At 71.5% G+C, this 43477-nt stretch carries 40 protein-coding genes and 1 pseudogene; 16 read left to right on the top strand and 25 right to left on the bottom strand.

Going from position 1 to position 43477, the window contains the following annotated elements:
* From HII36_RS55855 to HII36_RS24150, 10 genes and pseudogenes are all read right to left on the bottom strand, one after another.
* Positions 1 to 1393 (bottom strand): annotated as a pseudogene (locus tag HII36_RS55855) (hypothetical protein); the annotation flags it as partial.
* 61 nt (positions 1394 to 1454) lie between these two features.
* Positions 1455 to 1847, bottom strand: a complete 393-nt coding sequence (locus HII36_RS24190; RefSeq protein WP_173525522.1) for a (deoxy)nucleoside triphosphate pyrophosphohydrolase — start codon at positions 1845 to 1847, stop codon at positions 1455 to 1457.
* Positions 1848 to 1923: 76 nt separating this feature from the next.
* Entirely contained in the window at positions 1924 to 3018 is a 1095-nt protein-coding gene (locus HII36_RS24185) for a C40 family peptidase (protein ID WP_173525521.1), read from the bottom strand.
* The gene (locus tag HII36_RS24180) at positions 3015 to 3647 is read right to left on the bottom strand and encodes a hypothetical protein (protein WP_236003814.1); all 633 of its coding nucleotides are present in this window, start codon (positions 3645 to 3647) and stop codon (positions 3015 to 3017) included. The genes HII36_RS24185 and HII36_RS24180 overlap by 4 nt, the downstream gene beginning before the upstream one ends.
* A complete protein-coding gene (locus HII36_RS58010; RefSeq protein ID WP_173525520.1) occupies positions 3647 to 5929 on the bottom strand; it encodes a type IV secretion system protein in 2283 nt (760 codons plus the stop codon). The genes HII36_RS24180 and HII36_RS58010 overlap by 1 nt, the downstream gene beginning before the upstream one ends.
* Positions 5926 to 8403, bottom strand: coding sequence for an ATP-binding protein (locus tag HII36_RS24170; protein ID WP_173525519.1), 2478 nt, complete (start codon positions 8401 to 8403; stop codon positions 5926 to 5928). The genes HII36_RS58010 and HII36_RS24170 overlap by 4 nt, the downstream gene beginning before the upstream one ends.
* 47 nt (positions 8404 to 8450) lie before the next feature.
* Positions 8451 to 10952, bottom strand: a complete 2502-nt coding sequence (locus HII36_RS24165; protein ID WP_173525518.1) for a conjugal transfer protein — start codon at positions 10950 to 10952, stop codon at positions 8451 to 8453.
* Positions 10953 to 11006: 54 nt separating this feature from the next.
* Positions 11007 to 11270: a hypothetical protein gene (locus tag HII36_RS24160; RefSeq protein ID WP_173525525.1), complete on the bottom strand. Its 264-nt coding sequence runs from the start codon at positions 11268 to 11270 to the stop codon at positions 11007 to 11009.
* Between the two features lie 63 nt (positions 11271 to 11333).
* Positions 11334 to 12053, bottom strand: coding sequence for a conjugal transfer protein (locus tag HII36_RS24155; RefSeq protein ID WP_236003813.1), 720 nt, complete (start codon positions 12051 to 12053; stop codon positions 11334 to 11336).
* A 630-nt stretch (positions 12054 to 12683) separates the two neighbouring features.
* Positions 12684 to 13001: a hypothetical protein gene (locus HII36_RS24150; protein WP_173525516.1), complete on the bottom strand. Its 318-nt coding sequence runs from the start codon at positions 12999 to 13001 to the stop codon at positions 12684 to 12686.
* A 139-nt stretch (positions 13002 to 13140) separates the two neighbouring features.
* Here HII36_RS24150 and HII36_RS24145 point away from each other — a divergent pair, with 139 nt between their 5' ends.
* Entirely contained in the window at positions 13141 to 13392 is a 252-nt protein-coding gene (locus HII36_RS24145; protein WP_173525515.1) for a hypothetical protein, read from the top strand.
* 36 nt (positions 13393 to 13428) lie between these two features.
* Here HII36_RS24145 and ychF read toward each other — a convergent pair whose 3' ends face one another.
* Both ychF and HII36_RS24135 read right to left on the bottom strand, forming a co-directional pair.
* Positions 13429 to 14505 (bottom strand): redox-regulated ATPase YchF, encoded by a 1077-nt coding sequence (gene ychF, locus HII36_RS24140; RefSeq protein WP_173525514.1) that lies wholly within the window; start codon positions 14503 to 14505, stop codon positions 13429 to 13431.
* A gap of 11 nt (positions 14506 to 14516) precedes the next feature.
* Complete coding sequence (locus tag HII36_RS24135) at positions 14517 to 15251, bottom strand: hypothetical protein (protein ID WP_173525513.1); 735 nt, start codon at positions 15249 to 15251, stop codon at positions 14517 to 14519.
* A gap of 86 nt (positions 15252 to 15337) precedes the next feature.
* Here HII36_RS24135 and rmuC point away from each other — a divergent pair, with 86 nt between their 5' ends.
* A complete protein-coding gene (gene rmuC / locus HII36_RS24130; RefSeq protein WP_328807855.1) occupies positions 15338 to 16603 on the top strand; it encodes a DNA recombination protein RmuC in 1266 nt (421 codons plus the stop codon).
* Between the two features lie 19 nt (positions 16604 to 16622).
* Positions 16623 to 17159, top strand: a complete 537-nt coding sequence (locus HII36_RS24125; protein ID WP_328807854.1) for a DUF6542 domain-containing protein — start codon at positions 16623 to 16625, stop codon at positions 17157 to 17159.
* Between the two features lie 18 nt (positions 17160 to 17177).
* Here HII36_RS24125 and HII36_RS24120 read toward each other — a convergent pair whose 3' ends face one another.
* Entirely contained in the window at positions 17178 to 18143 is a 966-nt protein-coding gene (locus tag HII36_RS24120; protein ID WP_173525511.1) for a 4-hydroxy-3-methylbut-2-enyl diphosphate reductase, read from the bottom strand.
* A 100-nt stretch (positions 18144 to 18243) separates the two neighbouring features.
* Between HII36_RS24120 and HII36_RS24115 the strand changes: the two genes are divergently transcribed.
* Entirely contained in the window at positions 18244 to 19008 is a 765-nt protein-coding gene (locus HII36_RS24115; protein WP_173525510.1) for a hypothetical protein, read from the top strand.
* Between the two features lie 39 nt (positions 19009 to 19047).
* The gene (gene xseA / locus HII36_RS24110) at positions 19048 to 20253 is read left to right on the top strand and encodes an exodeoxyribonuclease VII large subunit (RefSeq protein WP_173525509.1); all 1206 of its coding nucleotides are present in this window, start codon (positions 19048 to 19050) and stop codon (positions 20251 to 20253) included.
* Here xseA and HII36_RS56870 read toward each other — a convergent pair.
* Positions 20250 to 21017, bottom strand: coding sequence for a helix-turn-helix domain-containing protein (locus HII36_RS56870; protein WP_328807853.1), 768 nt, complete (start codon positions 21015 to 21017; stop codon positions 20250 to 20252). The two genes, xseA and HII36_RS56870, sit on opposite strands and share 4 nt — an antisense overlap.
* 88 nt (positions 21018 to 21105) lie before the next feature.
* Here HII36_RS56870 and HII36_RS24100 point away from each other — a divergent pair, with 88 nt between their 5' ends.
* On the top strand, positions 21106 to 21519 hold the full coding sequence (locus HII36_RS24100; RefSeq protein ID WP_173525508.1) for a nitroreductase family deazaflavin-dependent oxidoreductase: 414 nt from the start codon (positions 21106 to 21108) through the stop codon (positions 21517 to 21519).
* Between the two features lie 61 nt (positions 21520 to 21580).
* On the opposite strand, the gene HII36_RS24095 is transcribed toward HII36_RS24100, so the two are convergent.
* From HII36_RS24095 to HII36_RS24085, 3 genes are read right to left on the bottom strand one after another with little or no spacing between them, the layout of a single operon-like run.
* On the bottom strand, positions 21581 to 21817 hold the full coding sequence (locus tag HII36_RS24095; protein ID WP_173525507.1) for an exodeoxyribonuclease VII small subunit: 237 nt from the start codon (positions 21815 to 21817) through the stop codon (positions 21581 to 21583).
* A gap of 54 nt (positions 21818 to 21871) precedes the next feature.
* Entirely contained in the window at positions 21872 to 22408 is a 537-nt protein-coding gene (locus HII36_RS24090) for a DUF4245 domain-containing protein (protein WP_173525506.1), read from the bottom strand.
* A gap of 11 nt (positions 22409 to 22419) precedes the next feature.
* Positions 22420 to 23028, bottom strand: coding sequence for a TetR/AcrR family transcriptional regulator (locus HII36_RS24085; RefSeq protein ID WP_173525505.1), 609 nt, complete (start codon positions 23026 to 23028; stop codon positions 22420 to 22422).
* Between the two features lie 171 nt (positions 23029 to 23199).
* Here HII36_RS24085 and glpX point away from each other — a divergent pair, with 171 nt between their 5' ends.
* The gene (gene glpX / locus HII36_RS24080) at positions 23200 to 24234 is read left to right on the top strand and encodes a class II fructose-bisphosphatase (protein WP_173525504.1); all 1035 of its coding nucleotides are present in this window, start codon (positions 23200 to 23202) and stop codon (positions 24232 to 24234) included.
* 36 nt (positions 24235 to 24270) lie between these two features.
* Here glpX and HII36_RS24075 read toward each other — a convergent pair whose 3' ends face one another.
* On the bottom strand, positions 24271 to 24924 hold the full coding sequence (locus tag HII36_RS24075) for a DUF1707 SHOCT-like domain-containing protein (RefSeq protein ID WP_173525503.1): 654 nt from the start codon (positions 24922 to 24924) through the stop codon (positions 24271 to 24273).
* A 225-nt stretch (positions 24925 to 25149) separates the two neighbouring features.
* Here HII36_RS24075 and HII36_RS24070 point away from each other — a divergent pair, with 225 nt between their 5' ends.
* Positions 25150 to 25851, top strand: a complete 702-nt coding sequence (locus HII36_RS24070) for a DUF998 domain-containing protein (RefSeq protein WP_173525502.1) — start codon at positions 25150 to 25152, stop codon at positions 25849 to 25851.
* Here HII36_RS24070 and HII36_RS24065 read toward each other — a convergent pair.
* A complete protein-coding gene (locus HII36_RS24065; protein ID WP_173525501.1) occupies positions 25762 to 26361 on the bottom strand; it encodes a TetR/AcrR family transcriptional regulator in 600 nt (199 codons plus the stop codon). The two genes, HII36_RS24070 and HII36_RS24065, sit on opposite strands and share 90 nt — an antisense overlap.
* 117 nt (positions 26362 to 26478) lie before the next feature.
* Between HII36_RS24065 and HII36_RS24060 the strand changes: the two genes are divergently transcribed.
* Positions 26479 to 27648: an MFS transporter gene (locus HII36_RS24060; RefSeq protein WP_173525500.1), complete on the top strand. Its 1170-nt coding sequence runs from the start codon at positions 26479 to 26481 to the stop codon at positions 27646 to 27648.
* Positions 27649 to 27696: 48 nt separating this feature from the next.
* Here the strand turns inward: HII36_RS24060 and HII36_RS24055 are convergent, their stop codons facing one another.
* The 4 genes from HII36_RS24055 to pdxR are packed head-to-tail and all read right to left on the bottom strand — an operon-like array spanning position 27697 to position 31732.
* Entirely contained in the window at positions 27697 to 28557 is an 861-nt protein-coding gene (locus tag HII36_RS24055; protein WP_173525499.1) for a Cgl0159 family (beta/alpha)8-fold protein, read from the bottom strand.
* Entirely contained in the window at positions 28550 to 29350 is an 801-nt protein-coding gene (locus HII36_RS24050) for a TIM barrel protein (RefSeq protein WP_173525498.1), read from the bottom strand. Before HII36_RS24050 ends, HII36_RS24055 begins: the two co-directional genes overlap by 8 nt.
* Entirely contained in the window at positions 29347 to 30285 is a 939-nt protein-coding gene (locus tag HII36_RS24045; protein ID WP_173525497.1) for a Gfo/Idh/MocA family protein, read from the bottom strand. The genes HII36_RS24050 and HII36_RS24045 overlap by 4 nt, the downstream gene beginning before the upstream one ends.
* A 49-nt stretch (positions 30286 to 30334) precedes the next feature.
* Positions 30335 to 31732, bottom strand: coding sequence for a MocR-like pyridoxine biosynthesis transcription factor PdxR (gene pdxR / locus HII36_RS24040; protein WP_173525496.1), 1398 nt, complete (start codon positions 31730 to 31732; stop codon positions 30335 to 30337).
* A gap of 68 nt (positions 31733 to 31800) precedes the next feature.
* Between pdxR and HII36_RS24035 the strand changes: the two genes are divergently transcribed.
* Entirely contained in the window at positions 31801 to 32700 is a 900-nt protein-coding gene (locus HII36_RS24035) for a DMT family transporter (RefSeq protein WP_173525495.1), read from the top strand.
* A 26-nt stretch (positions 32701 to 32726) separates the two neighbouring features.
* Entirely contained in the window at positions 32727 to 34379 is a 1653-nt protein-coding gene (locus HII36_RS24030; protein ID WP_173525494.1) for a fumarate hydratase, read from the top strand.
* A gap of 89 nt (positions 34380 to 34468) precedes the next feature.
* Here HII36_RS24030 and HII36_RS24025 read toward each other — a convergent pair whose 3' ends face one another.
* Complete coding sequence (locus HII36_RS24025) at positions 34469 to 34657, bottom strand: DUF5999 family protein (protein WP_173525493.1); 189 nt, start codon at positions 34655 to 34657, stop codon at positions 34469 to 34471.
* 751 nt (positions 34658 to 35408) lie between these two features.
* Here HII36_RS24025 and HII36_RS24020 point away from each other — a divergent pair.
* From HII36_RS24020 to HII36_RS24010, 3 genes are all read left to right on the top strand, one after another.
* A complete protein-coding gene (locus HII36_RS24020; protein WP_173525492.1) occupies positions 35409 to 36518 on the top strand; it encodes a serine/threonine-protein kinase in 1110 nt (369 codons plus the stop codon).
* 35 nt (positions 36519 to 36553) lie between these two features.
* Positions 36554 to 38386 (top strand): serine/threonine-protein kinase, encoded by a 1833-nt coding sequence (locus HII36_RS58005; protein ID WP_173525491.1) that lies wholly within the window; start codon positions 36554 to 36556, stop codon positions 38384 to 38386.
* A gap of 79 nt (positions 38387 to 38465) precedes the next feature.
* Entirely contained in the window at positions 38466 to 39854 is a 1389-nt protein-coding gene (locus tag HII36_RS24010) for a class II fumarate hydratase (protein ID WP_173525490.1), read from the top strand.
* 103 nt (positions 39855 to 39957) lie between these two features.
* Here HII36_RS24010 and trpD read toward each other — a convergent pair whose 3' ends face one another.
* A complete protein-coding gene (gene trpD, locus HII36_RS24005; RefSeq protein ID WP_173525489.1) occupies positions 39958 to 41001 on the bottom strand; it encodes an anthranilate phosphoribosyltransferase in 1044 nt (347 codons plus the stop codon).
* A 282-nt stretch (positions 41002 to 41283) separates the two neighbouring features.
* Here trpD and HII36_RS24000 point away from each other — a divergent pair, with 282 nt between their 5' ends.
* Positions 41284 to 42036 (top strand): 3-hydroxybutyrate dehydrogenase, encoded by a 753-nt coding sequence (locus HII36_RS24000; protein ID WP_173525488.1) that lies wholly within the window; start codon positions 41284 to 41286, stop codon positions 42034 to 42036.
* Positions 42036 to 43477 (top strand): GAF domain-containing protein (locus tag HII36_RS23995; RefSeq protein ID WP_328807852.1); only part of this gene is annotated, 1442 nt, incomplete at its 3' end. The genes HII36_RS24000 and HII36_RS23995, both read left to right, overlap by 1 nt.

Below are 43477 nucleotides of genomic sequence, written 5' to 3'. Positions count from 1 at the left end.
GCGCCTGCCCGCCAGCCCGCACCTGCCCGCTAACACCAGGCAGCGCCCCTCGACCACCCATCCCGGCCATTCCGCCTGTGCCCGCCGTTCCGCCAACGCCCGCCTGGGCGCTCCCGCCGGGTAGCACGCCGCGGCCGCCCATCCCCGCCGTTCCGCCAAGGCCCGCATGAGCGCTCACTCCGGGCAGCACGCCGTGGCTGCCGAGCCCCGCCCGACCTCCAGATGCGACGCCGGCATGCCCGCCAACGCCCGCATGCCCGCCAGCGCCAGCCTGCCCGACCACACCCGCCTGCGCCCCTCGCCCGCCCACGCCGGCCTGCCCGTTTGTCCCGGGCAGCGCCGCCCGACCGCCGGGCAGCGCGGCACCCGCGCGCCGTGCCTTGCCGCCCAACCGGCCCACCGCCCGACGCTCCTTGCCCGAGCGCACCCGCACCGCGTGCCCGCTGAACCCGGCGGTCCCGGCAGTGCCAGCAGTCCCGGCAGTGCCGGCGGTCCCGGCGGTACCGACGGTGCCGGCAGTACCGACGGTGCCCGTTGTGCCGGCTGCAGCATCGGTGGCGCTGCCGGGCCCGGTCGCCGGTGGCGTGCCGACACGTGTGCGGGTGGTCTTGCTGACGGTCGTCAACCCCTCACCGGAGCCCCCACGAACCCGGGCCGCCGCGGCCAGGACCACCTCGTCCACCCCTTCGGGCGCGGTGAGCAGCACGTCCACGGCCCGCCTGCCCGACACCTCCCCGAGCGCGCACACCCGCGCCCCGGGCAGCCGTTCCTCGGCGGTGACCGGCCCCACGGCCAGCGCCCGCGCCGCCAACGCCCGAGCAGCCGCATCCGGAGCCGCGGCATCCCGCAGAGAAGCGGCACCCCCCAGAGAAGCGGCACCCGCCTGAGACGCAGCACCCGCCGGAGAAGAGGCACCCGCCAAAGAAGCGGCACCCGCCGGAGAAGAGGCACCCGCCTGAGAAGAGGCACCCGCCAAAGAGGCAGCACCCGTCGAGGAGGCAGCACCTGCCAAAGGAGCGGCGTCCGGTGAAACCGCAGCGGGGGGCGAGGCCGGTTGCGTCGCCGTCCGGCCCGAGCGAGGGGCGCAACTGACCGAGGTGAGCGCCTGCACCGGGCTGGTGGCGACGGCCAGCTTCGCCGCCCGCCCCATCCCGTTCAGCTTCACCCGAAACCGCTGGACGTCCCCCGTCCGCACCCACTTCCCCATGTCACCGCCGGAACCGCCGGAACCGCCGGAACCGCCGGAACCGCCGGAACCGCCGGAGCCTTCGGAACCGCCGGCGCCGTTCCCCAGGCGGTCCAGCACCAGCGAGACCCCGCCCGCCGCCACCGGCACGGAAGGCACCGCCGCCAGGACCAGCGCCCCCGCCACGATCCAACCGCGTCGCTTCACGTCGACTCCCCCACTGCGACAAACTACCCGTAGTAATCGTTATGTCACAGAGAGGAACGAGCTAATCCTGTCGCAGCAGATTCTCCACGGCCTGCATGACCGGCAGGTCGGCCCCCAGCCACGCCACGTCGTAGTACTCCCCTGGCGCCAGCCAGCGCAGCGCCAGGTGCTCCTTGGCCTCCGGCACCCCGGCGCTCACCCGGGCCAGCCAGACGCGCAGCACGTACCCCTCGGACAGCGGCCAGTCGCCGCCGACCCGCGCGCCCACGACGATCTCCACCCCGAGTTCCTCGCGGCACTCGCGCACGAGCGCGTCGAGCTCGCTCTCCCCCGGATCGACCTTGCCGCCTGGAAACTCCCAGCCGCCGGCCAGCGCGGGAGGTTCGGCCCGCTGGGCGGCCAGCACCCGGCCGCCCGGGCCGACGATCACCGCGGCGACCACGACCGTGGTCATGGATGCACTCACCTCATCAGTCCCTCGCGATCACGCATCGTCCCCGCCAGGGCCGCGGCGAAACCCGCCGCGGCCGTCACAGGGCATTCTGCAGCTTCTTGAGCTGATCGAGCACGTCGGGGTGTTGCAGTGGACGCGTGAAGCCCACGATCTTGTCACGCGCCTGGTAGCTGGTGACCTTGATCGGGCCGCACAGCCGGCACCTGGCCTCCAGCATCTTGCCCTTTGACACGACCAGCCCGACATGCCCGGGGTTGTCGGCGCTCGTGCCCGGCCCCGCGTTGAAGAACACCAGGTCTCCCGGCTGTTCCTGGCCCGCTAACACCTTCACGCCGAACGGCCACTGCAGGAACGTGGTACGCGGGATCGACAGCCCCGCCGCCCGGTAGGCGGCGTAGATGACGCCCGAGCAGTCGTAGGCGTCGGGCCCGGTGCCGCCCCACAGGTACGGCTTGCCGCGCTGCGCCAGCGCGTACTCCAGGATCTTGGCCACCACTTCGCTGGGCGCGGCCTCGACCAGCGGCAGATCGCACTCCTCCTGGGCCTGCGGAGGCACCTCGACCGCGCCGGACTTGGCGTACTTCCTGGCGATCTCCTCGACCTGGTCGACGTACCACCAGGCCCGGTTGTAGACGAACAGCGCCTGGCGGACGTTCTCCGGCGCGCCGTTGCGCTTGAGCATCCTGGCCGCGCCGAGGATCGCGTCGGCCGGGTTGTACACGTCGCCGATGCCGTCGCCGTCGCCGTCGGAGGCGTAGCCGTTGAATCGCGAGTCGACGGGGATCTGCGCCTTGCCACCCCAGGTGGAGATCAGGAACTGCATGGGGCCGGCCGCGCCGGCGTAGTTGGTGCCGGTCTTGACGCCGGGCAGGTTCGAGCGTCCGTGGTCGGTCTCGCGCTTGCCGACCGCGGCCAGGATGGTCCACTGCACGCCGATCTTCTTGCCGTGCTTCTGGTAGAGCTCCAGGTAGTCGGCGGGGATGTCGGCGGCGCCCGAGTCGGAGACCTCCTCGGCGCGCGTGCCGGTCTGCGTGCACTCCTCAGGCACCCCGCCGTTGCTGAGGAACGACGGCATGGACGACAGCAGGATCGGCGACATGAGGATGGCCACCAGCAGCAGCACCCCGGTCAGTCCGATGATCAGGGCGAGTTTGGCACGGGAGATGTTCATTGCAGAACGTCTCCGTCCTGCCCCTCACCCGCGGGCTGGATGTCAAAGACCCGCCAGTCGGCGCCGAGCTGGGTGACCGTGACCGCGTACTCCTCGGCCGACTGCCGGTTCCCGCTCTTGGCGAGGATCTGCCGCGTGCCCGCGACCACGAAGACCACCGAGGTCTTGTCGACCTGCCTGATCTCCTTGAGCTTCGCCGCGCCCGTGGACACCAGCTGGTCGCTCTTGTTCTGCTCGACGGTGCCCGCCGAGGTGAGTGTCCTGGTCAGGACGGTGCCCAGCTCGGCCGTGGTGAACGCCTTGACCCGCTCGGCGTAGACGGCCGGGTCCTCGTCGAAGCGGAACGTGCCGTACGCGGCGGTGAACCGTTCGGCCAGGTCGGCCGCCGCGGCCAGCTGCTCCTTGGTCAGGGGCAGGTAGGAGTAGACGTCGAACGGCCCGCTGCTGGCGGTGGCCAGCGGCGTGCTGGACGCGGCGGCGGGGCTGCCGGTCGCGAGCCCCGCCTCCTGCGTGGTCGCCACCGGCTCGTCGGGCGCGCCCATCCAGGTCACGTAGATGCCGACGGCGGCGATGACCACCACGATGACGGCGAAGGCCAATCCGCGCTTGTCGCCCGGCTGCGCCATCATCAGTCCTTGTCAGGGTTGTTCGGTTTGAGCCAGAACGGCACCGACGGGTCGCCGCCGGAGCCGCCGCCGTTCCTGCTGCCGCGCAGCCACAGCGGCGGCGCCTCAGAGCGGCCGTGCTGCTCGTCGGAGCCGGAGGTGAAGATCCGCGGCGTGGAAGACCCGCCGAACAGCCCGCCGCCACCGGACGACGACCGCGCGGGCCCCGACGACCTGGACCCGCCACCGCCACCGCCGCCGAACAGCCCGCCGCCCGAGCCACCGGAGCCGCGCGAACGCGAACCGCCCGAGCGCGAAGCGGACCCGCCGCCGAACCGGGAACCGCGCGAGCCGCCCGACCCGCCGGAGCCCCCGGACGGGCCGCCGGAAGAACCGCCGCGCGAGGCCCAGCCGCCGCCGGAACGCCCGCTGAACCAGCCGCCACCGCCACCGCCGGAACCGCCGCCGGTGCCCCTCGGGGCGGATCCGCCGCCACCGGACATGCGTGCCCCGCCGGCCCCGGCCGTCCCGCGCGTGCGGGTGGGCGCGCCGCCCAGGTTGAGCGGCGGCGCGGTGCCGCGACGCGGTTCGAGCGGCGGCCGGCTCGCCGACCTGCCGCCCTGCTGGTCGGTGTCGAGCGGCGCGGCCGTGGCCGGGATGCGGGCGCCGGACGGCACCACGCCGCCCTCGCCCTCCTCGGCACGGGCCCTGACCTGGGCGACGCCCGCCGCGGTTGCGGCACCCGCCGGAGTGCCCATCTTGGCCGCCCGGAGCATCGGCTCGGCCTTGCGCAGCCCCCAACGGCTGATGCGGCCCTGCGAGACCGGCGGCAGCACGGCCGCGGCCCGTTCGAGCACCGGGGAACTGGCGGCCTCGCCGAGCATCCTGGTGGTCACCGTGTGCCCGCTCATCGAGGCGAACAGGTGCTGGAACGGCCGCCGGTAGAAGAACACCGCGATCGTCAGCAACGCCATGAACAGCACCTGCAGGCCCCATGGCATGGCGGTGGTGATGATCAGCGCGTAGCCGTACACGAGCACGCTCAGCACGAGCGTGAGCACGGCCTGCCTGAGCAGCGTGCCGATCAGCATCTCCACCCAGCGCATGGCGATGATCCGCCCGCTGCCCGGATGGACGCCGAGCAGCAGGAACACCGGCCCGAGTATCAGCAGCAGCAGGAAGCCCACCTTGAGCACCAGCAGCGACACCGCCACCAGGAAGATGAGCAGCCCGGCCACGATGGCCGCGATGAACGCGCCGATGGCCACGCCGAGCCGGTTCGACCAGTCGCGGCCGGAGAAGACCATGTAGCGCGGATCGTTCCTGAGCAGCGTGCCGATCTGGGCGTACTGCTGCTGCCTGGCCGCCACGTCCGGGGCCGGTTGGCCGGGCACGGCCGCGGGCACCGACTGGATCTCCAGCATCCTGCGCCCGAAGTCGCGCACGATGGGCTGCTGCGGGTCGGACGTGCCGAACATGCCGACCAGCCACGGCTTGCACACCAGCGTGGACCAGAGCGCGTCGGCGTTCTGGTCGACGCCCGGCGTGCCGGTCTGTCCGTAGCCGCCGGCCGCCGGTGTGGCGTTCTTGTCGGTGCCCGGCGGGGGCAGGCACGACGCGCCGCCGGCCCCGGGCAGGCCGGAGAAGGCGGAGTTGACCACCTCGGTGGTCTTGTCCGTGACGACCTTGCCCAGGCCGGTGAAGTCACCGGGACGGCTGAAGAACCACACGGCCACGGTGACCGCGAGCACCATCCAGATCACGCCTTCGGCGGTGGTGGTGGCCCGCTTGCGGATCAGGCCGTACCAGGCCAGCCAGATGGCGCCGAGGATCACGATCGGCCGCAGGAACGGCCAGTACATGGCCTCCGACAACCGCTGGACGATGTCGTCCACCACGTTCTTGATGGACTCGAGCGGCCCCTCGCTGGCGGCCGCCTGGTAGGTGGTGATGGTCAGCCTGTCGATGGCCTTGGCGGCGGTGAAGATGCCGTTGGCCCACATGTTGCCGAGCACCGCGACGTAGTCGGAGCAGCCCAGCTCGTGCGTGTGCCAGAACTGGCCGCTCATGCCGAACTGCCCGTAGTTGGTGGTCGGCGCAGGGGCCTGGCCCGCGTTGACCGGGGCCGGGGCCTGCATCATGCCGTCGGTGCCGCCGCCGATCACCTCGGGGGCCAGCGCGCCCGACAGGTCGCACGGGGCCGCCGCGGCGGGGGCCGACAGGCCGCCGATCGCGATGGGCACCACCAGCACGCCGACGACCAGCGCCAGGGCAAGTGCCAGTGATCTGGGTAGCCGGATCTTCATGACCGCACCTCCTGCGCCCTGCCCACGCCCCCCTGAAGATCATCATGCCCGCTGCCGTCGGGTTTGTCGTGTGTCGGATTCGTGTCGAGCCAGCGGAGCAGTTCCTCGGAGATCAGGTCTACTCCCATGCGGCCCGCCCTGCCATCCAGGTCACGGAATACGCATTCACCGTTTCCGAGCGAGCGCAGCACCGCCTTGTGCTCCTCGGACGGCTCCACCCCGAGCAGGGACATGACGTGATCGACTTCCACCCGTTCGGTGGACCTGAACGCGAAGACCGAGGACAGACAGTTGGTCACCTGCTCGTTGAGCAGGTCGCCGGCGTTCTGCGAGACCAGCACGAGCGCGGTGTTGCGCGAGCGGCCCATGCGGCTGACCTCGGGGACCAGCTTGGCGCCCTCGGGTGTGGAGGTGATCGCCCAGGCCTCGTCCAGGAAGATCGCCTTGGGCGCGCGCCGGTCGAGCCCGTTCATCAGCCGGCGCGCGAACTGCGAGACCAGGTAGAGCAGCGCCACCGACAGCCGCTGCTCGTAGGAGTAGTCGTCCCTGGCCGTGGCCACGTCGGGGAGGGTCAGCCCGCCCAGCGTGAACACGGTCGTCCAGCCCTCGCTGTCGATCTGGTCGCCGCCCGACGGGTCGAAGCACAGCCTGGCCAGGTGCATCTCGGACATCGACCGCAGCACCGCGCCCAGGTTCTTCGAGGCCGGGTCCTCCGCCTGCTCCAGGAAGTCGACGACCTTGCCGAGGGAGGGGTCGTCGCCATTCGACACCGCGGCGACGGCCTGGATCATCGCCGACTCGCGCTCCTCCGACATGCGCGGCAGCAGCAGCCGCAGCGTCTCGGTGGCCATGGTCTTCTTGGCCGCGATGTCGTCGCCGAACGAGAACGGGTCGAGCAGCCCGGGCGCGGCCGAGCCGAGCGGGATGATCCTGGCCTTGCGCCCGCGCTTTTCGAGCAGCCGCACCAGCGACTCCGCGTCGCCCTTCGGGTCGATCACCGCGACCGTCACGCCGCGCAGCGCCATCTGGTACATCATCAGCAGCGCCAGCGTGGTCTTGCCGCCGCCGGGCTCGCCGGTGATCGCGATGGCGGTCGGCCGGTTGCGGGTGGCCGCCACCAGCGGGTCGAAGTGCACGATGCTGCGCGCCCTGCCGACGGTCTCGCCGATGTACGGGCCCAGCCAGCCCTCGCTGCCCTCGCCCAGCCGGTCGCCGAGGTCGACCGTGGCCGTGGCCATGCCGCCGGCGATCGTACGCAGCGGCTGCCGCTGGGCGTAGGCGTTGACCCGGACCTTCTCCCCCGGCAGCGCCTCGCAGAACAGCGAGAACTGGTCGCCGGTGGAGTTCACCACGTCGATGCCCATGTCGCGGTAGTGCTCCAGCACCGCCTCGACCCGCTGCACGCAGATCTCCTCGGTCGGGGCCGACACGATCAGCCGGTGCCAGCCGTACACGAAGGGCAGTCGTTCCTTCGTGATGCCGTGTTCGAGCATGCGGGCCGCGTCGATCTGCTCGGCCAGCGCCAGCGGCGCCTCCGCGCCCGCCTCGCGGATGTGGATGTCCATGTCGCGGGCGTGCGCGAGCTTGCGCGCCACGTCCTTCGACGCCTTCACCGGCGGGATCAGCCGCATCCGCGAGGAGACCTCCACCGGGAACGGCAGCTGGTCGGCGAAGTGCAGCCACGGCTCGCCGTCGGGGAACGGCATGAGGTCGGGGAACCTGGCGAACGACAGGTAGGCCACGTAGGAGTCGCCCTGCGGCTGCACGATGCGCAGCAGCGACCTGCCGTTGTGGATCTCGCCCTCGACCAGCGACTCGATCTCGCCCCTGCCCCAGCGCCGCTTCGGGCTCGCCGACGGCGGCGGGTCGCCGAGCGCGCCCGCGGCCGCGTGCTGGAACAACCACGCCACCTCGACGGAGGTGGCGTGCCTGGCGTAGAGGGCGCTGGACGTCAGCGCCCGGCCCAGGCGTTCGGCCTGTTCGGTCCATCGGGTGATCTCGCCGTCGGGGACGTGGTCGTCCTCCATGCCCAGCGATCTCTCGGTCTTCTGGTAGAAGCCGAACAGCTGTGCCAGCACGCCGCTGCCGAGCTGTTTGCCCCTGGCCCCGAGCCGGACGCCGAGATAGACCTCCTTGGTCCAGAAGTCCTTCGCCCAGACGTGCCGGTACATCTCCTCCAGGTAGTCGCGCCAGCCCGGCCCCTCGTCGGAGGTGGCGTTGAGCGCCATCGCCCACTCGGCCGCCGGGTACGTGCGATGCGCCACCCGCAGGTGGACCTCGGCATCGGGCATCCTGATCGCGGCCAGCGCGATCGTGATGTTGGTGGCCAGCGCCTCACGCTCTTCCGGCGTGACGAACTCGTAGCTGACCGTCGGCAGACGGAAGTACGCCCATGCGCAGGTGTCGGTGAGCAGGATGCGGTCGTCGAAATAGCGGACCGCGAGACGCTGGTGCGCTCGGGACGCCCTGCTCATGCCGCCCCCTCGGCGCATGAACGGGCCAGACCTGCTCGCTTGTTCACTTATCGCTCACCGATTCTCGTGCCCGGGGGGTCACTTGCCAGCTCCTCCTCGCTCGGTCGGACCGTCTGTGCGGCGAAGCCCGCGACCACGACTCCCGCGAGGGCGAGGTAGGCCCGCCGCCCGGCCGCGCGCAACTGCCCGGGATCGACGACCTCCGCGCCGTCGGGCGCCAGGTCGTCCTCCCAGGGGACCCTGACGATGGCCCGGCACCTGCCGCTGGCCACCGACTCCGCCTGCTCGACGTCGGCCATCGAGCGCCTGCTCACGCCGTTGACCACCATGACCGCCCGCCTGCGCAGCTCCGCGCAGCCGTGCCCGTCGAGCCACTCGTACGTCATCTGCACCGCCTCCGGCGCCTCCTCGCTGGCCGGTACCACCAGCACGAGCTGGTCGGCGTACGGCAGCACCCGCGCGGCCAGCGCGGCGGCGGGATCGATGACGGCCAGCTTGTAGTGCCGGTCGAGGAGCCGCATGGACTCGCCCAGCCGGTGGTCGGAGAAGAACGAACGATCGGCCAGCCGCCGTTCGGCGTCGGCGTCGGTGTCGGCGCTGATCACTTCGAGACCCGAGGCGGTGCGGGTGGTGTAGCCCCGCATCGTGAGGTAGCCGCTGACCTGGTCGAGCCCGGCCAGCAGCGAGGTGAGCGTCTCAGGGGTCTCCGGCTGGATCTTGCTGGTCAGGGTGTCGCCGCCGGTGTTGGCGTCGACGGCGACGACCCGGTCGTCACGGTAGGTGGCGAAGGTGTGGCCGAGCATCAGCGCGGTCGTGCTCTGCCCGGCGCCGCCGGTGCAGCCGAGCACCACGATCCTGCGGCTGCCGCCGAACACGCCTCTGGCCCTGGCCTCGTCGATCTCGGAGCCGTCGCGCATCCCGCCGCCGCCGACGACCACCTGGGCGATGCGCCGCCAGCCGCCGCCGGGGTCGCGGCCGACGACCGACTCGACCCTGCGTACCCGGGGCTCGCCCGGTCTGGACGGCGGGTGCGTGCCCTGGCGGTCCTGCGCGGCCGGCGCGCCGCGGTCGCGGGCGGCGGGCTCCATCGGCCCCTGCGCGGCGGCCGGGGCCTGGAACTTCCTGGCCCGGCCCGCGTCGCCGGGGTCGGCCTGGCGCGGCTCCTGCCGCCTGGCGGCCGGCTTGGCGTCGGGGTTGAGCGGGGGCCACATGCGCTGGGTCTCCGACAGGACCAGCGCGGGGCCGAGCCGCGGCGGCTGGCCCTTCCGGTGCTGGTCTCTGGCGACCTCGTCGTCGGGGCGCTCGTCGTCGGGCTCCCCCGCGCTCTCCTCGGGTGCGTCGGCGCTGGCCGCGAGCCTGCGCAGGCGGCGCAGCGCCTCGGTGTCGATCGGCTTGCCCGCCGCCCGGTCGTGCCGCTCGCGCGCGGGCGCGCCCTCGTCACTGGGTACGGCACGCAGCCCACCCCGGCGCCGCCCACCGGCTCCCTCACCCTCGGACGCCCGCTCCCCGGCCTCGGCCCCGGACTCCTCGGCGGGCGTCCCAGAGGCGGCCTCGACTTCGGCATCGGCCTCGACATCGGCATCGTGCGCTTCGGCGGGCGTCGGCCCGGGCACCTCACCGGCTTCGAACCCTGCACCCGGTTCACCGGCGGGGGCGGCGACGTCGTCAGACACCTCCGAGAGGCGCTGAGGCAGCGCTGGGAGCGCCTCAGGGCGCGGTCCGGGCACGGAGTCCGGCCGCACCGGCGCCACCGGCTCAGACGGCACAGAAGGCGATGCGGAAGACGATCCGGAAGACGATGCGGGAAGCGGCGACGCGGGAGGCGGCACGGGCGGCGAGGCCGGGGCCCCCGGCAGTTGCTCAGCCGACCGCCGCGCCCTCGGCGGGATCACCGGCGTCCCGGCATCGCGCACCTGCGGATGGGCGGCGGCATCGCGCGCCTGCGGATGGGCGGTCTCGCGTACCTGGGGATTGGGGGTGAGCGCGGGTGCGGCGCCGCGCCTGGACTCCGCGCCCCACCTGGTCGGCGCGGGCTCGGCGACGGGCGCCTGCCTGGCCGCGGCAGCGGCGGCGGCCACGGCGGGACGCACCTGGCGCGGCCCGGCGGGACGCGCGCTCTCGCGCCGGCGCTGCGGCTGCTTGGCCTTGCGCGCCACCTTGGCCTTCGCCTTGACGCGCGGCGCCGAGGCACGCCAGACGCGGCCGGAGAACGTGATGGTCTCGGGCTCGGACATGGGCGCGAGCCGGTACCAGGCCCGCGGCTGCCCGAGATAGCGAAGCTGGGACTCCAGCAGCTCGGTGAGCCGCTTGCCCTCGATGACGGGCCGGGTGGACAACCAGGTCACGATGCCGGGCGGCACCAGGAACAGGACGTGCCACGGCATCGCCACCGGCACCCCGACCAGGATCAGCAGGAGCGACCACGGCACGAACACCCCGACGAACACCCCGATCCAGACGATCGGCAACGGCATCGGCAGGCGAAGGTCGTACAGCTTGTAGAGCCGCTTCTCGATGCGCCAGATGTTCGTGTACGTAGGCAGGTCCACGCGGTCCTCCTCTCCACCCGCTCGTTCATGACCGCCGCGGAGCGGTCTCAACCCTTACTTGATGCCCAGTGCGCCCGCGATCGCCTTCGCCGTCACCTCGATGATGTTGGGAACGTAGAAGATCACTCCGATGGCGACGGCCAGGATCAGGAATTGCACGAATCTCGTGATCTCACGGGTGAAGAGGAAGAACAACGCCACGACGGACACGACGACCAGGAACAACGGGGCGAAGAACGCGCGCAGGAAGTTGGCGAGCCCTCCGGTGTCGATGCCGGTCGGCGTGGGCGTCGGCGTCATCTCGATCAAGGTCAGCATTGCGGTCTTCAAGATCACTTCTTGTCCTTCCGGGGGGTACCGATCAGCAGCGCGGCCGTGCCTCTATCCAACGCGACCGGCGCCGCGGATATCGGCGACATACCACTTGTCGCCCTGCTTTTCGACGGTCAGGTGGTAGGCCTGCACGAGTGTCCCGGCCACCGCGCTGGGGTCGGTGGCGTTCGGGTCGGCAGGCGGTGCCGCACCTGTGGGCACCTCCCACACCACGACCGCCTGGATCTCTCTGGTGGCACCCCCCACAGGCACCACGACTTCCTTGAGCTCCTTGAAGACGAAGGCCCCGCCGAGGCTCTGCACGCTCTTGCCGGGTGCGACGTAGCGCTGCAGGCCCGAGGTCTCGCCCGAGGCGTAGTTCTTGAAGAAGTCGGACAACTGGGTCCTGAGCTCGCCCGCGGCCACGTCGTCCGTCTCGGGCTTGGCCAGGACGGGCAGATCGGCCGGAGCGGGCGCGGGCAGGATCGCCGGACGGCCGGACACCACGAACCGCCTGCCGCCCTCGTCGCCGGAGTAGTAGATCGGCACGGACAGCATGAGCCTGCGGGCGCCCGTCTGGAAGGCCACGCTGATCACGGCGTTCCTGGAGTCGCTCGCCTGAAGGTCGTACGGCTGGATGGCGACGGCCGCCATCTTGCCGAATCCGTCCCACCACATCTGCTGGTCCATGCCCTCGGCCAGGAACGCGGCGAGCTTGCCCGACCTGCTCTGGGCGTCGGTCGGGTTGAAATTCAGATAGACCCCCGCGAACTGGGCGGCGAATGCCATGCCGGGCTCGGCGGGGAATCCGTGATGCGCCTGGACGGCACCCCCATTGGGAGCTGCCGTGTTTTGCTGAGTAAACCTCTCAAATGGTGCACGAACCCCATTGACCACGATAACCAGAATAAGCGCCCAAAGAATGATTCGGCCCGCCCACACCAGCCACCGCCCGCCACCGCCCGCCCAGCCTCCGCGCCGCGGCCTGCGTGGCCGCGGCACGTCGAAGTCGGCCGTTTCAGGGCGTGCGGAAAGCTCGGGGTCGCCAGCGATCCGAGGACCGTGCTGGACGGTAGACCTACGAGCCATCACGCCTCCGCTCGCGCCGATCCCCCCGGCTGGCGCGGTGTCGTCCGTTGCCGATCCCCATCATCCGCGGTGAAGCAGTCACCCTATCCGGTCTCCGCCATTGTTCCAGGAAAGCCACGCCTATGCTGCAGGCATCGCCGCCCTGACGGCAAACCGGACGCGTTGGGCAGGCCGGTGTGCCGATTCCTGTCACTTCCCGGTTGAAACGGCTTTTGACCAGCGCGAACGCCTAAATTCGGGTAGCCCAGCGGCCACGGAATCCTGTCCAAATGAGGCATGGACTTGTCAACGACCTGCGCATTCGGCATGAGTCGTGAGCGGAGGCGCCACTCAGGCGGGTTCCGGTCCACCCTTCGCCCGGCGCCGGCTGCCCAGATCGATCACGCCGGACGACCGGCCGGCGGAGCCCGCCGGCGACACCGCGCGCTCCAGCGAACCCCTGAGGTTCGCGAGCATGGCCGCGGCGTCCTGGTCGCGCAGCCGGGTGCGCATCTCGTTCCGCTCGTCCACCTTCCTGCGCAGGTAGTCCTCGCGGTCGACGCGCAGACCGTACATGAGCTCCACTCTGAGCAGGGCGAGCTCCTCCTCCAAGCTGATGCCCGCGAGCGTCGGCACAGGACGTCGCTTCCGGATGATACGGCGGATCATGGGCCCTCCCGATTCAGCGTCGAACGCCGTGACGATTCGACGCGCGGTGGCCCAAAGTGGTTGACGCGTCAGTTGTCCCTCGATCAAACGTCAACCAAGGATGACGGACGATCGGAGCCCCCGGTGGAAGAATCGGGACATGCCTCACTTCCAACGGCTCACGATCGAGGAAGCGCGCAACCTGACCCGCGACGAGCTCCTGCCGCGCATCGAGGAGGAGCAGAAATACTGGTACAGCCGCATACACAACTGCGAGATGAAGGCCGGCGACGACGCCGCTTTCAGGACCTTCAACGAGATCATGCACACGGTGATCGACGCCGTGGCCGACGGCAGACCCACCGACCAGGGCTACTACACGCAGACGCTCGCCGAGCGCGGCGAGCTGTGACACCCGCCCCCCGGGCCGGACGCTGGATCACACAGATCAGACGTTGAAGCGGAACTCCACCACGTCGCCGTCGCGCATGACGTAGTCCTTGCCCTCGATGCGGGCCTTGCCCGCGGAACGCGCGCTGGCGATCGAGCCGGCCTCCGTCAGGTCGTCGAAGGAGACGACCTCGGCCTTGATGAAGCCGCGCTGGAAGTCGGTGTGGATCACGCCGGCCGCCTCGGGCGCGGTGGCGCCCTTGCGGATCGTCCAGGCCCTGGTCTCCTTCGGCCCCGCCGTCAGGTACGTCTGCAGGCCGAGCGTCTCGAAACCGACCCTGGCCAGCTGCGACAGGCCCGACTCCGCCTGGCCGACCGACTGCAGCAGCTCCAGCGCCTCCTCGTCGTCGAGCTCGACCAGCTCGGACTCGATCTTGGCGTCGAGGAAGACGGCCTCGGCCGGGGCCACCAGCGCGGAGAGCTGCTCCCTGAGCGCGGTGTCGACCAGCTCGTCGGCGTCGAGGTTGAAGACGTACAGGAACGGCTTGGCGGTCAGCAGGTGCAGGTCGCGCAGCTCTTCGCGGTCGAGACCGCTCTCGAAGATGGTCTTGCCCGTCTCCAGGACGGCCAGCGCGGCCTCGGCGGCCTCCAGCGCGGCCTTCTTGTCCTTGTTGTTGCGCGCCTCCTTCTGCAGGCGCGGCACGGCCTTCTCGACCGTCTGGAGGTCGGCCATGATCAGCTCGGTGTTGATCGTCTCGATGTCGCGCTTGGGAGAGATCTCACCGTCGACGTGCGTGACGTCGGGGTCGCCGAAGACGCGGATCACCTGGCAGATGGCGTCGGTGTCGCGGATGTTGGCGAGGAACTGGTTGCCCCTGCCCTGCCCTTCCGAGGCGCCCTTGACCAGGCCCGCGATGTCGACGAACTCGACCTTGGCGGGCAGGATGCGCGCCGAGCCGAAGATCTCGGCCAGCTTGGGCAGGCGGTCGTCGGGCACGCCCACGATGCCCACGTTGGGCTCGATGGTGGCGAACGGGTAGTTCGCCGCGAGGGCGTTGCCGGTCTTGGTCAGCGCGTTGAACAGCGTGGACTTGCCGACGTTGGGCAGACCGACGATGCCGATGGAAAGACTCACGGGCAGTGAGTTTACTTGCTCTCCAGGCGCAGGCAGGTCACCGGACGGCGGGCCGTCCTGGCCTCCAGGTAGCGGTCGGAGTCGCGGGGGCAGCCGGCCGGCCCGGCCTCGAACGACAGCACGCGCGCCCAGGCGCGGGGCGAGCCGCAGGCGACCCTGGCGACCTGGGATCTGGGGATCACGTCGCGGGCCGGCTCGGCGACGCAGTCGCCTTCCGCGAGCACCTGGCCGCCGGGGCCGAGGCAGATCGTGTCCCGGCCGGCGCCTGGCCGCCCGGAGAGTGTGTCGAGGGTGCTGGGCGGGCAGGCGGCCGGGTCGCCGGTGATCGCGATCGCGCGGCCGTACCAGCCGGGGCCGGAGCAGGGCCGCTCGCGGCCGTCGAGGGTGACGCAGTCGCCCGCCCTGAGCAGGCCGCCGCCGCCTCCCGGCGCGCCGGGGTGCGGGTCGATGAAGTTGCGCACGCACGCCGTTCGGCCGCGGCCGACGCGCAGCACGTCGTCGGTGTCGTCCGGGCAGTCGCCGCGACCCGGCGGGTCGGGCGCGATGGCGACCACCTCCGACCGGCCGCCGTTGCACGGGGTCAGCGCGTAGTCGCCGGTCACGCAGGCGCCGGGCGACCAGAGCAGGGTCGGCGCCGGCAGCCGGCCCGCCGGCTGGTTCGAGCCCGCGATGACGGCTCCGGCCAGCGCGATCCCGCCCACGGCCACCGCCGCGGCGATGCCGGCCAGACGCTGAACGGTGAGCATGCGAATACTCTGGGTGACGGTACGGATGTGGCGCAAGCGGAATGCTCAAGCGTGTCGGGGCGATCCGGGCCCGATGTCCTGCAATCATCGATGGAGTGGATGTCGTGTCGCTTCTCATCGGGCTCGCCGTCGGGCTGGTCATCGGTTTCCTGGTGGCCAGGACGCGCGCGGCGGTGCGGGTGGCCGAGTCCGACGCGCGGGCCAAATCCGCCGCGGAGAAGCTCGTCTACGTCGAGGAGCAGCTCGCAGAACGCTTCCAGGCCCTGTCCACGCGCGCGCTCGACGTCAACAACGTGCGCTTTCTCGAACTGGCCGAGACCAGGCTGGCGGCCAGCAGGGCCGAGGCGAGCGGCGATCTCGACCAGCGCAGGCAGGCGGTCGAGCACCTGGTCGAGCCGTTGAAGGACGCGCTGGCCCGGGTCGAGGCCCAGTTGCGCGACACCGAGTCCGGCCAGCGGGCGGCCAGGGCCGAGCTGGCCAAGCAGATGGAGTTCGTCCGCCAGAGCAACGAGCAGCTGCGCACCCAGACCAACTCGCTGGTGCGCGCGCTGCAGCGGCCCGAGGCGCGCGGCCGCTGGGGCGAGCTGCAACTGCGCAGGGTGGCGGAGATCGCCGGGATGCAGCGCTTCTGCGACTTCGACGAGCAGGTCACCGAGGGCTCCATGCGGCCCGACATGGTGGTGCGCCTGGCCGGCGGCAAGAACATCGTGGTCGACTCCAAGGTCTCGCTGGCGGCCTACCTGGAGGCGGCGGAGGCCGGTGACGAGTCGCTGGCCACGGTCCGGCTCGACGCCCACGCCAGGCACGTGCGCGAGCACATCGACCGGCTGGCGGCCAAGGCGTACTGGCAGGGGTTCAACCCGTCGCCCGAGTTCGTGGTGCTGTTCATCCCGGGCGAGGCGTTCCTGGCGCCGGCGCTGGAGCGCGATCCCGGGCTGCTGGAGTACGCGATGACCCGCCGGGTGCACATCGCCACCCCGACCACGCTGATCACGATGCTGCGCACCGCGCACTACGCCTGGCAGCAGGCCGCGCTCAGCGAGAACGCGCGTGCGGTGTTCGAGCTGGGCAAGGAGCTGTACGAGCGGCTGTCGTCGCTGGGCAGGAACGTGGAATCACTGGGCAGGGCGCTGACGCGGGCGGTGGAGGCGTACAACAAGTCGGTCGGATCGCTCGAAAGCCGCGTTCTGGTCACCGCACGCAAACTTCACGACCTGGGCGTGGTGGACGGCGAACTCGACTCTCCGGAGATGCTCGAAGGGCTGCCCAGGCCGCTGGCCTCCCCTGAACTGCTCGAAACCACGTCTCTGATTTCGCACTCGAACGGTAAGTTGGCCAACGGGTCACCGTAAATGGGCTCAGGGAAGAGCGGTGGCGCAGCGAATGGGGGCGGGGGCAGTGGGTGAGAAGGCCAGGCGTTCTGCGGTCAAGCTGACCTCCCGCGGCGCCATCGCGCTCGCCCTGGTCGCCACCCTGGCCGGCTACATCGCCGCCGACCTGCTCGACATACCGCAGCTCGTGGGCGCCGCTTTCGTGATCTCCAGCCTGCTCGGCGCGCTCCTGGTCAACCGGCGCGAGCTGCTGTCGCTGGTGGTGACCCCGCCGCTGGTGTTCTTCGGCGCGACCCTGTTCGTGGAGATCGGGCGGGCGTTCGGCTCGGTGTCGATCCTGCAGTCGCTCGCGCTCGGCCTGTACAGCTCGCTGTCGAGCGGCGCGCCCTGGCTGTTCGCCGGCTCGGCCGTGGTGCTGGCCGTCGCGCTGCGGCGCGGGCTTCGCGACAACGTCCGCGACCTGCGGCAGGAGCTGCGGGCGGGCGCGGAGGTGCCGCGCCCGCGCCAGCCGTTCGTGCCCGAGCCCGAGGGCTACTTCGAGCCCAAGGTGTACGGCACCCCGCGCGGCGAGGACTAGCCCCCGAAGGGGGCCGTCTCAGGAGGCGCGCAGGTCCTTGCGCAGCTCGTGGGGCAGGGCGAAGCGCATGCTCTCCGGCACCGACTCGACCTCGCGCACGTCGCCGAACCCGCGCTCGGCCAGGTGCGCGAGCACCCCGTCGACCAGCTCTTCCGGCACCGACGCGCCGCTGGTCAGCCCGACCGTGGTCACGCCGTCGAGCCACTCGTCGCGGATGAACGAGGCGTTGTCGACCAGGTACGACGCCTGAGCCCCGTAGTCCTTAGCCACCTCGACCAGGCGCTTGGAGTTGGAGGAGTTCTCCGAGCCGACCACGATGACCAGCTCGGACTCGGCGGCGATCTCCTTCACCGCGACCTGGCGGTTCTGCGTGGCGTAGCAGATGTCGTCGCTGGGCGGGTCGATCAGCGTGGGGAAGCGCTCCTTGAGCCTGGCGACGGTCTCGGTGGTCTCGTCGACCGAGAGGGTGGTCTGCGACAGCCACACCAGCTTGCTCGGGTCCTTCACGCGCACCCGGTCGACCGAGTCGAGCCCGTCGACGAGCTGGATGTGGTCGGGCGCCTCACCGGCCGTGCCCTCCACCTCTTCGTGGCCTTCGTGCCCGATGAGCAGGATGTCGTAGTCCTGATTCGCGAATCTCTTCGCCTCGTTGTGCACCTTGGTGACCAGCGGGCAGGTAGCGTCGACGGTGCGCAACCCGCGCTGCTTCGCCTCGCTGTGCACGGCGGGCGAGACACCGTGGGCGGAGAAGACCACGATCTCCCCCTCCGGCACCTCTTCGGTCTCCTCGACGAAGATGGCGCCCTTGGCCTCGAGGGTCTTGACCACATGGGTGTTGTGCACGATCTGCTTGCGCACGTAGATCGGCGCACCATACTGCTCCAGGGCCTTCTCGACCGCTACCACGGCTCGATCGACTCCGGCACAGTAGCCGCGTGGCTTGGCTACGAGGACTCGGCGGGAAGTAGGGGTCTGGGGCTCCATACTTCTTATGCTACGTGGAGCGACCAACAGGCCCGCGCGTGCGTGGTTGTCCGCGGTTTGCCAGACTGGCCGTCCAATACAGACCTCCCAGGGAGACGTCATGTCCCTCAGCGACGTGATACGCAACATCACCAAAACCGTCACCAACAAGGACGAGTTCAAGGAGAAGGCCAAAGACCTTCCGCTCCTCGTGATCCAGACCACACTCAACGCGGCGGGTCAGGCGCTGCTGCTGGTGGACCGGGTGAAGAACTCGATCAAGGGCCTGGGCTCGAAGGAGGAGGAGCGCGAGGAGGGTCACGACTCGCGTCCGATCGCCGCCGAGCAGGTGGCCGCGCCCGCCGAGCCCGCCAAGGACACCAAGACCGCCAAGGCCGCCAAGGACGACGAGGCCGCCGAGGAGGAGAAGCCGGCCCGCAGGGAGCCGGTCATCTTCGCGCCGCGCCCCAGCGGCGCCGAGCCGAACGGCGTCGCCAAGACCAAGCCCGACCCGGTCATCTTCACGCCGGCGAGCAAGCCCGAGCCTGCCGCGCCCGCCGAGACCCCTGAGCCGGCCAAGGCCGCCGAGCCCGTCAAGGTCGCCGAGCCGGCCGTCGCCGCCGAGCCGGTCAAGGCCGCTGAGCCTGCCGCCGCCGCTGAGCCCGTCAAGGCCGCCGAGCCCGTCGCCGTCGCGGTGGCGACCGAGCTGGAGGAGCCGCTGCCGGGCTACGCCGGCCTGACCGTCGCCTCGCTGCGCGCCAGGATGCGCGGCAAGAGCGAGGAGCAGATCGCCGCCCTGCTGGCCTACGAGCAGGCCACCACGGCCCGCCCCGAGGTCGTGCGCATGTTCGAGAACCGGCTGGCCAAGCTGCGCGCCGGGGAGTAGCCCCGCCGAACGGTCGCCCCAAGACCGTAGTCTTCCGCCATGACCTCGAAGACCACGCCCGAGTCCCCGCTGCCGATCCGCACCGTCCTGCAGATGGTGGGCGGCTGGATCGGCAAGCTCGGCACGGTCTGGGTCGAAGGTCAGATCACCGACCTGAGCGCCCGTGGCGGCACGGTGTTCCTGACGCTGCGCGACCCGGTGGCGAACGTCTCGGCCCGGGTCACCGCACCACGCGGCGTGTACGAGGCGGCCGCGCCCAGGCCGTCCGACGGGGCCAGGGTCGTGGTGCACGTCAAGCCGGACTTCTGGGTCAACAAGGGCTCGTTCGCCTTCACCGCGCTGGAGATCAGGCCGGTGGGCGTGGGTGAGCTGCTGGCCAGGCTCGAACGCCTGCGCCAGTTGCTGGCCGCCGAGGGGCTGTTCGCCGCCGACAGGAAGCGCCGGCTGCCGTTCCTGCCCGAGACCGTGGGCCTGATCTGCGGCCGCGAATCGGCGGCCGAGCGCGACGTGCTGGAGAACTCCCGGCGTCGCTGGCCGGCCGTGCGGTTCAAGGTCGAGGAAGTGGCCGTGCAGGGGCCGTACGCGGTGGGCGAAGTCACCGAGGCGCTGCGCAAGCTCGACGCCGACTCGTCCGTCGACGTCATCGTGATCGCCCGTGGCGGCGGTTCGCTGGAGGACCTGCTGCCGTTCTCCGACGAGACCCTGGTGCGCGCGGTGGCCTCCTGCCGTACGCCGGTGGTCAGCGCGATCGGCCACGAGCAGGACAGCCCGCTGCTCGACCTGGTCGCCGACGTGCGCGCGTCCACTCCCACCGACGCCGCCAAGAAGGTCGTCCCCGACGTCGGCGAGCAGCTCACGCTGGTGCGCCAGCTCCGCGACCGGGGCAGGCGGGTGGTCGGCGGCTGGCTCGACCGCGAGATGTCGTGGCTGACGTCGGTGCGGTCGCGTCCTTCGCTGGCCGATCCGGTGCGCGAGCTCGAACGCCGGGCCGAGCAGGTCGACGCGCTGCGCGAGCGGGCCAGGCGTTCGCTGTCGGGCTCACTCGACCGGGCCTCTGACGACCTGACCCATCTGCGGGCGCGCCTGGTGTCGCTCTCCCCCGCGGCCACGCTGGAACGCGGTTACGCGATCGTCCAGCACCCGTCGGGCGAGGTGGTCAGGCTGGCCGCGGACGTCCCGCCTGGCTCGGTGCTCACGGTCCGCCTCACCGACGACCGCCTGACGGTACGCACGGAGGAGGCCTAACCTTCTCGGGGCCAGCGGTCTTGGGGCTCGCGGTCTTGGGGCTGGGCGGCGCAGACCGCCGTGACCAGTTCGGCGAGCCCGGCCTTGATGGCCTCGGCCGGCATGCCGCGATCGACCCGCTGGAAGCCCAGGAGGCAGGCGTTGACCGGGGCGAGCAGCGCGTCGGCGAGGTAGACCACGTCGCCGTGCGGCCGCGCCCGCGCGAGCAGCCCGGCCAGGTGCGTGTGATACACCCGGTACGGCCCGGTGTACCTCGCCTTGGCCGACCCCTCCAGCAACACGAACATCTCCCGCTGGGCCATCACCCGATCGACCAGGGCGCACAGGAAGGCCACGATCCGCTCACGCGCCTCCGCCTCAGCCTCCCCGGAATCTCCCGCCTCCGCGCCGGAATCCCCCGGCTCGGCCCCAGACCCTCCCGGCTCGACCCCGGAATCTCGCGGCCCGACCCTGGGCTCGCCCAGCCCAGGGTCGGGCCCTCCCGGTCCGAGTGGCGGCGGGCCGGTCAGGAACGCCGCCTGGAAACGCCGTTCGCTCTCGTCGATCAGCGCGTACACCAGCCCGGCCCGGTCGCCGAAGCGCCGGTAGACCGTGCCCACGCCCACGCCGGCCGCCCGCGCCACCTCGTCGAGCGAGAGCTGTTCCGCACCCTGTTCGGCGATCATCCGCGCGGCCACCTCGATGATCTTCTGCCGGTTCCGCGCGGCATCGGCCCGCTCGGGCCCCGGCTGCCCGACGATCGGCAGCAGTGGACGTTCACGCACGCCAGCAGCATACCGCTTGAAACCGGAGAACTCTCCGGTTAAGCTCGCGGGCATAAGTGGAGAGTTCTCCGATTAAGGAGTGAGAATCATGGCGAGCGAGTTCAACCAGAAGGTCATCGAGGAGTTCCGGGCCAACGACGGCAAGGTCGGCGGCATGTTCGAAGGCTCGCCCCTCGTCTTGCTCACCACCACCGGCGCACGCACCGGCAACCAGGTGACCAGCCCCGTCATGTACCTGGCCGACGGCGAGCGCTACATCGTCATCGCCTCCAACGGCGGCGCCGACCACCACCCGGCCTGGTATCACAACCTGCGTGCCACGCCGGCCGCGACGGCCGAGGTGGGCACCGAGACGTTCCAGGTGAAGGCGGAGTTCGTGGAGGGCGACGAGCGTGACGCGCTCTACGCCAGGATGGTCGCCCAGGCGGCCGGCTTCGCCGAGTACGAGCGCAGGACCAGCCGCCGCATCCCGGTCGTGGCCCTCTACCGCGCGAGCGCCTGAGCCACCACAGAGCAGACAGAAGCGACCTTCGAAGGCAGGGCCGGCAGTCGGGCCGGGAAGGTCAGAACGGCCGGTCGTCGCCGTGGCCGGCGCCCGGCTCGGACCTCCTGGCCATCGCGGCGGCGAGCTTGACCCGGGCGCCCTGCAGCCACTCCTCGCAGATGGCGGCCAGCTTCTCCCCCCGCTCCCACAGCTCGATCGACTGCTCCAGCGTGAGCCCGCCCGTCTCCAGGCGGCGCACCACCTCGGTCAGCTCCTCGCGGGCCTGCTCGTATGAGGGTGCCTTCTCGTCTGCCACGGCCACCACCCTAGACGCGCCCGCCGACAACCCGGGCCATCAGCGCGTCGGGGGTCAGTCGGTGGCCAGCGGACGCTGCTGCAACGACGCGGCCAGGGCGGCGAGCTCGGGCCAGTCGGCGGTGCCGGTGATCACCAGCGTGACGTCGGGCAGGACGCGCACCAGCGAACGCTGCTTCTTGTCCTCGCGGAAGCGCTGCTCCCAGGCCACCCCGCCGACCTGCTGGGTGCCGACGGCCTTGTTCGTGTTGGCGATGCGGTTGGCGAACTCGGCGGCAGGCTTCTCGTTGCTCTGCGCGAACATCGCGTGCTCGCGCTCGGCGGTGGCGTAGCCGAGGAAGAGCACCTCGGAGCCGTCGGCGCCCTTGGCCTTCCTGTTGCTGTTGGGTATCCAGCCCTCGGGGTCCTTCGCCGGGGCCCACACCTGGTACGGCACCGTGTGACCGAAGTTGGCGACGGTGATCGAGTAGTCGAGCCGCGGAATGTGCTCCTCCCGGCTCTGCGGGGTCACCAGCAGGAACAGCCCCACCGCCGCCAGGCAGATGAACAGGGCCACCGCGTAGCCGTAGAAACTCTGGGAGAAGCGTCGCACAGTTGGCGAGGTTACCCGCTGGCGGCGGTGGTCGCCGAAGTGGCCGGGCGGATCTGCCCGATGATGGCGAGCACCTCCTCGGCCAGCGCCCGGTCGCCCGAGGGCACCACCTCCGACACCGCCGCCGCCAGCGCCCCGGTGATCACCACGACGAGCGCGGGCTGGTTCTCGAACAGGGCGGCGTTGCGCTGCGCCCACGTACGCAGGCGGTCGCGCATGACCACCTCGAAGCCGGGCGGGCCGTCTCCGCGCAGGAACAGCGCGGACAGCTCCCGCTCCTCCAGGCAGCCTTCGAGGTAGGCGCGCGCGGCGCTGATGAACACGCCCATCGGGTCGCTCTCGCCGGCCGCCCGGGCCGCGCGCGCGGCCTGCTTGGTGCGCTGGGTCTGCCTGGCCTGGAACTCCTCCCACAGCGTGAGGTAGAGGTCGGCCTTGCCGGAGAAGTGGTGGTAGAGGCTGCCCACGCTGGCCTCGGCCCTGGCGACCACGTCGGTCACGCCGGCCTCGGCGAAGCCCTTGGAGACGAAGACGTCCCTGGCCGCGGCGAGAAGGGAGCTACGCGTGGCCGCGCCGCGCTCGGATGTGCGTGGTGCCGTGACCGCGCCTGAGACCTCGCTCATGCGACCTCCTCGTAGGGGACCAAGTGAAGCTTACAGAGATGGGCCGGGCGCCGAGTCAGTACGAACTCGCTGGGCAGAGGAGTAATCCGAGTAGGAGAGATTATCCCCCTCTGACCGGGAAAAGACCGGCAACTACGATCGAGGTAGTTGTCCACGAGGAGGCCACGCATCATGTCCGATCAGACGTCGGTACCGGCAGCACTCGCCACGGGAGAGCACGCCCCTGATCGCAACCTGGCGATGGAGCTCGTCCGCGTCACCGAGGCGGCGGCGATGTCGGCGGCCCGCTGGGTCGGCCGGGGGGACAAGAACGGCGCCGACGGCGCGGCGGTGAACGCGATGCGCCAGCTGATCAACACGGTGTCCATGAACGGCGTCGTGGTGATCGGCGAGGGCGAGAAGGACCACGCGCCCATGCTGTTCAACGGCGAGCACGTCGGCGACGGCAGCGGGCCCGACTGCGACGTGGCCGTCGACCCGATCGACGGCACCAGGCTGACCGCGCTCGGCATGCCCGACGCGGTGTCGGTGATCGCGGTGAGCGAGCGCGGCTCGATGTACGACCCGTCGGCCGTGTTCTACATGGAGAAGCTGGTCACCGGCCCGGAGGCGGCCGACGTGGTGGACATCAACGCCCCGGTGGCGGCGAACATCCAGGCGGTGGCCCGGGCCAAGCACTGCTCGGCCTCCGACGTGACCGTGGTCATCCTCGACCGTCCCAGGCACGAGCAGCTCGTCAAGGAGATCAGGGAGACGGGCGCGCGGATCAAGTTCATCACCGACGGCGACGTGGCCGGCGCCATCATGGCCGCCCGCGCGGGCACCGGCATCGACCTGATGCTGGGCATCGGCGGCACCCCGGAGGGCATCGTGGCCGCGTGCGCGCTCAAGTGCCTGGGCGGCGTGATCCAGGGCAAGCTGTGGCCGCGCGACGACGCCGAGCGCCGCAAGGCGCTCGACGCCGGGCACGACCTCGACCAGGTGCTCACCACCAACGACCTGGTGCGCTCCGACGACGTGTTCTTCGCCGCGACGGGCATCACGCAGGGCGAGCTCATGCAGGGCGTCAGGTTCCGCTCGGGCGTGGCGGTGACCAGCTCGCTGGTCATGCGCGGCCGCTCGGGCACGATCAGGAAGGTGGAGAGCGAGCACCAGCTCTGGAAGCTGCGTGCCTACAGCGCCATCAACTTCGACACGGCCGGCTGACCCGTTCGTGGCGCCGCCGCGCACCGGGCGAACCGGTCAGCGGCGGCGCTTGCGGCGCGGGGGCTCCTTGACCTTGACGTCGCCGGCGAAGTTCGTCGTGCGCACCTCGACGACGGGCCCGTCGGGTTCGGTCGGCTGCTTGGTGAGCCTGACCGTGTTGCCCTTGGCGACCCGGATGACCTCCAGGTCTTCGGGGACGTGGATCTCCAGCCCGCCGAAGACCAGCGTGGCGTTGATGATGATGCGCCGGTTCTGCAGGATCGCGTCGCGGAAGTCCAGCTTGGTGGTGCCGAACATGGCGGTCACGTCGAGCTCGGCCGGCACCACCCAGCGCCCGCCGCGCTGCTCCTTCTTGAAGAACGCCGACACCGGCCGCCCGTCGAGCTTGAGCGGCTGCTCGTCTTCCGGCAGGAGGTCGGCGGTCAGCCCGGCCAACTCGCCGAGGGTGCGCGCGGAGTAGACGACGCCGAGCCGTTCCTCCAGCTCGGACAGGTCGAGCCGGCCGTCGGCGTGCGCGTCCTGGAGCACCTGGGCGATGCGTTCCCTGTCGGCGTCGGACGCGCGCAGCTCGTGCGGTTGCGGCGCGTCGCCGCCGGACGCGGGGGGACGGCGCGAGGACACCCACTCCTCGGCCAGCCGCTCTCCGACTTCCTGCAGCTTCGGCAACCACGATCCCGCGCGTTCGTTCACACTTCCGACGATATCCGGCAGCCGGGAAATTCGCTCGTGTCCGGCGGAGCGGCGTTGCGGCCGGTTTCGCGCCGGCCCCGGGGAGGTCCGCGACCGGACTCGCGCCCGCCGCACGACGAGCCCCCGCCGCACGACGAGTCCCCGCCGGATTCCCCGTGACGGGCCGGGAAACCGCAGGAATCGATGACCGGGCTTCGCCGTTGATCTGGCAAAAGGGAGGTGGGCGTGCATTTACCCGCACGATGGGGACTGGGCGCGGTCGGCGCGGGCGTCACGATGATCGTGGGCCTGGAAGTGGCCAGTCTCGGCGAGATGAACCTGCTGAGACGGACGATCAGCGAACACGGCCTCGGCCCCGACGCCTGGATCTTCGGCACCGGCGTGGTGCTGCTGGCCATCGGCTCGGCGGCGATCGGACTGTCGCTGGCCCGCCGCCGCCTGGCCGGGCTGATCGGCCTGCTCGCGCTGCTGGCCTGGAGCGCGGGACTGCTGCTGGCCGGCCTGTTCCACAAGCACGACTGGTCGGTCGGCCCGAGCATGAGCGGCAGCATTCACCGCTTCGGCAGTTTCCTGGCCTTCCTCTGCCTGCCGCTGGCGGTGGTGATCATCGCCAGGCCGTGGCGCGGCCGTGAGCGGCGGCCGGCCTCGCTGGTCGCGTTCGGCTTCGGGATCTGCTCGGTGCTGTACGTGGCCGCGATGGGCGTGGCCATGTACATCGGCGCACAGCAGGGGCTGCCCTGGTATCGGATCATGCCGCTCGGCCTGGTCGAGCGGGGCCTGGCGATCGTCGAGGTGGCCGGGCTGATCGCGCTGGGCGTGTGGGCGGCGGCCAAGCGGCTAGGCGGGGGCGGGGGCGAGCGCGGCGATGAGATCGTCGACGTAGCCGCGGAAGACGGCCGCCATGTCCACCCGGTCAGGGTCGATTAGCCACTGGGTCTGCAGGCCGTCCATCATGGCGATCAGCCGGTCGGCGTGCGCCTCGGCGTCGAGGTCGGCGCGGAACTCGCCGCGTTCCGCGCCCTGGCGCAGCGCCTCGGCCACGTTCGCGCGCAGCCGGCGGTAGCGCTCCCTGGCCCACTCGTGGCCGGGGTGGTCAGGGGTGACGGCCTCGCCGCTGATCACCGAGAAGAGCTGCACCAGGCCGGGCACCCGGGCGTTGTGCTCGACGACGCCGACCAGGGCGTGCAGCGCGGCGACCGCGCTCATCGCGGCGAAGTCGAATCTGCGCTCGTCGAGCGCGTCGCGGTAGTCGAGCACCGCGATGAGCAGCCGGTCCTTGCTCTTGAAGTGGTGCAGCAGCCCGGCCTGCGACAACTCGACGCGCTCGGCGATGCGGGCCAGGGACGCGCCCCGGTAGCCGTTCTCGGCGAACTCCAGGAGCGCGGTGGCCAGGATGCGCTCTTTGCGCGCATCGCCCGACGCGTATCCCCGTTTCACCCCGGCACCCTACCTTGCGGGGAATCGCCCCTGGATCTCGTGCTGGCGCGGCGGCTGGAGCGGCGCTAACCTGACTCCGCCTCACGTTTGATTTCCCCCCAAAATCAGGAGGCCGCCGTGCCGTCCCCACGTGATCGCCAAGCCCGCCTCGCCACCTACGTCGTCTACGGCGTGCAGGGGCTGTCCTTCGCCACGCTGCTCGTCCAGGTCGCCGCGCTGCAGGCCAAGCACGGGCTCGGCGAGGGCGAGCTCACCGTGTTGCTGCTGATCGTGCCGGTGTTCGCCGGGATCGGCAGCGTGGCGGCCGGCACGTTCGCCGCCCGGCTGGGCAGCAAGCTGCTGCTGCGCGTCGCACAGCCCGCCGTGGCGCTGGCCGTGGTGCTGGCCGGGCTGGCGCCGTCCGTGCCGCTGCTGGTGCCCGCGCTGCTGCTGTTCGGCCTGGCCGTCGGCGCGGTGGACGCGGGCATGAACATGCAGGGCGTGGCCGTCGAGCGCCGCTACGACCGGGCCGTGCTGAACGGCTTCCACTGCGTGTGGAGCGCGCTCAGCCTGATCGGCGCGCTGTGGGTGTCGGCGATCGGGGCCGCGCTGCCCCTGCCGGTCACGATGGCGATCCCGATGGTGCTGGCCGTGGCCGGGTCGCTGTACTGCGGGCCGACGCTCTACACGGTGGCCGAGGAGCAGGTGCCCGGCGGCGCCGCCCAGGCCGCGGGCAGGCTGCCGTGGAAGCCGATGATCCCGCTCTGCCTGGCCATGTTCTTCCTCTACATCGGCGACTCGGCCGTCTCCAACTTCAACACCGTGTTCATGAGCAAGGAACTCGGCGCGAACGCGAACGTGGTCGCCCTGGCCTACGCCGCCTACCAGGCCGCCACCCTGGTGGTCAGGCTCGGCGGCGACCTGGCGGTCAGGACGTACGGCCCGGCCGCCATCGTCAGGATCGGCGGCGTGCTGGCCACGCTCGGCTTCGCCGGTGTCGTGCTGGCGCCCAGCCAGCCGCTGGGCATCGCCGCCTTCGGGCTGACCGGGCTGGGACTGGCGGTGATCGCGCCCCAGTCGTTCTCCGCCGCCGGGCGGCTGGACCCGGCGGGCACCGGGGTGGCGATCGCCCGCGTGAACCTCTTCAACTACGTCGGCTTCATCGTCGGCGCGGCGCTGGTCGGGCCGATCGCCGACGCCACGGACCTGCGGGTCGCGTTCGTGGCGCCGCTGGTGCTGGCCGGCGCGATCGTCCTGCTGGCGCCCGGATTCCAGCCGAAGCAGGCCGCCGAGCCGTCCAATACCTGATCAGGACACCGCCTGATGAGGACGCCGCCTGATGAGGACAACGCCTGATCAGGGTTCCAGCATGGAGACGGCGGTGTCGACGGCGGCGGCCACGTCGTCGTCCGGCGGGTAGAGCAGGGCGCGGCCGACCACCAGCCCGCGCACGCCCGGCAGCCGCAGCGCCTTGCGCCAGGACGCGTAGGCCAGGTCGGGCGTGTCGCCGGGGTCGCCGCCGAGCAGCAGCGTCGGCAGCGTGGTGGCCTGCATGACCCGTTCCATGTCCGCCACGACCGGGATCTTCAGCCAGGTGCGCGCGGAGGTGACGCCCAGCCCCTGAGCCACGTTGATGGCCCTGATCACCCCTTCAGGCGACAGGTCGTGCCCGCTCCTGCTCGACCAGAACGGCTCCACCATCGCCACCAGCCCGGCGTCGGCCAGCTCGGTGATGGCCCTGGCGCAGGACTGCAGCGTGCCGGCGGTGTCGGGCTCGTCGAGCGCGATCCTGCAGAGCATCTTGCCGCCGTCGAGCCGCATCCTGGCGATGGCGTCGGTGTCGTAGGCGGTGAAGCGGTCGTCGAACTCGAACACCGCGCCCTGCAGCCCGCCCCGGTTCATCGAGCCGATGACGATCAGGTCGTCGAGCGCGCCGAGCAGCAGCAGGTCCTCGACCACGTCGGGGGTGGCCAGCAGGCCGTCCACGCCCGGCCTGGTCAGCGCGACGCACAGCCGGTCGAGCAGTTCGACGCGGCTGGCCATGGCCAGCGGCCGGCCGCCGACGCCGAGCGCGCCCCTGGCCGGATGGTCGGCCGCGATGATCATCAGTTGGTCGCGGTCGCCGAGCAGCGGCCTGCGCCGCCGTCCTGCCGCCGCTTCCGCGATGCGTTCGGGGAACCTGGCCCTGGTCTGACGCAGCTCGCGATAGTCAGCCAAGCCCCAGCACCCCGTCCAGGTACGCCAGACTCCGCCGGACGTTCTCCACCGGCCGCTCGTCCGGGCCCGACAGGATGACGTCCTGTTCCATCACGTACCAGCCCGCGTACCCGTTCTTCTCCAGGCCGGTGACGATGCCCGCGATGTCCACGTCGCCCTGGCCGAGCGGCCGGTAGACGCCTTCGCGCACGGCCTGAATGTAGGTCAGCTCGCCGCGCGCGACCCGGCCGGCGATCTCGGCGTCGACGTCCTTCAGATGCACGTGCGCGATCCTGGACGGCACGGCCCTGGCCAGCGCGGCCGGGTCGGTGCCGCCGATGAGCAGGTGCCCGGTGTCCAGGCAGAGCGGGATCGAGCTGCCGTCGAGCACCCTGTCGACCTCGTCCCGGGTCTCGATCATGGTGCCGACGTGCGGGTGCAGGCTGACGCGCGGGCCGTGCTCGGCGGCGATGGCGTCGAGGCTGGCCAGCAGCCTGGCCCAGTCCCGCTCGTCGAGCGCCGGGCGCTCGTCGTAGCCGTCGGCGCCGGTGGCGGCGGCCAGCACGATGTTGCCTTCGGCGGGCAGCTCGGGCAGCGGGTCGTCGCGGTGCAGCACCACCGGCACGAACGCGCCGGCCAGGCTCAGCCCGTGCGCGGCGATGAGCTCGGGGGTCAGGAAGCCCTCGGGGCCGAGCTCGGTGGCGGTGAGCCCCAGCTCGCGCATCTCGGACAGCACGCGCTCGGGTTCGAGCTGGTGTCCCCAGCCGGGCACCTCGCACACCCCCCACGAGATGGGGGCGCCGGCGAGCCTCATCGCGTCACCTCCGCGACCTCGACGGGACGTCCTTCGCGCAGCGAGAGCTGGGCGGCCTCGGCGACGTAGAGCGCGGCCAGCGCGTCCTCGATCGAGCACAGGCTCCGGTCGCTGCGCAGGAAGGCGTCGATCTCCTGGACGTAGGCGGGCTGGAACCTGGTGACGAAGTCGGGCCACGGATCACCGGGCGGTTGCAGACCCTCGGTGCTGCGCAGCGGGGCGCGCGGGCCCAGGCCGACGACCTGGGTGCCCTTGGTGCCGGCCAGTTCCATCCGCACGTCGTAGCCCGCGCCGTTGTAGCGCGAGCCCTGCAGCGTGGCGAGCGTGCCGTCGTCCAGCCGCAGGATGGCCACGCTGGTGTCCACGTCGCCCGCTTTCGTGAAGAAGTCGTCGCCCCGGTTCGCGCCGATGGCGTACACCGATTCCACCTCGCGTCCCGTCACCCAGCGCAGGATGTCGAAGTCGTGGATGTGGCAGTCGCGGAAGATGCCGCCGGAGCGTTCGACGTACTCGGCGGGCGGCGGCGCGGGGTCGGCCGTGATCAGGTGGACCCGGTGCAGCTCGCCCAGCTCGCCCGCATGCACTGCGTCGGCGGCGGCCGTGTAGCCGGAGTCGAAGCGCCGCTGGAAGCCGATCTGCACGTGGTGCCCGGCGCAGGCGCGCAGCACCTCGACGGTCTCCTCGACCGTGCCCGCCACCGGTTTCTCGCAGAACGCGGGGATGCCCGCCTCGGCCGCGCGGACGAGGAGCCCGGCGTGCGTGTCGGTCGGCGTGGCGATCACCAGGCGATCGGCCTCGAACGGGTCTCCTGGACGCCCGTACGGCGACGTCCTGATCGGGTCTGCCACGATCAACTCGTCCACCAGCGGGTGCGCGGCCAGGGTCGCGGCGTGAAACGCGCCGATCCGGCCCAGGCCAAGCAATCCCACACGCATGGCGCCTCCAATGGGGGTGGGGCTTTCTTTCTAAGCGAGTTCTTCTCCCTCAGTCAATGTTTTGTCCTGACATTCTGACTTTTAGTCCTCGGACGGCCTCGGCCGCCTTGTGCACCGGAACCCGGGCGAACCCGAGCACCACGGCCGGGTGCCCGGCCAGGGCCCGCATCGGGCTCACCGGCTCGGCGGACAGCCCCAGCTCCTGGGCCGCGCGCACGGTGTCGAGCTCGTCCCATCCACCCGGCAGGTCCAGGTAGATGTGCAGGCCGGCCTCGATGCCGCGCACACGCACCCCGGGCAGCTCCGCGGCCAGCGCGGCGACCAGGGCGTCCCTGCGGCGACGGTACTCCCTGCGCATCCGCCGCAGGTGCTTGTCGTAGCCGCCGGTACGCAGGAAATGGGCCAACGCGTACTGCTCGATGACCGGGGAGCCCAGATCGAGCTCGCCGCGCGCCCTGCGGATGGACTCGGCCAGGTGCGCGGGCGCCGCCACCCAGCCCAGCCGCAGGCCGGGCGCCAGCGCCTTGCTGACGCTGCCCGACAACACCACGCGGCCGGGCGCGAGCCCCTGCAGGCAGCCGACGGGGTCGCGGTCGAAGCGGAACTCGGCGTCGTAGTCGTCCTCCAGGATCACGCCGCCGCTCGCCTCGGCCCAGGCGACCAGCGCGGCCCGGCGCGGCGGCGAGAGCACCACCCCGGTCGGGTACTGGTGCGCGGGCGTGACCAGCACCGCGCCGGCCCGCAGCCCGTCGACCACCAGCCCTTCGCCGTCGACGGGGACGGGCACCAGCCGGGCGCCGGCCCGGCGCAGCAGCGGGACCTGGCGATGGCTGGTCGGGTCCTCCACGGCCAGGTCGATCGGGCCGTCCTGGGTCAGCACGTGCAGCACCAGGCTGAGCCCCTGGGCCACGCCGCCGACGATGGCCAGGTTCTCCGGCCGCACGTCCGCCGCCCTGACCCGGCGCAGGTATCCCGCCAGCTCCTCGCGCAGCTCGGGCACGCCGCCGGGATCGCCGTAGTCGAGCGCGTCGGAAGGGACGGTGGCCAGCACGTGCCTCACCGACGCCAGCCACCGCTCCCGGGGGAAGTGGCCGAGGTCGGGCGAGGTCGGACGGTGCCCGTAGAACGGCCCGCAGCCGGGCACGCCAGGCGGGGCCGTAGCCGCCGCCGAGGGGCGCGGCGTGACCGCCGAGGGGCGCGGCGTGACCGGGGCCACCACGGTGCCCGCGCCCACCCGCGAGACCAGGAACCCCTCGGCCACCAGCTGCTCGTACGCCTCGACCACCACCCCCCTGGACACCTGGAGATCGGCGGCCAGGTCGCGGCTGGCGGGCAGCCGGGTGCCCGCCGACAGCCGGCCGTGCCTGATGGCCGTGCGCAGCTCACCGGCCACCTGCGCGGCCAGCCCGCCCCTCGCGCGATCGATGGGGACATGCAGGTCGGCCATATTGGTCCTGTCTATTACCGGGACATTGGACTGTTTCCGGGATCCATTGTGTCCCTAGCATCCAACCCATGAGAAATGGGATCGCAGGGGCCGCGACGGCCATGTTCCTGGTGGGGACGCTGGCCGGGGTCTCCGGGCTGGTGGCCGACTACCCGGTCTACGGCGGGCAGGCGGTTCGCTACCTGATCGCCGCGATCATCCTGCTCGCCGTGACCAGGGCGCTGGGGCTGCGGTTCGTCCGGCTGACCGGCCGGGAGTGGCTGTGCCTGGCCGGGCTGACCCTGTTCGGGCTGGTGATCTTCAACGTGGCGGTGGTCGAGTCGACCCGGCACTCCGGCCCCGCGCTGGTGGGCACCGTGCTCGGCACCGTGCCGCTGGCGCTCGCGCTGGCCGGCGGGCGTCCGGCGCCCCGGCTGCTGCTCGGCGCGGGCGTGGTGGTCGCGGGCGCGACGCTGGCCACCGGGCTGGGCAGCGGCAGCGTGACCGGGCTGCTGTGGGCGCTGGTCGCGCTGGTCGGCGAGGTCAGCTTCTCGATGCTGGCCATCCCGCTGCTGCCCAAGCTGGGGGCGATCAGGGTGTCGGCGTACTCGACGGCGCTGGCCGTGCCGATGCTGACGCTGACCGCCCTGGTCCAGGACGGCGCCGCGGCACTGCGCGTGCCCACCCTGCCCGAGGCGCTGGGCTTCGGCTACCTGGCGACCGTGGTCACCGTGGTCGCGTTCTTCCTGTGGTACAGCTCGCTGCCCAAGCTCGGGCCGGGGCTGGCCGGGCTGTTCGCGGGCCTCATCCCGGTTGGCGCGATCGTCACCGGCGCGGTGCTGGGCGTGGCGGCGCCGTCCGGTTACGACCTGCTCGGCGCCGGGCTGGTGATCGCCGGCATCCTGGTCGGCCTCACCTCGCAGCGGCGCAAAGCCCCGGTCCCGGCGGGAACCTCGGTGGGTGAAGGGAGGGTCAGCGAGAGCGCGTAATCTCTACCTGGACCGAAAGGATGGACATGGGCGAGTTCGACTACACCGACCTGCTTCCGCTGGGCGCCGATGAGACCGAGTATCGGCTGATCACGTCGGAGGGGGTGCGGAAGGTCGAGGCTGCTGGGCGTACGTTCCTGGAAGTGGACCCGGAGGCGCTGCGGCTCCTCACCGAGACCGCGATCCACGACATCTCGCACTTCCTGCGGGCCTCGCACCTCGCCCAGCTCCGCAAGATCGTCGATGACCCCGAGTCCAGCGGCAACGACCGGTTCGTCGCGCTCGACCTGCTCAAGAACGCCTCGATCTCGGCCGGCGGCGTGCTGCCCATGTGCCAGGACACCGGCACCGCCATCGTCATGGGCAAGCGCGGGCGCCACGTGCTCACCGACGGCCGCGACGCCGAGCACGTCTCGCGCGGCGTCTACGACGCCTACACCCGGCTGAACCTGCGTTACTCCCAGATGGCCCCTCTCACCATGTGGGAGGAGAAGAACACCGGCAGCAACCTGCCCGCCCAGATCGAGCTGTACGCCGAGGACCCGGCCGGGCACGCCGACGAGTACAAGCTGCTGTTCATGGCCAAGGGCGGCGGCTCGGCCAACAAGTCGTTCCTGTACCAGGAGACCAAGGCGGTGCTCAACGAGAAGCGCATGCTGGCCTTCCTGGAGGAGAAGATCCGCTCGCTGGGCACCGCGGCCTGCCCGCCGTACCACCTGGCGATCGTGGTGGGCGGCACGTCCGCCGAGTACGCGCTCAAGACCGCCAAGTACGCCAGCGCCCGCTACCTCGACTCGATCCCGACCGAGGGCTCGCCGTCCGGCCACGGGTTCCGCGACTTGGAGCTGGAGGCCAAGGTCTTCGCGCTGACGCAGAAGCTGGGCATCGGCGCGCAGTTCGGCGGCAAGTACTTCTGCCACGACGTGCGGGTCATCCGGCTGCCCAGGCACGGCGCTTCGTGCCCGGTGGCCATCGCGGTCTCGTGCTCGGCCGACCGTCAGGCGCTGGCCAAGATCACGCCGGAGGGGGTGTTCCTGGAGAAGCTGGAGACCGACCCGGCCCGCTTCCTGCCGGAGACCACCGACGAGCACCTCTCGGACGACGTCGTCCAGGTCGACCTGAACCGTCCGATGCCGGAGATCCTCGCCGAGCTGACGAAGCATCCCGTCAAGACACGGCTCTCGCTGACCGGCCCGCTGGTCGTGGCCCGCGACATCGCCCACGCGAAGATCGCCGAGCTGCTCGACGGCGGCGGCGAGATGCCGCAGTACCTCAAGGACCACGCCGTCTACTACGCCGGTCCGGCCAAGACCCCGGAGGGCTACGCCTCGGGCTCGTTCGGCCCCACGACCGCCGGTCGGATGGACTCCTACGTGGAGCGTTTCCAGGCGGCGGGCGGCTCGATGGTCATGCTGGCCAAGGGCAACAGGTCGAAGCAGGTGACCGACGCCTGCCATCAGTACGGCGGTTTCTACCTGGGCTCGATCGGCGGTCCCGCGGCGCGACTGGCGCAGGACTGCATCAAGAAGGTCGAGGTGCTGGAATACCCCGAGCTGGGAATGGAGGCGGTCTGGAAGATCGAGGTCGAGGATTTCCCCGCGTTCATCGTGGTGGACGACAAGGGAGACGACTTCTTCACCGATCGCACCGGCCCGGTGTTGTCGATCGGCCGCCGCTGAACGTTTTCCGCGAATGAGTTCTTGAGAACGTGAATGGCGCCGGGTGTGCGGAACCGCCGCTCGGCGCCGTCAATACGCCGATCGAGGTTCTACGCGGCCACCGGGGCCCGGTGCGGCGCCACGACGGAGCCGTCGGGCAGCAGCAAACCGGTGTCCTCGAAGAGGACGACGCCGTTGCAGAGCAGGCTCCAGCCCTGGTCGGGGTGGGCCGCGATCACGTGCGACGCCTCACGGTCGAGAGAGTCGGCACTGGGGCAAGCGGGGAAGTGGCTGCACATAACGCACCTCTCAGATGGCGCTCCTGGTTCCTGGTCTTTCAGAAGGGCAGCTGACGCCCGGACGGCGTGCGAAGGTCCAAACTGGCTCCCGCCGGTCTTCTCGGCCGGCGACGGACCTGGATCTGGCGCTTCTTCATCACGTCCCCCGATGTTCATCGTCTGTGAACCCTGGGCGTATGCCTCTATTTTGACGAACGGCACCGACAGTTTTCGCTGCTCGGAGATCCCGTCGTCCTTCATGGCTTTACCATGCCCCCGCCCCCTTACGACACCCTTACAACTCGCTGACGGCGCCCGGGGTTCCCCTGTCAGTCAGACTGCCGGACGCCGAAAAGTCCCCTACTAGGCATCATGCACATTTTCTCGGCGCGTGGCCGGGCAGGCGGCCACCAGGTGCGGCGCGGGCGGGGCGAGCCGCCCGCGCGGCTGGACCTGACTGACGATCGCGATCATGCCGCAGCTGCAACCTGCTCGCAAGAAGCTGAGACCTACGTCAAGGGCGCCGACGACACGCTCGGCCGAGGCCCGCGAGGCCACAGGAAAGTGAGACGGCGAGACCCGGGTACGGCTCAGCGCGGCCGTACCCGGGTGAACCCATCGTGGCGACGCCGGCTTGCGAGTGACTTGGATCTCAGATGTGCGGCCAGCCCGGGACCTGACGTGACGAGTCAGACGGCATGACTTAAGTTCGCAACAATTTATCGGCCCGGCCTCTACTGGGTTGTTTACCCAAATAGGTAAGCTGCCAGGCATGCGTGCGCCTTCCGGTTACCTCCTCGCCGCGCGCTATCGGCTTGTGGAGCCGGTCGGACGCGGCGGCATGGGCACCGTTTGGCGGGCACATGACGAACTACTCGACCGCGACGTGGCGGTCAAGGAAGTGCGGCTTCCCGCCGTGCTCGACGAGGAACTGCGGGCCGAGCTGTGCGCCCGCACCGAGCGTGAGGGGCGCGCGACCGCGATGGTCGCGCATCCGTCCGTCATCACCGTCTTCGACGTCGTCACCGAGGACGACCGGCCGTGGATCGTCATGGAACTGCTGCGGGCCAAGTCGCTCGAACAGCTCATCCAGGAGGAAGGACCGCTCCACCCGCGCCGGGCGGCCGAGATCGGCCGGCAGATCCTCGGCGCGCTGCGGGCCGTGCACGCCAAGGGCATCCTCCATCGCGACGTGAAGCCAAGCAACGTGCTGGTCACGGAGGACCGGGCGGTGCTGACCGACTTCGGGCTGGCCGCGCTCGAAGGCGACGTCTCGATCACCCAGGCCGGCATCGTGCTCGGTTCCGCCGGTTACATCGCGCCAGAGCGCGTGCTCGGCTCCAAGGCCAGCCCCGCCGCCGACCTGTGGTCGCTCGGCGCGACCCTGTACACCGCCGTCGAGGGCCGCGGCCTGCACGGTCGCCGTACGGCGGCCGCCGCGCTGGCCGCGCTCACCAGTGGCGAGCCGATCCCGATGACCAAGGCCGGGCCGCTGGCCCCGGTGCTCGACGCGTTGCTCCGCATCGACCCGCAGACCAGGCTCGACTCCGTGCGCGCCTCGCTGATGCTGGCCAGGGTGGCGGCCGGAGGAGCGGCGGAGGAGCCGCTGGCCCCGCGCAAGTCCGTGCGGCTTTCGCCGGTTCCGGCGGCGCCGTCTTTCAGTCGCCGGCCCGCGCATCGCGGGCTGCACCGGGCGGAGGCGACGGCCGCTGCGCTGGCCGTGCCCTCGCCCCGGCTGGAGCGCAGGCCCGGTGAAGGCGTGCACCGCCGGCGGGTCGAGCCCAAGCCCGCCCCTTCGGCTTACGCCCGCTTCATGTCGACGGTGATAAAGTTGTTCCTTCCTCGAAGGTTCTGGCCAAGAGAACTTCGCAAGCGAGGGTAAAGCACTTCCTAAGCGAGAATCGATATCTTCTTCTCATGCCGGAACAGCAGACACGCCTGCTCGCGGAACGCTACGAGCTGATCGCGCCCCTCGGCCGGGGGACCATGGGCACGGTGTGGCGCGCCCGCGACCGTGCACTCGGGCGCGAGGTGGCGGTCAAGGAAATCCGCCAGGACCCCGGGCTCACCGAGGAACAGCGCACTGAGCTGCGCGAACGCATGGTGCGCGAAGGCCGCATCGCCGCGCGCATCAACCATCCCTCGGTCGCCTCCATCCACGACGTGCTGATCCACGACAACAGCCCGTGGATCATCATGGAGCTCATCGAGGCCCGCTCCCTGGAGCAGGTGATCGACGAGGAGGGCCCGCTGCCGCCGCGCCTGGTCGCCGAGATCGGCGTCGACCTGCTCGGCGCGCTGCGCGAGGCCCACGCGCAGGGCATCACGCACCGCGACGTCAAGCCGGGCAACGTGCTCATCACCGAGAACGGGCGCGTGGTGCTGACCGACTTCGGCATCGCCAAGGCCGAGGGCGACTCCCGGCTGACCAGAACCGGTATGGTGATCGGCTCGCCCGGCTACACCGCTCCGGAACGTGCCAGGGGCGAGTACACCGGGCCGGAATCCGACATCTGGTCGCTGGGCGCGACGCTGTACTTCGCGGTCGAAGGGCGTCCGGCCTACGAGCGGTCCACGATCGCCGAGACGCTGGCGGCGCTGCTCAGCGAGAGCGCCGACCCGCCCACGCAGGCCGGGCAACTGCGTCCGGTGCTGAACGGGCTGCTGCACAAGGACTATCGGCAGCGGTTGAGCGCTGCCAAGGCGGAGACCCTGCTGCGCATGGTCGCCGACACCCCCACCCACGAGATGCCGGTGCTCACGGCCGAGGCCTTGATCGCTGAGGAGGCCGCCGTGCCCGACCAGTTCGCCGCCCCCACCGCCCCCGCCTCGCCCGCCGGGACCGGTCGCCCGCCGGCGTCCGCGGGCCAGGGTGGAGCGGTACCCGGGGCGCCCGGGGCGCAGGGCCGTCCTGGGCCGCAGGGACACGCCGGGCCTGGCGCGCCCGTAGCCGGTGGGCCCGGCGCTCCCGGGGTCGGCGCTCCTGGCGTTCCAGGAGCGGGAGCGGGTGGGCCGCAGGGTGCGGCGCGCGGCCCGATGGGCGCGCCGACCGCGCCGCAGCGCGCCCCGCACCAGCAGCCGCCCTCCGGGCCGCAGGCGGGCCCCGCGTCCAGGCCGCAGCCGGCCGGACCGCAGGCCGGGCACCCGTCGGGGCCGCAGGCCGGGCACCCGTCGGCGCATCCGTCTGGGCATCCGTCCGGGCATTCGTCTGGGCATTCGTCTGGGCCGCAGGGCGGGCAGCCGTCCGGGCCGCAGGGGGCTTACCAGCAGGCTCCGGGCGACGACGACTTCGACCCCGAGCGCACGGTCAGCGTGATGCGTCCCAAGGGCCCGTTCACCGCGCCGCCCGAGCAGGGCGCGCCGCAGCGTCCCGGCGACGAGGGCGCGGCGGGCGGCCCCCGCGCCCAGTCGCCGATGGGCTCGCCGGGCCACCAGGTCTACCCGCCGAAGCCGCAGCAGCCGGGCCCCCAGGGGCAGCCGCCGCGGCCGGGCATGCCGCCCGCGCCTTCGCTGGGCCAGCACCCGGGTCAGCCCGTCGGCCAGCCTCCCGTCCCGCAGCCGGGCCAGCAACAGGGTCAGGCGCCGGGGCAGGCGGGCAAGGGGCTGGGCACCGACCTGTTCGCCATCGCCGGGCAGCCGGAGCAGCAGCAGCCGAGCGGCAACCGCAACGGCATGCTCGTGCTGATGGCGGTGGCCGCGGCCGCCGCCGTGGTGATCGCGGTCCTGATCGTGGCGCTGTTCTCGAAGTAGCCCCGACGGGTTTTCGCGCGTGGCGATCCCGGGCGCTGCGGCCGAGCCGATCGCTCACCCGTGAGCCAGACTGGGAGTCATGAGCGAGTTCCGTATTGAGCATGACTCGATGGGTGAGGTTCGCGTGCCCGCGGGCGCCCGCTGGCGCGCGCAGACCCAGCGGGCGGTGGAGAACTTCCCGGTGTCAGGGCGGTCGCTGGAGCCGTCCCATATTGCCGCGCTCGGGCTGATCAAGGCGGTCGCCGCCGAGGTCAACGGGGAACTGGGCGTGATCGACAAGGATCTGGCCGAGGCGATCGCCCAGGCCGCCGCCGACGTCGCGGAGAACGAGCACGACGCACACTTCCCGCTCGACGTCTTCCAGACCGGTTCAGGCACCTCGTCCAACATGAACGCCAACGAGGTCATCGCGACGCTGGCCGAGGAGCGGCTGGGGCGTCCGGTGCACCCGAACGACCACGTGAACGCCTCGCAGTCGTCCAACGACGTGTTCCCGACCTCGATCCACGTGGCGGCGGCGACCGAGGTCACCTACCACCTGCTGCCCTCGCTGACCCATCTGGGCGAGGCGCTGCGGGCCAAGGCCATCGAGTTCGACGAGGTGGTGAAGTCGGGGCGGACGCACCTGATGGACGCCACGCCGGTGACGCTCGGCCAGGAGTTCGGCGGCTACGCGGCGCAGATCGAGCACGGGGTGGTGCGGGTCAGGCGGGCGCTGGAACACGTGCTGGAGCTGCCGCTGGGCGGCACCGCGGTGGGCACCGGCATCAACACCCCGCCGGGCTTCGCCGAGCAGGCCATCGCCAAGCTGCGCGAGGCCACCAGCATCCCGTTCCAGGAGGCGCTCGACCACTTTGAGGCGCAGAGCGCGCAAGACTCCATCGTGGAGCTGTCCGGGCAGCTCAAGGTGGTGGCGGTGTCGCTCAACAAGATCGCCAACGACCTGCGCTGGATGGGTTCGGGGCCGCGGGCCGGGCTGGGCGAGATCAACCTGCCCGACCTGCAGCCGGGGTCGTCCATCATGCCGGGCAAGGTCAACCCGGTCATCCCGGAGGCCACGGCCATGGTCGCGGCCCAGGTGATCGGGAACGACGCGGCGATCACGTTCGCGGGGGCGTCCGGCAACTTCGAGCTGAACGTGCAGCTGCCGGTGATCGCGCGCAACATCCTGGAGTCGATCAGGCTGCTGGCCAACGTCTCGCGCCTGCTGGCCGACAAGTGCGTGGCCGGCATCACGGCGAACGAGGACCGCCTGCGCGAGTACGCCGAGTCGTCGCCGTCGATCGTCACGCCGCTGAACAGGTACGTGGGGTACGAGGAGGCCGCCAAGATCGCCAAACAGGCGCTGGCCGAGCGCAGGACCATCCGTGAGGTGGTCATCGAGCGCGGGCACGTGGCGGCGGGGCGGCTGACCGAGGAGCAGCTCGACGCGGCGCTCGACGTCCTGTCGATGACCCGCCCCTCCTGACCCGCCCCTCCTGAGCCGCCGCGGTCGGGCGGGCCGCCATCGGGACGGCCCGCCCGCCGGAGGGCTCAGGTGCGGGTGGCGAAGGGCTCAGGTGCGGGAGGGCTCAGGTGCGGGTGGCGGTGATCCAGCGGTCGAGCAGCGTGGTGGCCGCGCCCGAGTCGATGGCGTCCACCGCGCGTTTGTGCGCCGCCCCCAGCGACTGCGTCAGCTCCCCTGGCGGTGGCGTGCCCTCCGCGGCCACCAGCGCCGCCGCCGCGTTCAGCGTCACGATGTCGCGCACCGGTCCAGGCTCGCCCGCCAGCGTGGCCCTGGCCACCGCGGCGTTGTGCCGGGCGTCCCCGCCGCGCAGGTCCGCGGGCCGGGCCCGGGGGATGGACAGGTCCGCCGGGTCGAACGTGACACGGGTCGCGGTTCCCCTGCGCACCACCCAGACGGCCGAGGGGCCCGAGGTGGTCAGCTCGTCCAGGCCGTCGTCGCCGCGGAAGACCAGCGCGGACGCGCCACGTTCGGCCAGCACGCCGGCGATCACCCCGGCCATCCGCGGGTGGAAGACGCCCACCGCCTGGGCGGGCGGCAGCGCGGGGTTGGTCAGCGGGGCCAGGAAGTTGAACACCGTGGGCACGCCCAGCTCGCGCCGCGCGACGGAGGCGTTCTTGAGCGCCGGGTGGAAGGTCGGCGCGAAACAGAAGGTGATGCCCACCTCCTCGGCGACCCTGGCCACGGCGGCCGGCGACAGGTCGATCACCACGCCCAGCTCCTCCAGCACGTCGGCGGCCCCGGCCGCGGACGACGCCGCCCGGCCGCCGTGCTTGACGACCTTCGCGCCCGCGGCGGCGGCCACGATGGCGGCCATGGTGGAGACGTTGACGGTGTTCGCCCGGTCGCCGCCGGTGCCGACCAGGTCCACGGTGTCGCCGGGGATCCTGATCGCCGACGAGCCGGCCAGCAGGCCGTCGGCCAGCCCTGAGACCTCAGCCACGGTCTCGCCCTTGGCACGCAGGGCCACCGCGAAGGCGGCGATCTGGGCGTCCGTGGCGGCACCGGTCATGATCTGTTCCATCGCCCAGGCGGCCTGCCTGGCGGAGAGCGACACGCCGTCGAGCAGGGTGGTGAGCAGGCTGGGCCAGGTGGTGGTCGTGCTGGTCATGTTCAACGCCCTTCTTCAGTCGAGGTGCGGATGCTCGACCAGGCGCCCAGGAATGCCGACGGCCGCCTCGTCGAGGCGGCCGGGTCGCGTTTTCGCCGGGGTGACCGCCTAGGAGGCGGGCCACCAGAAGTGCGAATACGCGTTCATGAGGCAAACGCTATCAGGCCCGTGCCGGAGATCACGGCACCGGCTCGGCCCGGATTTGATCTACATAGTCGGGCACTGATCTATGTCGGCGGCACCCATGCCGACCTTCCTGGCCACCGCCTAAGGTCGGGAAGCATGGCGAAGGAGCTGATGGGGCGGATCGCGCTGGTGACGGGGGCCGGGGGCGGCATCGGTGCGGCGTGCGCCAGGCGGCTGGCGGCCGCGGGGGCGAAGGTGCTGGTGGTGGACCGGCGGGCGGAACCGGCCGGGAAGGTGGCCGCCGAGATCGGCGGCGTCGCGGTGGTGGCCGATCTGAGCGTGCCGGGGTTCGAGTCGGCGCTGCCGGACGAGCCAGTCGATATCGTGGTGAACAACGCCGGGTTCCAGCACGTGGCGGCCGTCGAGGAGTTCCCGCCCGAGGTGTTCGCCACCATGATGAAGGTCATGGTGGAGGCGCCGTTCCTGATCGCCCGGCGGTTCCTGCCGGGAATGTATGAGAGGCGCTGGGGCCGGTTCGTGAACATCTCGTCCGTGCACGGGTTGCGGGCTTCGCCGTTCAAGGCGGGCTACGTCACGGCCAAGCACGCGCTGGAGGGGTTCTCCAAGACGGTCGCGCTGGAAGGCGCGCCGCACGGGGTGACCTCGACCTGCGTCTGCCCCGGCTACGTACGCACCGAACTGGTCGAGGGGCAGATCGCCGACCAGGCGAAGGCGCACGGCATCGAGCCTGACGAGGTCGTCTCCGACATCATGTTGCGCCCGGCGGCGATCAAGCGGCTGATCGAGCCCGAGGAGGTGGCCGAGCTGGTCGCCTACCTGTGCGGGCCGCACGGATCGTTCGTCACCGGCGTGTCCCTGCCGGTCGACGGCGGCTGGACGGCCAGGTAGTGAGCTTCCCCTTCCTCGAACTGCTGGCCAGGGAGGCGTCCGCGGTCGAGTTCGAAGGGCCGATCGTCCAGGCCAGGGCGGCGGGCGCCGACGCGGCGACCATCGAGGAGCTGGAACGGGCCAAGGTCGAGGCGCTGAAGGTGCGCGCGCTGCTCAGGCGGCGGGCCAGGCGCGAGGCCGAGCTGTCCGCGCTCTACGACACGGCCGGCGACCTGGCGGCGCTGCGCGACCTCGACGCCGTGCTGGAGGCGATCGTGCACCGGGCCAGGCAGCTGCTCGGCACCGACACGGCCTATCTGACATTGCACGACCCGGAGCGCGGCGACACGTACATGCGGGTCACCGACGGGTCGATCTCGGCCAAGTTCCGCGCGCTGCGGCTGGCCATGGGGGCCGGGCTGGGCGGCCTGGTGGCGCAGACGGCGACGCCGTACAGCACCGCCGACTACTTCGCCGACGCCCGCTTCCAGCACAAACAGCACATCGACGAGGCCGTGGAAGAGGAGGGCCTGGTCGCGATCCTGGGCGTGCCGCTGCGGCTGGGCCAGCGGGTGATCGGCGTGCTCATGGCGGCCAACCGCAGCGCCAGGCCGTTCCTGCAGGAAGAGGTGTCGCTGCTGGCCAGCCTGGCCGCGCACGCCGCCGTGGCGATCGACAACGCCAGGCTGCTGCAGGAGACCAGGAACGCGCTGGAGGAGCTCTCACAGGCGCACAAGACGGTCAGGGAGCACGGCGCGGCCGTCGAGCGGGCCGCGCTGGCCCACGACAGGATGACCTCGCTGGTGCTGCGCGGCGGCGGTATCGAGGACGTGGCCGCCGTGGTCACCGACGTGCTCGGCGGCTCGCTGGCGGTGCTCGACGACCTGGGCCGGGCGCTCACCGGCGACGTGGGCGAGCTGGACGCCGGGGTGTTCGAGGCGGCGCAGGCGTCCAGGGCGCTGGGGCGTACCGTGCGCAGGGGTGACCTGCTGATCGCCTCGGTGGACGTCGGCGGCGAGCCGCTGTGCACGCTCATCCTGCGCAGCGACGACGCCGACGAACGCATCCTGGAGCGGGCCGCGCTGGTCTGCGCGCTGTTGCTGCTGTTCAGGCGGAGCGTGGCCGAGGCGGAGGGCCGGGTGCGCGGCGAGCTGCTCGACGACCTCATCGCCCGCCCCGACACCCCCGGGCTGGCCGACCGGGCCCGCAGGCTGGGCGTGGACCTGGGCGCGCCGCACGTGGTCGCGGTGGCCAAGCACGAGGGCCAGCGCGAACGCGCCGCGTTCTGGGCCTCCTCGCAGGCCACGATGCGGCACGGGCTGGCGGCCGGGCGTCCTGGCGAGGTGGTGCTGCTGCTGCCCGGCGAGAACGCGGGCTCGATCGCGCAGCGGGTGGCCGCCGAGCTCAGCGCGTCACTGGGCGGCCCGGCGACGGCCGGCGGGGCCGGGGCCAGTGCCGGGGC

This window comes from Nonomuraea antri (genome assembly GCF_013283785.1).
Taxonomy (GTDB): domain Bacteria; phylum Actinomycetota; class Actinomycetes; order Streptosporangiales; family Streptosporangiaceae; genus Nonomuraea; species Nonomuraea antri.
The sequence above is the reverse complement of the archived record's forward strand: the minus strand, read 5'-3'. Positions and strand labels throughout refer to the sequence as shown.

Bases quoted from the DNA above. Each gene is read 5' to 3' on its own strand.
- HII36_RS24050 (WP_173525498.1), bottom strand. From the start codon at position 29,350: ATGAGGCTCGCCGGCGCCCCCATCTCGTGGGGGGTGTGCGAGGTGCCC.
- HII36_RS24100 (WP_173525508.1), top strand. From the start codon at position 21,106: ATGGCGAGCGAGTTCAACCAGAAGGTCATCGAGGAGTTCCGGGCCAAC.
- HII36_RS24185 (WP_173525521.1), bottom strand. From the start codon at position 3,018: ATGAACATCTCCCGTGCCAAACTCGCCCTGATCATCGGACTGACCGGG.
- HII36_RS24190 (WP_173525522.1), bottom strand. From the start codon at position 1,847: ATGACCACGGTCGTGGTCGCCGCGGTGATCGTCGGCCCGGGCGGCCGG.
- pdxR (WP_173525496.1), bottom strand. From the start codon at position 31,732: ATGGCCGACCTGCATGTCCCCATCGATCGCGCGAGGGGCGGGCTGGCC.
- HII36_RS24115 (WP_173525510.1), top strand. From the start codon at position 18,244: ATGTCCCTCAGCGACGTGATACGCAACATCACCAAAACCGTCACCAAC.
- HII36_RS24145 (WP_173525515.1), top strand. From the start codon at position 13,141: ATGCCTCACTTCCAACGGCTCACGATCGAGGAAGCGCGCAACCTGACC.
- HII36_RS24030 (WP_173525494.1), top strand. From the start codon at position 32,727: ATGGGCGAGTTCGACTACACCGACCTGCTTCCGCTGGGCGCCGATGAG.
- HII36_RS24120 (WP_173525511.1), bottom strand. From the start codon at position 18,143: ATGGAGCCCCAGACCCCTACTTCCCGCCGAGTCCTCGTAGCCAAGCCA.
- HII36_RS24085 (WP_173525505.1), bottom strand. From the start codon at position 23,028: ATGAGCGAGGTCTCAGGCGCGGTCACGGCACCACGCACATCCGAGCGC.
- HII36_RS24045 (WP_173525497.1), bottom strand. From the start codon at position 30,285: ATGCGTGTGGGATTGCTTGGCCTGGGCCGGATCGGCGCGTTTCACGCC.
- xseA (WP_173525509.1), top strand. From the start codon at position 19,048: ATGACCTCGAAGACCACGCCCGAGTCCCCGCTGCCGATCCGCACCGTC.
- HII36_RS24150 (WP_173525516.1), bottom strand. From the start codon at position 13,001: ATGATCCGCCGTATCATCCGGAAGCGACGTCCTGTGCCGACGCTCGCG.
- glpX (WP_173525504.1), top strand. From the start codon at position 23,200: ATGTCCGATCAGACGTCGGTACCGGCAGCACTCGCCACGGGAGAGCAC.
- HII36_RS24155 (WP_236003813.1), bottom strand. From the start codon at position 12,053: ATGGCATTCGCCGCCCAGTTCGCGGGGGTCTATCTGAATTTCAACCCG.
- HII36_RS24025 (WP_173525493.1), bottom strand. From the start codon at position 34,657: ATGTGCAGCCACTTCCCCGCTTGCCCCAGTGCCGACTCTCTCGACCGT.
- HII36_RS24180 (WP_236003814.1), bottom strand. From the start codon at position 3,647: ATGATGGCGCAGCCGGGCGACAAGCGCGGATTGGCCTTCGCCGTCATC.
- HII36_RS24000 (WP_173525488.1), top strand. From the start codon at position 41,284: ATGGCGAAGGAGCTGATGGGGCGGATCGCGCTGGTGACGGGGGCCGGG.
- HII36_RS24010 (WP_173525490.1), top strand. From the start codon at position 38,466: ATGAGCGAGTTCCGTATTGAGCATGACTCGATGGGTGAGGTTCGCGTG.
- HII36_RS24170 (WP_173525519.1), bottom strand. From the start codon at position 8,403: ATGAGCAGGGCGTCCCGAGCGCACCAGCGTCTCGCGGTCCGCTATTTC.
- HII36_RS24135 (WP_173525513.1), bottom strand. From the start codon at position 15,251: ATGCTCACCGTTCAGCGTCTGGCCGGCATCGCCGCGGCGGTGGCCGTG.
- trpD (WP_173525489.1), bottom strand. From the start codon at position 41,001: ATGACCAGCACGACCACCACCTGGCCCAGCCTGCTCACCACCCTGCTC.
- HII36_RS58005 (WP_173525491.1), top strand. From the start codon at position 36,554: ATGCCGGAACAGCAGACACGCCTGCTCGCGGAACGCTACGAGCTGATC.
- HII36_RS58010 (WP_173525520.1), bottom strand. From the start codon at position 5,929: ATGAAGATCCGGCTACCCAGATCACTGGCACTTGCCCTGGCGCTGGTC.
- HII36_RS24020 (WP_173525492.1), top strand. From the start codon at position 35,409: ATGCGTGCGCCTTCCGGTTACCTCCTCGCCGCGCGCTATCGGCTTGTG.
- HII36_RS24035 (WP_173525495.1), top strand. From the start codon at position 31,801: ATGAGAAATGGGATCGCAGGGGCCGCGACGGCCATGTTCCTGGTGGGG.
- HII36_RS24160 (WP_173525525.1), bottom strand. From the start codon at position 11,270: ATGCTGACCTTGATCGAGATGACGCCGACGCCCACGCCGACCGGCATC.